Below are 48138 nucleotides of genomic sequence, written 5' to 3'. Positions count from 1 at the left end.
CCGCGCGCTGCGCGGGGCCGGCCGTCCGGGGTGCGGGTCGGGCGCTCAGCCGCCGCTCTTGCGGCGGAAGGTGCGCTTGCCGCCGGCCGCGCCGTGGGTGCCGTGGATCTTCGAGTCGCCGCCGGGGCCGCCGGCCGAACCGCGGCCCCCGTTGCCCTTGCGCTGCAGCGCGGCGAGGAACTTGGCCTTCTGGTCGTCCGGGCCGGCGGCGGCGGCCTCGGTGGCGGAGTCGGCGTCGGCGGTGGCGTCCGGCGCGGGCTCGGCGGCCGGGGCGGTGTCGCTGCTCATGGGGACCTCCTGGACGGGAAGCGGGTGTGCTGAGCACACCCTGTCATGCCGACGGGGGTTGCTGTCAGCCGATATCGCGCTCCGCCCGTCCCGGCGCGCCGTGCGGCGCGGCTCCGGTCAGCCCTGCCGGGCCGTGCCGTGCGGGTGCTGCCGGTCCTCGCGGTACTGCAGGCCGCCCATCATGAACAGCAGGGTGAGGACCGGGAAGCCGATCGAGGCGATCACCAGGACGAAGAACTGCCAGACCATGGGGAGGCTCCTGTCGCGGAGGGGGTGCGGTCGATTATCGGACTTTGCCCCATTATGTCCGATTGCCGTCCGGTCACTCCCGGGAGGGACCGCGGTCGGCCCCCTGTTCGGGACCGGGCCGCGGCCGCAGACTGGTGGGCATGCGGGTAGAGCTGGCAGTCGACGCGCGCCGCCCCGACCGGGCCAACGAGGACTTTGCGGTCGCCACCCCGGAGGCACTCGTCCTCCTGGACGGCTCCAGCGCCCCGGACACCCTGCCGTCCGGCTGCACCCACGGCATCGCCTGGTACGTCCGCCGCCTCGGCGTCCACCTGCTGGCCAGGCTCACCGACCGGACCGACCGGCCGGCCGCCGACTGCCTGGCCGACGCCATCGCCGAGACCGCCGCCCTGCACGGCGACAGCTGCGACCTGGCCAACCCGGCCACCCCCGCCGCGATGGTGGTCGCCGCCCGGCTGCGCGAGGACACCCTGGAGTACCTGGCGCTCGGCGACTCCCTGCTGGTGCTGCACCTCAAGGACGGCCCGCCCCGGGTGATCGGCGACAACCAGCGCTTCCCCGGCGGCGAGGCGCTGCGCCGACAGGTCTGGTCGACCGTCCCGGGCACCGCCGAACGCGCCGCGCTCTACCTGCGCTACGCCGTCGCGGTCCGGGCCGCCCGCAACACCGGCCACGGCCCGTGGATCGCCGCCGCCACCCCGCACGCCGCCGGGCACGCCGAGACCGGCACCGTCGCCCTGGCCGACCTGCACGGCGTGGCCGCCCTCTCCGACGGCGCCGCCCGCTACACCGACCGCCTGGGCCTGGGCAGTTGGGCCGACGCCGTCCGGCTGCTCGCGGAAGCCGGCCCGGCCGAACTGATCGCCCAGGTCCGGGCCGCCGAACGCTCCGACGCCGCCTGCCTGCGCTGGCCCCGCGGCAAGGCCCACGACGACGCGGCCGCGCTCTACGCCCGCCTCTGAGACCGTCCCGACCCGCCGTCAGATCCGCTGGTCAGAACCGCTGGTCGGCCCCGGTGGTCAGCCCCGGCCGTCCGCCACGAACACCGCCCGCCGCACCGAGCCGTCCGGCGCGGTGTACGGGGCGACCGCCTCGCCCGGGGCGGGGTCCCCGGCCGGGGTCAGCAGGCGGCGCAGCACCGGCTCGACCGGGCCCGTCACCGGCGCCACCACCACGTCCTCGTCCACCGCGTCGCTCTCGCTCTGCCGCTGCGGCACCGCCTCCCCGCGCAGCAGCCGCGCCAACTCGGCCCGCACCACCGGGTCCTGGGCCCCGTCGTAGAACCAGCGGGTGCCCAGCACCCCGTGCTCGGACGTCCCGATCAGCGCCCCCTCCGGCGCCCCCGCCAGCGGCGCGCCCCGGTACGCCATCGCCACCAGGTAGGCGTCCCGGCCGTCGGCCACCGTCATCAGCTCGATGCCCACCTCGCCCGCCGGGTCGTCCAGCCGGAAGCCCCCGGCCCGCACCAGCTCCCCGCCACCCGGCCGGAACCACTCCTGTCCGGGCAGCCAGGCCGCCAGCAACTCCAACTTGCCCGGCTCCAACGTGGTGTGGTGAATCGTCGCCATGCCGTCCTCCCGGTACCGCGGTGCTTTCCGTACCTGCCCAGCCTACGGACGGTCCCCGCCGGTAGCGTGGAGGCCGGAGCCGAGCAGGGGGAGGCGGACGTGGGGATCAGGCAGGTCGGCGAAGGGGCCGGACGGCGGGCCGGGGCGGCGCTCGGGTCGGTGACCGGGGCGGTCTCGGGCGCGGTGGCCTCGGCCCGGGCCAGGGCCGGGTCGGACTGGGCGCGGCGGGCCCTGGAGACGCACCCGAAGCCGGGCGTGCCGCCGACCGAGGACTGGGAGGTCTCGCTCGCCGGACTGGTCGGGCGGCTCCCGCACGTCCCGGGCCCGGCGGTGCGGCTGCTGCACCTGCTGGACGGGCTCGGCCAGGTCGCGGTCGGGCCCGACGAGGTCGGCTTCGACGGGGAGTCCGTCGCCTGGGGCAAGGTGCTGGAGATCCGCTGCCACAGCACCGTCGACCTGCTGCCGGACGTGGTGGTCGAGCGCGAGGTGGACCGGATCCGCGAGTTCCTGCCGCCCGTCCCCGGCCGCAAGTGGCTGGTCACCAGGGCCGCCGAGGCGCTGCTCACCCTCGCGCTGGCGGCCACCGCCGCCGCCGAGCGGCAGGAGCGCGCGCTGCCCTGCGAGATCGTCGCCAAGAACCTGATCGGCCGTCCGAAGACCCTGGCCGGCGGCCTGTTCGCGGCCTCCGCGCTCACCCTGATCCCGGAGGCCGGCGAGGCCCTGCTCGCCACCGCCCGCGAACGCGGCATCCCGGTCACCGTCGTCGACGACCCGATGACCGGCCTGCACGCCGAACGCGCCGCCCGACTCCGCGGCACGGCCGACCGCCTCACCGAGGCACTCCGCCGCCTGCGCGCCGCCGACCCCGACCCCGGCCCCGAAGCCGAGCCCGACCCCGAAGCCGAGCCCGGCCCCGACCCGGACAAGGCCGCGGCGGGCGCCGCCGCACTCGCCGGACTCGACCTGCCGCCCGCCCCGCGGCCACCGCAGGACTGACCTGCCGCCTGGCCAACTTCCCTCCGCCGCACGGGAGATCACCCCGGCCGGCTCGGCCGTGTCGGCCCCCGGACTGCCCGCGCGTCGACCCTCCGGACGCGCGGTCGCGTCCGGAGGGTCGACGGTGGGGCCGGTCGGTCAGCGGGTGACGGAGAAGGGGCGCTCCACGCGCGTGTCGTCCGGGCCGGCGTAGTCGGTGCCGGTGACGGTCAGCCGGCCCGCGACGTTCACGATGCCGCTGGGGCGGCGTCCGCCGGTGGTGGTGCTCTGCGGGAGGTCCAGCGACTCCCAGCCGTGGCGGGTGAGTCGGGCGCCGGTCGGCTGGTAGACGCCGCCGGCGAGGGACGCGCCGACGACGGCCACCCCGTCCTGGGTGCGGACGAGGCCGTAGAGCCGGCCCGCGGCGATGCCGGTCTCCTGGTACGTCCAGCGGTGGCCGTCGTAGTGGGCGACGGCCGGCTTGTCCCGGCGGGACGAGTTGATCTCGGCGCCCGCCGCCCAGATGTCGTTCGGGCCGAGCGCGAGGAGTTCGGTGAGTTCGCCGGGGCGGGTGTCCAGTTCCGGGGTGGCGGCCTTGGTCCAGGAGCGGCCGTCGTAGTGCAGCAGCAGCGGGCGCGGCCAGCCGTCCTCGTTGCCGACGCTGCCGGAGGCCCAGATGTCGGTGGGGCTGTTGGCGACCACGGCGGAGAGCGTCCAGTAGTCGGTGCCGAGGTCGGGGGTCGGCACCGACTGCCAGGCCCGGCCGTCCCAGTGGTCGATGACGCCGTAGAAGGTCAGGTAGTCGTCGGGCTGGTAGTAGCCGACCGCCCACACGTCGTTCGGGTCGCCGGCCGTCGCGAACCCGGTGAGCCCGCCGCCCATGGCGTGCTCGTGCAGCGGTGCCTCCTGGGTCTGCCACTGCCCGGCGCGGTACCGGCTGACGGAGGCGGTGGTGCCCTGTCCGCTGCTGGTCACCCAGGTGCCGCCGGAGCCGTCGGAGCTGGCGGTGCGCCCCTGCACGCTGTCCGGGAGGGCGAGTTCGCGCCAGGAGCCGTCGGCGCCGTCCCGGGTGTAGGCCAACCGGACGGAGCTCTGTTCCCGGCCCTGCCCGACCGCCCGGCTGCCGAGTGCCCAGGTGCTGTGGCCGCCGACCCGGACCGGCTGGTTGAGGATGCCCTCACTGTCCGGGAGGGCGTCCGTCCGCCAGGTGCGGGCGTTCGCGTCCTGCGCCTGGGCGTTCTGCGCCAGGGTGCCCGGCGGTGGCACGGACTGCGCGTTCGCGGGGGCGGCCGCGACCAGCAGGGCGGCGGTCAGCAGCAGGGTGGTCGCGGCGGTGCGGTGTCGCATCGGTCTCTCCTCTTCGTCGGGTGGCGGCGGACGCGGGTCCGCCGTTCAAGACATGTGCATGACACAGATGTGCCGTGAGTCGCCGACCGGGCGGTCTCCGGCGGACGGGTCTCCGGCGGACGGGTCTCCGGCAGACGGGTGTGCGGTGGCGGGTGGTCGGTGGCGGGTGCCGAGATCGGGGGCCGGCACCCGCTCCGGTTCGACCGGGCGGCGGGGTGCTACTCCTCGTACGCGGGGCCGGAGAGCTGGGCCTCCTCCACCGGGTGCTGGTCGCCCTCGTCCAGCAGCGCCATCACGCGCGGCTGCTGGGCGAAGGCGACGACCTGGTCGACCGGCACCGGCGACGAGGACCGGTGCTGCCCGTACGGCATGATCCCCACGTACGCGTCGCTGTTGCCGAGCCGGAAGCTCACGCTGATGCTGGTCAGGCCGTCGCTGTCCACCGACCGCCAGGTGGTGCCGGTGATGGTGCCGGTCACCTGGACCCGCTTGCAGGTCGAGGTCTTCACCTGCACCTCCTGCCCGATCGGGGTGTTCTCGCAGGGCCCGTCCGACGGGGCCCCGTCGCTGTGCGGACGCACCGAGAGCCGCAGCAGCAGGTCACCCTGCGGGGACTGCGCCAGGTAGTCGGAGACCTGGTCGCTGAGCAGGCTGATCGAGCCGATCTCCGTCGGCAGCAGGTCGTGCAGCACGTTGGCGCTGCGCTGCCGGAAGTCCTCGATCCGCTGCCGCTCGGCCTCCGGGACCACCGGGACGGACTGCGAGGCGTCGGGCGACGCGGTCGGGACGACCGTCGTGGTCGGGAAGACCTGCGGGCTCGCGGTCGGCGCGGCGGCCATCTGCAGCGGCGCGGGCCCCGCGCCCCCGCCCGTCGGGCCGGGCAGGAAGGCCAGCCCCGTCACGGCCAGCGCCGCCGTGCACACCACGGCCCCGCCGACCGCCAGCCGCGCCCGCAGCCGCCGCCGGCGCCCCTCCCGCACCGCCCCGGCCGTCAGCCCGACCGGTTCGGCCAGCTCGTCGGTGACCCGGGCCATCGCCCCTCTGACGAACAGCGCCCCGGGGGCCTGCTCCTTCTCCTGCATGTCGAAGCTCCTTCACGGTGTCTGGTTCCTCGGATCCCCGGCCCACCGCGCGCACCCGGCTTCGGGCGTGCGGGTTCGGCGGCGCAAGGGAGTTGTGTGCGGTTGCGGGTGCGCACTCGGACGGCCGCGCGGACGGCCGGGTTCAGGCGGCCGCGTACGGGCTGGACTCGCCGAGCTGCTCGCGGAGCCTGGCCAGTGCGCGCGAGCACTGGCTCTTGACGGTGCCGGTGCTGCAGCCGAGCAGGTCGGCGACGGTCTCCACGCTGAGGTCCTCCCAGTACCGCAGGACCACCATCGCCCTTGCCCGGACCGGCAGTTCGGCCAGCGCGTTCATCAGCGTCACCCGCAGGTCGCTGTCCTCGCCGGGCGTGCTCTCGGGCCGCGACGCCAGCAGGCCGAGCCGCCGGGCCACCGCGCGTCTGCGCTGCTCGCCCAGGAACGTCCGGGTCAGCACCGTCTTGGCGTAGGCGTCGAGGTGTTCCATCCGCGACGCCCGCCGCCAGTGCGCGAACAGCTTGGCCAGCGTCGTCTGGGTCAGGTCCTCGGCCCGGTGGGTGTCCCCGCACAGCAGGTACGCCGTCCGGTACAACCGGCGCCCGCACGCTGCCGCGTACTCCTCGAATGTCAACTCGTCCTGCCCGCGCATCCGTTCCCCCGCCCCTCCGGCGACCCGCCCCTGTCGACCGTTCTCAATGCGCGGGGGCCCGGGAAGGTTGAGCCGGAACGCGAAGAACCCGCACCCGCCGCCTCACGGAGGTCGGATGCGGGCACCTCGCGGGGTCAGGGCCCCACTTTCTCGCAGGCCACCCCGTCGTGATCAGGAGGGCCGGGTGCCGTTGGTCGGAACCACGATCAGCCGCAGGGCGTCAGCGGTTCCCCTCCTGGTCGTGGACGCGGACGCCGGGGGGAGCGGGTGTGGAATCATCGCCCGGGTCGTGTGCGGGGATCCTGGGCGGAACCGTCCCGCCTGGAACGGAGGGAGCGGTCGGCTTGAGCAGTGCCGTTGCGGCGCTTCCGCGCAGGGGAGCGCCGGAGGGCGCCGCGGCCCCGGTGCGGGTCGTCGGTGCGCGGACGACGGCTTGGGGGGCGGCCGGCTTCTTCTTCGCCCTGTACGGCCTGTTGTCCGTCCTGCACCACCGCCAGATGCTCACGGGCGGGTTCGACCTGGGCATCTTCGAGCAGGCCGTGAAGGCGTACGCCCACGGCGATGCCCCGGTCGTTCCGCTCAAGGGGCCGGGGGTCAACGTCCTCGGGGACCACTTCAGCCCGATCGTCGCGGTGCTCGCCCCCTTGTACGCCCTGTTCCCCGGCTCGGTGACGCTCCTGCTGGCCCAGGCGGCGCTGGCGAGCGTGTCGCTGGTCCCCATGGTCGGCTGGGCCTTCGCCGCCTGCGGGCGCCGTGCCGCGTACTGGGTGGCGTTCACCATGGGCTGCTCCTGGGGCCTGGTGCAGATGGTCTACTTCGATTTCCACGAAGTCGCCTTCGGGGTGCCGCTGCTGTCCTTCTCGCTGGCCGCGGCCGGGCAGCGGCGCTGGAGCCGGGCCGCCCTGTGGGCCCTGCCGCTGGTCCTGGTCAAGGAGGACCTCGGCCTGACCGTCGCCTGCCTGGGCGGCTACCTGGTGTTCCGGGGACGCCGCCGGCTGGGGGTCCTCCTCGCCCTGTTCGGCCTCGCGGCCACCGGCCTGGAAATGGGCGTGCTGATTCCGGCCATGAGCAGGAGCGGTGCGTTTTCCTACGGCAGTCAGGTGTCCTCCGCTTCCGCCGGTCTCCTCGCCTCGCTGTTCTCGGTCTTCGTGCCGCTGCGAAAATGGGTGACCGCCGTCATGCTGGTGGCCACCACCGGGTTCTCCGCCCTGCGGTCTCCGATCGTCTTCCTGGTCCTGCCGACGCTCGGATGGCGATTTGCGGCAGATAATCCCCAGTACTGGACCGACCTTTTTCATTACAACGCGATTCTCATGCCCGTTGTTTTCGCCGCCGCGATCGATGCCCGGGCGAACGGGAAATCGCTCCTCGGTCTCCGTGCGACGCTGGTGGTGAGCCTGCTGTTCACCACGGCGATGATCCCCAGGACGCACCTCGTCGACATCGCCGCACCCCGCATGTGGGCGACCTCCGCCCACAATGCCGCGGCGCAGCGACTCATCGCACGGATTCCGGACGGCGTGACCGTGAACGCCTCGAACAGGATCGCCGTGCGACTCATCAGCAGGACGACGGTCAGCCTGCCCTGCCCCTTCACCTACTCGACTCCGCTGGAGAATCCCGAGTGGGTGATCGTGGACGCCGCTGACCCCACCGGCTCGAACTGTTCGTTCAGTCGGCTCGCCCAGACCATCGGCCAGGAGCCGCAGGACGGTTACCGGCTGGTGAGCCGCCAGGAAGGCATCAGCCTCCTGGCGCGCACCGCCGGATGACCTGGCGCCCCGGCTACGCGCCCGGCTACGCGCCCGGCTACGCGCCCGGCTACGCGCCCGGTTCCGCGTCCCGTTCCGGGGTGAGGCGCCGGAGCAGGCCGAGCAGGGTCGCGCGGTCGGCGTCGGGCAGGGCGGAGAAGCAGTCGGCGAGCACCTCGTCGGCCACCTTGTGACCGGCCGTCAGGACCTCCGCGCCGCGCGGCGTGAGGTGGTGCTCGATGCGCCGGCCGCGGCCCGGCCGGCGTTCCACCAGGCCCTGCGCCGCGAGACGGCCGACGAGCGCTCCGAAGGACTGCTCGGTCTGGAACGTCGCCGCGGCCAGTTCGCGGGCCGATGACCCGGGCGCGCGGTCGATCGCCCGCAGCGCGTCCCACTGGGCCAGCGTCGTGCCGACGGCCGAGAGTGCGCTGTCGAGGGCCCGGTGCTGCCGGTACTGGGCCTGTTTGACCGCCCTGCCGAGTTCTTGCAGCTCACCATGCATGGTGTGAGTCTACGACATGACTAAGCTAGCTTATATAAAGATATTTAGTTACCCTGCTCGGCATGCCCGAAGACGCAACAGCCCGGTACACCGACCTGTCCCTCACCGTGTCCGAGGCCGGAACCGGCCGACCGGTCCTGGTCCTGCACGGCGGCGGCGGCCCCGCCACGGTCGCCGGCCTCGCCCGGCACCTCTCCCGCACCGCCCGCACCCTCACGCCCGTGCACCCCGGCTGGGACGGCACCCCCCGCCCCGGGTGGCTCACCGGCATCGACGACCTCGCCCACGCCTACCTGCACGTCCTGCGCGAACGCGGCCTGCGCGACGTCCTCGTCGTCGGCTCCTCGCTCGGGGGCTGGATCGCCGCCGAGATGGCCGCGCGCGACAGCACGGGGAGCATCACCGGACTGATCCTGATCGGCGCCGTCGGCGTGGCGGTCGAGGCCGAACCGATCGCCGACTTCTTCGCCCTCGACGCCCGCGGCCTCGCGGAGCACTCCTGGCACGACCCGGACCGCCACTACCTCGACCCGGCCGACGTCCCCTCCGGAGAACTCGCACGCCGACAGGCCAACGCGGCCACCATGCGCGCCCTCGCCGGCGACCCCTACATGCACGCCCCCGACCTGCTGCCCCGGCTCGGACGGGTCCGGGTGCCCGCCCTCCTGCTCTGGGGCGAGAGCGACCGCATCGTCACCCCCGCCTACGGAGCGGCGTACGCCGAAGCCTTCGCCGACGCCCGCCTCGAAGTCATCCCCGAAGCGGGCCACCTCCCGCAGCTCGAACGCCCGGAACCCACCTTCGCCCTGATCGACGCCCACCTGCGCCGCGACCAGGAACAGGCGCGCTGAGCGCCAAAAAGGTCTCCTGACCTGCCATTTGACGCCTGAACAGGACCGAAGCGGCACGATAACGTCCGCTTGCCGACCGTGTCGGTTTTCGGGTGGTACGTGTGCTACGTTCCGCGTCGGAAACGGAAATAGTGGACCCCGGCGGTGGTGGAACACCCCGGGGCCTGGCATCAGGAGCAGCAACTCCCATGCATGTTCATCGTAGCGCGCACGCGCGCAATTTCACGGTGCTGCCCAACGAGGTCTTGCAGGACCGCCGGCTCACCTACACCTCCCGGGGACTGCTGATCGATCTGCTGTCGCGGCCGGACGGCTGGCGGGAGGACGGTCGGCACATGGCGGACACCAGCCCGCAGGGGCGCCGGGCGGTCTACAACGCGCTGAAGGAACTCGTGCTGGCCGGGTACTACCGGGTCGTGAAGGTCCAGCAGGACGACGGCACGATCGTCAGCGAGAACCACGTCTACGACACCCCGCAGTCCCTGCTCCTACCGGGTGCCGCCCTACCGGGACCCGGCTCACCGGAGCCCGACGCGGCTGTCGTCCTTCCAAAGGACCCGGACAAAGAACCCGCCCTCCCCGCCGCGAGGGCCGGGCGGCGGGAGGTGGTGGTGGTGAACGGGCGCCTGCGCGAGGCGGCGGCCCTGCTGCTGCGGGTGGTCCGGCCCGAGAAGCGCCTGCGGATCGGCCAGGCCGAGGCCGAGGACCTCGCGCCGCTGGTGGTCCAGTGGCAGGAGCGCGGGGCGAGCGCGGCCGACCTGGCCGCCGCGCTGCTGTACGGCCTGCCCCACCCGATGCACTCGGCGTTCGCCGTGCTCCGCAACCGCCTGGAGCGCAAGATGCCCCCCGTGCCCGCACCCCCGGCAACGCCCCGCTACGCCGAGTGCGCCCGCTGCCACGACCCCGTCCCCCGCCCCGGCATCTGCGCGCCCTGCGCGGGCCTGGCCCCCCGCACCCCCGCCGTCGGCGGCGGCGCGGCCGCCACCCGCACCGGCGCCGCCCGCGTCCGCGACGCCCTGCGCGCCGCCAAGAGCGCGCTCCCGCTGGGCGTGCCCGCCACCTTCACCGGGTAGCCTCCGACCCCAACCACCTTCCCGGCAGCCGGAGTTCACGAGGAACTCGCCGAAGCCGTCGCCCATGGCCAGGGCCGCCAGCACTTCGCGGTGATCGTCCCCGTCTCCGTACAGGCGCACGGAGATCCGGTACCCGTCCGCGATCTCCGCCACCTTCGCCTCCTGCCCGGTGGCCCCCGCCAGCCGCTCGGCAACCGCCCACGCCCGTTGCCGCAACACCCCCGCCGCCCCACCCGTTCAACGGACCTCCGGCCTCCACGAAGGACAGTGCCCGCGGACACCCGCCCCGGAAGCTCCGGATGCGGCTGGCACGACCGGCCGTGCGCGGAATGTCCGCAGTAGCATCCGTGAACCACTGACCAGTTGACCGAAGGGGAACGGGCATGACCGCCGGCACGGCGGACACTGTGGCCGGTGCGCGCGAGGCGGGGTTGCCCGTGACGGTCGTGTGGCCGGACGGCGCGGCTCGCTGCGGCGGCTAGCCGGAACGGCCGGAGCCCGCACCGGGCGCCGGGGCGGGGTGCGGGCTTCCGGCCGTTGTCAGCGGGTCAGTTGGCGTCGGCCGGGACGGTGCCGAGGCGGCCGGCCTGGAAGTCCTCCATAGCCTGCTGGAGTTCGCGGTGGCTGTTCATCACGAACGGGCCGTAGTGGGCGACGGGCTCGCGGATCGGGAGGCCGCCGAGGAGGACCACCTCGAAGTTGGCGGAGCGCGAGTCCTGCTTCTCGTCGGCGCGGATGGTGAGGCTGTTGCCGTCGCCGAAGACCACGGCCTGGCCCATGTGGAACGGACGCCGTTCCTCGCCCGCCGAGCCGCTGCCGGCCAGGCCGTAGGCGAGGGCGTTGAAGTCCGGGCGCCAGGGCAGGGTGACCTGTGCGCCGGGGTTCACCGAGACGTGGATCATCGTGATCGGGGTGTGGGTGGCGCCGGGGCCCTGGTGGCCGTCGAGCTCGCCCGCGATGACCCGGAGGAGGCCGCCGCCGTCGGCCGAGGCGAGGAGCTTGACGCTGCCGCCGCGGATGTCCTGGTACTTGGGGGCGATCATCTTGTCCGCGGCGGGCAGGTTCACCCAGAGCTGGAGGCCGTGGAAGATGCCGCCGGACATGACCAGCGACTCGGGCGGGGTCTCGATGTGCAGCAGGCCCGAGCCCGCCGTCATCCACTGGGTGTCGCCGTCGGTGATGGTGCCGCCGCCGCCGTGCGAGTCACGGTGGATGAAGGTGCCGTCGATGATGTAGGTGACGGTCTCGAAGCCGCGGTGCGGGTGCCAGGGGGTGCCCTTGGGCTCGCCGGCCGCGTAGTCCACCTCGCCCATCTGGTCCATCATGATGAACGGGTCGAGGAACTTCTGGTTGATCTTGGCGAAGGCGCGGCGGACCGGGAAGCCCTCGCCCTCGTAGCCCTCCGGGGCGGTGGCGACGGCCAGCACCGGGCGGGCAGTGGCGCCCTCGGCGGGAGCTGCGACGCGCGGCAGGATCAGCGGGTTCTCGACGGTCACGGCGGGCATGTCGGCCTCCTTCGGGGTCTGTGGCCTACGTCCACCACAGTAGTTCAATTCTCAACCACTCGCAAGGTTGAACGTTGAACTATCGGGGCGCATTCCCACCGGGGAGGCGGAGGCGGAGGGGAAGCCGGCGGGGGGTCAGCCGTACATGCGGCGCATGGTGAAGTCCACCATCTGCTCGACCGCGCGGGCGTCGAAGACCATCCGGTGCTCGCCCTCCATGTCCAGGGCGAAGCCGTAGCCGGTGGGCAGCAGGTCGAGGATCTCGGCGCCGGTCACCGAGAAGTGCTTGGACTCCTTGCCCGCGTACCGCTTCAGCTCCTTGAGCGAGCTGAACATCGGGATCACCGGGGTCGGGGTGTTGTGCAGGGCCAGGAAGCCGGGGCGGTCGCCGCGCGGGCAGTACACCTTGGAGGTGATGAAGATGGCCTGGAAGTCCTCCACGGGCATCGCGCCGGTGGTGAAGGCGCGCACCGCGTCCGCGAGCGAGGGCGGGGAGGGCTCGGGGTAGAGGGACTGCTGGGCGGCCTGCGGGTCGCCGTACCCGGGGCCGGGCATGCCGGACATTCCCTGCTGCATCTGCTGCTGGTAGGGGTCCTGGTAGGCGCTCTGCTCGTAGCCGTACACGGGGACAAGGCTATCGGGCCGGGCCCCGCTTGGGGGCGGGTGATCCGCACAATCCCGGGCGGGGCGCCATTGTGGGACGTGACCACGTTCATACCCCGGTCACGTCAGGGGGCTTGAACAAGTTACCAACGGGTAGCATCATGGGGCGTACTGGTGGGTAAGCGGTGCGCCGGCAGCGGCCGCCCGTGGAAGCAGACGAACCGGAGAAACGGTCATGGGTCACTACAAGTCCAACCTGCGGGACGTGGAGTTCAACCTCTTCGAGGTGTTCGGCCGCGACCAGGTGTACGGCACCGGTCCGTTCGCCGAGATGGACGTCGACACCGCGAAGAACATCCTCAGCGAGATCTCCCGGCTGGCCGAGAACGACCTCGCCGCCTCGTTCGTCGACGCCGACCGCAACCCGCCGGTGTTCGACCCGGAGACCAACACCGCTCCGATCCCGGCGACCTTCAAGAAGAGCTACCAGACCTTCATGGACGCCGAGTGGTGGCGCCTGGGCATCCCGGAGGGCATCGGCGGCCAGGTCACCCCGAACTCCCTGGTCTGGGCGTACGCGGAGCAGGTGCTCGGCTCCAACCCGGCGATCTGGATGTACTCCTCCGGCCCGGCCTTCGCCGGCGTCGTCTACGACGAGGGCACCGAGGAGCAGCAGAAGGTCGCCCAGCGGATGGTCGAGCGGCTCTGGGGCGCCACCATGGTGCTGACCGAGCCCGACGCGGGCTCCGACGTGGGCGCCGGCCGCACCAAGGCGGTCAAGCAGGAGGACGGCTCCTGGCACATCGAGGGCGTCAAGCGCTTCATCACCTCGGGCGAGCACGACATGTCCGAGAACATCGTCCACCTGGTGCTGGCCCGCCCCGAGGGCGGCAAGCCGGGCACCAAGGGCCTGGGCCTGTACATCGTGCCGAAGTACGACTTCGACTGGGAGACCGGCGAGATCGGCGAGCGCAACGGCGTCTACGCCACCAACGTCGAGCACAAGATGGGCCTCAAGGCGTCCAACACCTGCGAGATGACCTTCGGCGCCAAGCACCCGGCCAAGGGCTGGCTGCTCGGCGAGACCGTCGACGGCATCCGCCAGATGTTCAAGATCATCGAGTTCGCCCGGATGATGGTCGGCACGAAGGCCATCGCCACCCTGTCCACCGGCTACCTGAACGCGTTGGAGTACGCCAAGGAGCGCGTGCAGGGCGCCGACCTCGCGCAGTTCATGGACAAGACCGCGCCGCGCGTCACCATCACCCACCACCCGGACGTGCGCCGCTCGCTGCTGACCCAGAAGGCGTACGCCGAGGGCATGCGCGCCCTGGTCCTCTACACCGCCTCGGTGCAGGACGACATGCTGGCCGCCCGCCTGCGCGGCGAGCACGACGCCGCCGCCGAGCGGCTGAACGACCTGCTGCTGCCGATCGTGAAGGGCTACGGCTCGGAGAAGTCCTACGAGCAGCTCGCCCAGTCGCTGCAGACCTTCGGCGGCTCCGGCTACCTGCAGGAGTACCCGATCGAGCAGTACATCCGGGACGCCAAGATCGACACCCTGTACGAGGGCACCACCGCGATCCAGGGCCAGGACTTCTTCTTCCGGAAGATCGTCAAGGACGGCGGCCAGGCGCTGACCGCCGTCAACGAGCAGATCAGCAAGTTCCTCGCCACCGGCGAGGGCGGCGCCGAACTGGCCCCCGAGCGCGACCTGCTGGCCAAGGCCGCCGGCGACCTGGAGGCCATCGTCGGCACCCTGATCGCCGACCTGACCGCGGTCGAGCAGGACCCGAAGAACATGTACAAGGTGGGCCAGAACACCACCCGCCTGCTGATGGTCTCCGGCGACGTGGTGGTCGGCTGGCTGCTGCTGCGCCAGGCCGCCGTCGCGCTCGCCAAGCTGGAGGCCGGCGCTTCGGAGAAGGACGTCCCGTTCTACCGGGGCAAGGTCGCCGCCGCGAAGCACTTCGCCCGCAACGTGCTGCAGACCACCGCCGCGCAGCGCCAGATCGCCGAGAGCGTCGACAACGAGCTGATGGAGCTGGCCGAGGAGGCGTTCTGATCCGGCGCGCCCGCCACAGGACCGCCTGACCCACCCTCACCCCGCGGGGCCCGGTACTGCACCGGGCCCCGCGGCGTCGTTCCGGGCGGCCCGCCGCGCCGCTCCCCGCACGGCACCGGGCCCATGTCGCGCTGCGTTCACTGTTGTGTCACCGTTGCGGACTTCCCGAGGTCCTGTCCGTGTACGGGCATATGCTCGTGGTGCGGACCCGCAAACCCCACCAGGTCCGCCCCGCCTTCTACCCAGGAGCAAAATGTCGACCGCCGCCCGAACGGCCCACTTCGACCGGAAGCACACGGACGACCTGATCGCCTTCCTCGCCGCCTCCCCCTCCCCGTACCACGCGGTGGAGAGCGCGGCCGAGCGGCTGGAGCGGGTCGGCTTCCGCCGGGTCAGCGAGACGGCGGCCTGGGACGGCGACGGCGGCGGCCGCTACCTGGTGCGCGGCGGCGCGCTGATGGCCTGGTACGTGCCGCAGAACGCGACGGCCGCGACCCCGTACCGGGTGGTCGGCACCCACACCGACTCGCCGAACCTGCGGGTCAAGCCCGTCCCCGACACCAGCTCGGCGGGCTGGCGGCAGGTCGCCGTGGAGATCTACGGCGGCGTCCCGCTGAACACCTGGCTCGACCGGGACCTCGGGCTCTCCGGCCGGCTCGCGCTGCGCGACGGCAGCACCCGGCTGGTGCACCTCGACGAGCCGCTGCTGCGGGTCCCGCAGCTGGCCATCCACCTCGACCGCGGCGTCAACGACGGCCTCAAGCTCGACCGCCAGCGCCACCTGACGCCGATCTGGGGCATCGGCGGCACCACCGAGGGCGCCCTGCTGGAGTACGTCGCGGACAGGGCCGGGCTGGCCGCCGCCGACATCGCGGGCTGGGACCTGATGGCGCACGACGTGCAGCCGCCCGCCTACCTGGGCCGCGACCGCGAACTGCTGGCCGGGCCCCGGCTCGACAACCAGCTGTCCGTGCACGCCGCCACCGCCGCGCTGGCCGCGGTCGCCGAGGCCGGCGGCGACCTGCCCTACATCCCGGTGCTGGCCGCCTTCGACCACGAGGAGACCGGCAGCGAGTCCGACACCGGCGCGCAGAGCCCGCTGCTCGGCAACGTGCTGGAGCGCTCCTGCCACGCCCGCGGCGGCACCCTGGAGGACCGCGCCCGCGCACTGGCCGGCACCGTCTGCCTCTCCTCGGACATGGGCCACGCCGTCCACCCCAACTACAGCGAGCGGCACGAGCCCGGCCACCACCCGATGCCCAACGGCGGCCCGATCCTCAAGGTCAACGTCAACAACCGGTACGCCACCGACGGGGTCGGCCGGGCGGTGTTCGCCGCCGCCTGCGAGAAGGCCGGCGTGCCGTGGCAGTCCTTCGTCTCCAACAACGCGATGCCCTGCGGCACCACGATCGGCCCGATCACCGCGGCCCGGCTCGGCATCACCACGGTGGACTGCGGCATCGCCGCGCTGTCCATGCACTCCGCCCGCGAGCTGTGCGGCGCCGAGGACCCGCACTACCTGGCGAGCGCGATCAAGGCGTTCCTGGAGGGCTGATCCGGGCTCCCGGATCCCTCCGGACGACGGGGGCGGGCCCGCGGGCCCGCCCCCGTCCGCGTCTCACTCCATCCCGGCCAGCACCAGCGGCAGCCGGCTCGCGCCGCCCGCCACCAGCCGCACCGGCACGCCCCAGTCCTGCTGGTGCACGTGGCAGGCCGGGTACTCGATCTCCGGGTCGTCGTCGCAGGACGCCGCCATCGCCGAGACGTGCAGCACGCCCTCGGCCACCTCGGCGGAGAGCACCAGCTCGCGGCTCAGCGCGCTGTCCGCGCCCGCGCCGGACACCAGCAGCTCCGGCGGCGTCGCACTGACCAGCAGCCGGGTCGACGGGCCGTAGCGCTCGTCCAGCTTCTGGCCGGTCGGCGCGGCGAACACCACGTCCAGCCGCAGCGCGCCCGGGGCGACCTCGGTCGCGGCCCGCCGCGTGCGGTGCGCGACGGCCTCCACCCGGACGGCCTCCTCGGGCAGCCGCAGCCTGGTCAGCCGGTGCCGGGCCGACTCCACCACCACGATGTCGCCGTCCACCACCACCGCGCCGGACGGCTCGCGCAGGTCGGTGGCCAGCGTGCTGACCTCGTCGGACGCCGGGTCGTAGCGACGCAGCGCGTGGTTGTAGGTGTCGCTGACCGCGACCGAGCCGTCCGGCAGCACGGTCACGCCCAGCGGGTGCTGCAGCAGCGCCTGCCCGGCCGCGCCGTCCCGGTGCCCGAAGTCGAACAGGCCGGTGCCGACGGCGGTGCGCACCTCGTGGGTTCCACGTGAAACCCGGCGCAGCGCGGAGGTCTCCGAGTCGGCCACCCACAGCCGCCCGCCGTCCGCCGACACCGCCAGGCCGGACGGCTGGGCGAACCACGCCTCGTCGGCCGGGCCGTCCACCAGGCCCTCGTTGGTGGTGCCCGCCGCGACCCGCACCGTCCCGGCGGCCGGGTCGAAGGCCCACAGCTGGTGCACGCCCGCCATCGCGATCCACACCTCGCCGTCGAAGAACGCCACGTCCCACGGCGAGGACAGGTCCACCCCGCGGGCCGGGCCCGAGGTCGGCGAACCCTGCCACCACTGCTTCCCGGTGCCGGCCAGCGTGGTCACGCTGCCGTCCGCCAGCCGCACCCCGCGCAGCGCGTGGTTCACGGTGTCGGCCACCACCACGTCGTAGCCCAGGTCGAGGCCCTCCGGCACCAGCGCCAGGCCCTGCGGCTCGCTGAACCGCGGCTCGGCGCCGTCCACCAGCCCGCGCACCCCGTCGCCGATCCGGCGCACCACCCGCTCGCCATCCCCGTCCAGCTCCACCAGCGAGTGGTGCCCCGAGTCCGCGACCAGGTAGTGCCCGTCCGGCAGCCGCACCGCCTTCCCCGGGAACCGCAGGTCACCCGCCTGCGGCTCCGGCGCCACGTACGGCCCGTCACCGCGCCGCAGCGTCCCCTTCGCCGCGTGCTCCGCCTCCAGCTCCTCCACCAGCTTCGCGATCGCGTGCGCGTGCCCCTCGCCCGCGTGCTGGGCGACCACGTACCCCTCCGGGTCGATCACCACCAGCGTCGGCCAGGCCCGCACCGCGTACTGCTTCCACGTCACCAGCTCCGGATCGTCCAGCACCGGATGGTGCACCTCGTACCGGGCCACCGCGTCCACCACCGCCCGGTGGTCGGCCTCGTGGACGAACTTCGGCGAGTGCACGCCGACGATCACCACCGTGTCCCGGTGCTTCTCCTCCAACTCCCGGAGTTCGTCCAGGACGTGGAGGCAGTTGATGCAGCAGAAGGTCCAGAAGTCCGCGATCACGATCTTGCCGCGGAAGTCGGCCAGGGACAGGTCCTTGCCCCCGGTGTTCAGCCATCCGCCCCTGCCCACCAGTTCGGGGGCGCGGACGCGTGCACGATAAGTCATGCCCCCAAGTCAACCTCATCGCGCCGCGGGAGCAGGCCCTGCACTCAGACTCCGTCGGACTTGGGCCTGCGCTGGTGCTTGGCGGCCTTGTAGGCGTCCACGGACTTCCGGGACGACCGCCACACTCCGTCCGGGCCCTGTACGGCGTTGAGCCGACCCCGCTGGGCCGCCTGCCGCAGTGCGGCGAGGGAGTGCTCGGCGTCCACGAGCGCCGCGAGCGGAACCAGTCGCGCGGGGCCGGCCACGTTCGGCACGATGAAGCGGTTGAGGTTGTCCTCCATGGCCCGGGCGATCAGCTCGCCGAGGGCGCCGCAGTCACCCGCGTCCGCGCGGTGCAAGGCGGCCAGGTAAGCCTCCCGCTGCCTCTTGAGGATGATGATCGGCGGATAGCCCAGGCGGACGAGAACGAGGTTCATCACCAGACGTCCTGTTCGGCCGTTGCCGTCGAGGAACGGGTGAATGCGTTCGAACCGGTTGTGGATTCCGGCCAGGACCTCCGGGAGCGGCCGGCCCAGTTCCTCGCCGCTCTCGATCTGCTTGCCGAAAGCACAGACCTCGCCGACCCACTGCTCGACGTGGGCAGGAACGAGTGGCCACTTCGGAGGCGTCATGCCCTCCGCGAACGGGTGGATGTCGTGCTCCCGGAAGCTGCCGGGGCCTTCCCGGTCGGTGGCTTCCGGATGGGGTGCGACGTTCCAGACCGGCGACATGGTGACGTGGTGGACGTGGCGGACCTCGCCAAGCGTGATCAGCCGTCCGTCATGCCACGCGTCCGGCTCAAGGGCTTGCCCGTAGACCCAACGGGCAGCATCCGCGTAGCCCTGGACCTCGTTGTACTCCTTCAGCGGCTTGGCGCCGACGGCTCGACCCCGGTCGAGCAGCGCCTCGACTTCGCGAAGGACCAGGGTGTTGCCTTCGAGCGCAGTCGAGTGGTGCGCTTCCTGGTGCCAGATGTCGTCCCAGATCTCCCGGGCCTCCCGGGGGCTGGGCAGTCCGCCGAAGCGCTCGTTCAGCTCCGCCAGGGCCCCGCTCAGCCGCTGGTACACCGTGCTGCGACTGGGCCTGCCCCTGCCTGCCATGCACTTCCTCCCCGAGAGTTGATACATGCTCGCGATTGCTAATTGAACTTATCAACTTCGAGTGGGGATTTTGCCCGGTCGTCTCGGCGTCACTCCGAAGGGTGACCCTCCTGCCAGCGCGCTCCGGTCAGCAACGGCGGCTGTCACGGACCGACCGCCTCCAGCCTCCTGCGGACGGTGCGGCACCGAGTCAGGGGTCCAGGGGTGAGGGCGGTGCGGGCCCGCCGCCGGGGCTCTGGCACGATCGCCCGCCGTGAGGAACGAACTGCTCCGGCGCTGGGCGCTGGTGGACAAGGTGTACCGGGTGGCCCTGGCGGTGGGCTGCGCGGCAGTGTGCCTGCCGTACGTGAGCGGTGGCGTGACGGCGCTGCCGCCCGCCCTCGGGGCGATCACCGGGACGTACGCGCTGCGGTGGCTGTGGGCGGGCCACCTGGTCGGGCCGGGGCGGTGGCTCGGGCTGCGAGCGGGCGGCTGGTCGTTCGGCGTCGGGGCAGTGGTGCGCACCACGATGGGGCGGGGCGGGCCGCGCTACCTGCGGCGGATCCCGCTGCCGGTGCTGGCTCCCGCCGCCCTCGGCACCCGGACCGGGACGCCGCTGCGGCCGGGACGGCTGCTGCTCGTACTGCTGCCGTTCCTCGCGGCGGCCGCGCTGCTCTCGCAACTGCTGGCCCTGGCGGGCGGCGGCTTCGGCCGGGCCGCCGCGGCGCTGTGCCTGCTCGGGGCGGTGCGGCCGGTGCTGCTGACGGCCGCGGTCAGCTCGGTCCCCACTGCCGGGAGCCTGCCCGCGGGTCTGCCGGAGGTGCTGGTGACGCTCCAGCGTGACGTCGCCGGGGCCCGCCGCCTGCTGGACGCACTCCCGGACGGCCCCGACACCCGAAGGGCCGCCCTGAGCGTACTGCTCGCCGAGGGCCGCTACCGCGAACTCGCCGACTTGGCCGCGGAGTTCACCGCAGACGGGGACGAACACACCGCCCTGGTGCACGCCCGGGCGCTGGCCTACCTCGACGAGACCGGTGCCGCCACCGACACCGACCGCGCCGCCTTCCGCACCCGGTACGCCGAGGCGTGCGGCCTGCCGCGCGAGCTCCGCGCCGGCACCGACCTGGCCGCCCTGCGGGAACTCGCCCTGGGCCGCGCCGACCAGGCCGTCGTCGCCGCCCGCTCGGCCGCCGCCGTCGCCAGCCCCCCGCTGCGCCGCGGCATGGCGTACGCGACTCTGGCGCTGGCCCTGCACCGGGTCGGCCGCGCCGAGGAGGCCCGTGCCGCGCTGGAGTCGGCCCGCGCGGCCGGTCCGGCGACCGCCCGGCTGGCGTTCCTGACCGAACTGATCGGCGCCCCCGCGAAGGCGTGAGCTCAGGTCCGGTCCGCGCAGGCGCGGACCAGGGCGACGGCCGCGTCCAGCCGTCCGTGGTCCGCGGCGTCGAGTCCCGGGTCGGCGGCGCGGCGGGCGCGGGCGGCGGCGAGGTGGTGGGCGGTGAGCGGGGGCAGGCCGTGCAGCAGGGGGACGAGCATGGCGGGGGCGGCCTCGGCGTAGGCGGGCGGCATGCCGAGCAGGGCTTGGGCGAGGATGACGGCGCTCATCGCGACGTCCAGGCCGGGGTCGCCCTCGGCGGCGGTCGCCCAGTCGATGACGACCGGTCCACGCGCGGTGAGCAGGACGTTCTCGGGGTGCAGGTCGAGGTGGAGCAGCCGGTCGCCGGGCCGGGCGGCGGTGCGCGGCGGGACGGCGTGCAGGCGGCGCAGCAGGTCGGCGAGCAGCCGTCCGGCGTCGCCGGGGGCCAGCGTCCCGGTGGTGACCGCCCGCGCCACGGTGGGGCCGTCGAGCCGTTCCATCAGCAGGTCGGTGGGCCGTTCGCCGGGCCACGCGGCCGGTACCGGGTAGCCGTGCGCGGCGAGGTGCGCCATCAGTTCGGCCTCGCCGCGGGCGTCGGCCCCGGTGCGGTAGCGGCGCAGCACCCGGCCGTCGGGCAGCGCGAAGACGTCGGCGGTGCGGCCGGTGCCGAGCAGTTCGCCGGGTTCGGAGGCGCTCACGACCGGGCCGCCCGGGCGAGGTCGAGCGCCTGGTGGAGGCTGCTCGGACCGGACCCGGCCGGTCCCCGGGTGACGGCGATCGGACCGCTCCGGCCGGTGCCCCGTTCCGCCGGCAGTTCCTTCTCCGCCGGCCTGCCGTGGACGTTCTCGAACACGCTTCCCCCGTGCGTCCGTGCTCCGCGCCGCGGTGCCCGCGCCGCCCGGAAAACCGGGTGCCGCCCGCCCCGCCCCTGACCGACAATGGCGGAATGATCGCATACGTCCCCGAGGGTGGCACCGAAATTCCGTCCGCGGTAGCCGAGTTGGCCGCCGGCGAGCCGGTCGTCGCGGTGTGGCGCAACGCGCTGGACGGCCTGACGTTCCGGCTCGGTGACGGCCCGGGGCGGCGGTTCGTGAAGTGGGCGCCGCCCGGCAGCGGGGTCGACTTCGCGGTCGAGGCCGAACGGCTGGGCTGGGCAGCGCGGTTCACCGCCGTCCCGGAGGTGCTGGGGCTGGGCGGCGACGAGCGCGGCAGCTGGCTGCTGACGGCCGGCCTGCCGGGGCGCTCGGCCGTCGACGAGGAGCTCAAGCGGGATCCGGCGACGGCGGTGCGGGCGATCGGCGAGGGCCTGCGGGCCTTCCACGAGGCGCTGCCGGTGGCCGGCTGCCCGTACGAGTGGACCGCGGCGCGGCGGGTCGCCCGGGCCGTCGAGCTGCGCCGCGACCCGGCCGACTGGCACGAGGACGTGCGCCACCACGGCACGGTGGACCGGGCGCTGGCGGTGCTGGCCGACCCGCCGCCGGTCGACGTCGAGGTGGTCTGCCACGGGGACGCCTGCGCCCCCAACACCCTGGTCGGCGCGGACGGCCGGTTCTCCGGCCACGTCGACCTGGGCGCGCTGGGCACCGCCGACCGCTGGGCGGACCTGGCGGTGGCCTCCTGGAGCACGGTGTGGAACTACGGCCCGGGCTGGGAGCGCCCCCTGCTGGCGGCGTACGGCGTCGAGCCGGACGCCGAACGCCTCGCCTACTACCGCCTGTTGTGGGACCTGACCTAGTGCCGCGTCAGGCAACCTTCGCCCGTCGCGACGCCCGGCACGCACTCTCGCCGCACCGGCCGAAAACCCAAGTACATCCAGTACGAGGGCTTCCGGCCGGCACGCCGATAGCACGCACCGGACGCCGCTCCTTCCCGGCGAAGGCTGCCTGACGCGGCACTAGCCACCGGTGGCACCATGTCGGGTGCCGCCCGACGGCGGGCCGGCGAGCACCAGACGAGGAGTCGGGGACATGGGTCGGAAGTTCGTGGTCAAGGAGCGCCTCTTCGCGGTCGGCGACGACTACTGGGTCGAGGACGAGCACGGCGAGAAAGCGTTCCTGGTGGACGGCAAGGTGCTGCGGGTCCGGGACACCTTCGAACTGCAGGACACCGAGGGCAACACGGTCGCCACCATCCGGGAGAAGGTGCTGACCGTCCGCGACGCGATGAAGATCGAGAACGCGGACGGGGACGTGGTGGCGACCGTCCGTAAGAAGCTGTTCACCCCGTTCCACGACAAGTACCACGTGGAGCTGGCGGACGGCGGCGAGTACGAGGTCCACGGAGACCTGATCGACAAGGAGTACACGGTCAAGGGCGACGGCCACCGCCTGGCCGAGGTCTCCCGCAAGTGGTTCCGGATCCGCGACACCTACGGCGTGGAGATCGAGGACGGCGTCGACGTCCCGCTGATGATCGCGATCGCGGTCTGCCTGGACCGCCTGGTCGAGCACAACGACTAGCACGGCGACCGGCACGGCGACCGGCACGATGACTGAGGCACGGCCCCCGTCCGCGCCGGCCCCGTGCGCTATGTTGTGCCGGTCCTCGGCACGGGGCCGGCGAGCGGACGGGCAGGAGGGGCGGGGCCGATGAACGACATCCTTCACCAGTTGGGGTACGCGGCGGCGTACGGCGCGGTCGGCCTGGTGCTGCTGCTGCTCGGCGTGCTGCTGGTCGACGCCCTGACGCCGGGCGAGCTGCGCCGGCAGATCTGGATCGAGCGCAACCGCAACGCCGCCGTGGTGCTCAGCTCGGCGCTGCTGGCGATCGGCGCGATCGTGTTCACCGCGGTGATCTCGACCTACCAGGAGTTCGGCAAGGGCCTGGCCGCGGCCGCCGTGTTCGGCCTGTTCGGCCTGCTGCTGATGGCCGTCTCGTTCTGGGTGCTGGACCTGGTCACCCCGGGCAGGCTGGGCGAGCTGCTGGTGGACGAGGAGCCGCACCCGGCGGTCTGGGTGACCGCCTCCACCAACCTGGCCGTGGCCGCGATCGTCTCCGCCGCCATCTACTGACCCGCTCCGCGCGGGGGTTCAGCCCGCCGCCAGCCGCTCGGACAGCCGGGCCCGGGCGGCGGGCCACTCGTCGGCCAGCATCGAGAAGTACACGCTGTCCCGCCAGCTGCCGTCCGGCCGCCGCTTGGCCCGCCGGAAGGTGCCCTCGTAGGAGGCGCCTAGCCGCCGGATCGCTTGCTGCGAGCGCTCGTTGAGGTGGTCGGTCTTCCAGCAGACCCGGCCCATGCCGAGGTCCTCGAAGGCGTGCCGGAGCAGCAGCAGCTTCGCCTCGGTGTTGACCGCCGTCCGCCACACCGCGCGGCCGTACCAGGTGCCGCCGATCTCCAGTTGCTCCTCCGCGGCGCTGGCGTCGAAGTAGCAGCTCACCCCGACCGCCCGCCCGTCCGCCGGGGCGACCACCGCGAACGGCGTGCAGGCCCGGTCGGCCAGCCGGGCGTCGATCACGGCCGCCATCTCGGCCTCGGTGCGCGGCACGGGCACCGGGATCCACCGCCACACCTCTTCGTCCCCGCCGCCGGCCGCGAACAGGTCGGGCACGTGGGCGCGGGTCAGCGGCTCCAGCCGGACGTGCCGGCCGGTGAGGACGACGGGTGCGGGCAGCTTCGCGGTCATGCGCCCCACCGTAGGCCCCGATTGCACCAGTAGCAAGTGCGTTCTGCCTTAGTGCAATGCTGCCTGGGCGTGCGAGAGGCCCGGCACCCCCGCGTGCGAGCGGGAGCGCCGGGCCTCGTGCGCCGCGTCCTACAGGAAGGAGTTGATCTGGATGGTCTCGGTCCGGCCGGGGCCGACGCCGATCGCCGAGATCGGGGCGCCCGACATCTCCTCCAGCGCCTTCACGTACGCCTGGGCGTTCTTCGGCAGGTCGCCGAAGGTCTGCGCCTTCGAGATGTCCTCGCTCCAGCCGGGGAGGTTCTCGTAGATCGGCTTGGCGTGGTGGAAGTCCGACTGGTTGTACGGGAGTTCCTCGACCCGCTTGCCGTCGATCTCGTACGCCACGCAGACCGGGATCTGCTCCCAGCCGGTCAGCACGTCCAGCTTGGTGAGGAAGAAGTCGGTCAGGCCGTTGACCCGGGTCGCGTAGCGGGCGATCACCGCGTCGAACCAGCCGCAGCGCCGGTCGCGGCCGGTGGTGACGCCGCGCTCGCCGCCGATCCGGCGCAGCGCGTCGCCGTCGGCGTCCAGCAGTTCGGTCGGGAACGGGCCCGAGCCGACGCGGGTGGTGTACGCCTTCAGGATTCCGATGACCCGGTCGATCTTGGTCGGGCCGATGCCGGAGCCGGTGCAGGCGCCGCCGGAGGTCGGGTTCGACGAGGTGACGAACGGGTACGTGCCGTGGTCGACGTCCAGCAGGGTGCCCTGGCCGCCCTCCAGCAGGACGACCTTGTTCGCCTTCAGCGCCTCGTCCAGGACGAGGGTGGTGTCGGCCAGGTACGGCTTGATCTTGTCGGCGTAGCCCAGGTACTCCTCCAGCACCAGCTCGGCCGGGATCGCGCGCCGGTTGTAGAGCTTGACCAGCAGCTGGTTCTTGTCGTGCAGCGCGGCTTCGATCTTCTGGCGCAGGATCGACTCGTCGAACAGGTCCTGGACCCGGATGCCGACGCGGTTGATCTTGTCGGCGTAGGCCGGGCCGATGCCGCGGCCGGTGGTGCCGATCCGGCGCTTGCCGAGGAAGCGCTCGGTGACCTTGTCCAGCGTCCGGTGGTACGGGGTGATCAGGTGCGCGTTGCCGGAGATCAGCAGCTTCGAGGTGTCGATGCCGCGCTCGTCCAGGCCCTTGAGCTCGGAGAGCAGCACGCCCGGGTCGATCACGACGCCGTTGCCGATCACCGGCACGACGTTCGGGCTGAGGATGCCGGAGGGCAGCAGGTGCAGGGCGTACTTCTGGTCGCCGATGACCACCGTGTGACCGGCGTTGTTGCCGCCCTGGTAGCGGACGACGTAGTCGACGGAGCCGCCGAGGAGGTCGGTCGCCTTCCCCTTGCCCTCGTCTCCCCACTGGGCACCAACGAGCACGAGTGCCGGCACAGGCGTACACCCCTTCCGGTTGGGGCATCCTGCGTAGACCGCAGTCTGGCCCGAGATGGACGAAGCCCCTGGCGCAATGGCGCAAGGGGCTCTTGCACCGAGAGATTACCTGAGGAAGGACCGGTCGTGTCGTCGCTGTCCACGCCCGTATCCCGCCCCCCGGACGACACCGGGGGCCCCGGGCCGCTGCTGGTGCTGCTCGACCCGTCGGCCCGGGAGGCCGACGGGGAGTCGGTGCGGATCGCCAAGGACGTGCTGTGCGGCGGTGCCGACGTGAAGGTCGCGCTGCCGCAGAGCCCGTCCGAGCTCGACCGGGTGCTCGCGCACCGGGGGCGGCGGCGGGCCGTGGTGGTCGGCTCCGACCAGGCGCTCCAGCGGGTGCTGCAGGCCCTGCACCGGCAGCGGGAGTTGGACAGCGACCCGGTGGGCCTGGTGCCGGTCGGCGGCCCGGTCAGCACCGCCACCGCCCGGCTGCTCGGGGTGCCCGCCGAGCCGGTCGCGGCCGCCCGCACGGTGCTGGCCGGCGCCGCCCGCCGACTGGACCTGCTGCTGGACGACGGCGGCGGCGTGGTGCTGGCCGAGGTGCGCTTCACCGGCCCGCGCCAGGGCCGGACGAGTGGTTGGCGTTCGCTATGGGCGAAACTGGCTGCGGCCGAGCAGGCGAGCCCCTCCGACCCGGAGGAACTGCGGATCGAGGTCGACGGCCACCTGCTGGCCGACGTCCACCAGCGGGTCCGCCACCTGCGGGTGGCGGTGGTCGACGGCGGGATGGAGCTCGCCCTGGACCTCGACGGCAGCCCGCAGCGGCACCGGGCCGGCCGGCTCACCGTCGCCGGGCGGGACTTCGGCTACGAGGCGGACGGCTGCCCGGTCGGCCCGGTCCGCCACCGCACCTGGACGGTCCGCCCGCACTCCTGGCGGCTGCTGCTGCCCACCGCCTGAGCCCCGCCGGGCCCCTCCGGTCACCCAGCGTGAGCAGGCTCACGTTTCGTCGTCCGTCCGCCGTGCGAAAGCCTGATGACAAGGGCGTGAAGGCGGCCACCCGCCGGGCGGAAAACTGGTAAGCGGCGGTATCTACGCGCGTACCAGGAGGCTGCCATCAGGCCGTTCGCCCGGGCTGCCCTAGACTCGGAGACGTGCCACGTGGTGACGGACGACTCAACCACGACCTCCTCCCCGGCGAGAAGGGCCCCCAGGACGCTTGCGGCGTCTTCGGGGTCTGGGCTCCCGGCGAAGAGGTCGCGAAGCTCACGTACTTCGGCCTCTATGCCCTGCAGCACCGCGGACAGGAATCCGCGGGCATCGCAGTGAGCAACGGCTCCCAGATTCTCGTCTTCAAGGACATGGGACTCGTCTCCCAGGTCTTCGACGAGACCTCGCTGGGGTCGCTGCACGGGCATATCGCCGTCGGACATGCCCGCTACTCGACCACCGGGTCCTCGGTCTGGGAGAACGCCCAGCCGACCTTCCGCGCGACCGTTCACGGTTCGCTGGCCCTCGGCCACAACGGAAACCTGGTCAACACCGCCGAACTGGCGGCGAAGGTCGCCGAACTGCCGGGCGAGGAGCACGTCTCCCGCTCCGGCCGGACCGCGGCGACCAACGACACCGACCTGCTCACCGCCCTGCTGGCGGGCCACCCGGACCTCACCATCGAGGAGACGGCCCGCAAGGTCCTGCCGGACGTCAAGGGCGCCTTCTCGCTGGTCTTCATGGACGAGCACACGCTCTACGCCGCCCGCGACCCGCAGGGCATCCGCCCGCTGGTGCTCGGCCGGATCGAGCGCGGCTGGGTGGTGGCCTCCGAGACCTCCGCCCTCGACATCGTCGGTGCCAGCTTCATCCGCGAGGTGGAGCCCGGCGAGCTGATCGCCATCGACGAGAACGGCATGCGCACCTCGCGCTTCGCCGAGGCCAAGCCCAAGGGCTGCGTCTTCGAGTACGTCTACCTGGCCCGCCCGGACACCACCATCGCCGGCCGCAACGTGCACCTCTCCCGGGTGGAGATGGGCCGCAAGCTGGCCGCCGAGGCCCCGGTCGAGGCCGACCTGGTGATAGCGACGCCCGAGTCCGGCACCCCCGCCGCGATCGGCTACGCCGAGGCCAGCGGCATCCCGTTCGGCTCCGGCCTGGTGAAGAACGCCTACGTGGGCCGCACCTTCATCCAGCCGAACCAGACCATCCGCCAGCTCGGCATCCGGCTCAAGCTGAACCCGCTCAAGGAGGTCATCCGGGGCAAGCGCCTGGTGGTCGTGGACGACTCGATCGTCCGCGGCAACACCCAGCGCGCGCTGGTCCGGATGCTGCGCGAGGCCGGCGCCGCCGAGGTCCACATCCGGATCTCCTCGCCGCCGGTGAAGTGGCCGTGCTTCTTCGGCATCGACTTCGCCACCCGCGCCGAGCTGATCGCCAACGGCCTCTCGGTCGACGAGATCGGCCGCTCGCTGGGCGCCGACTCGCTGGCCTACATCTCGATCGACGGGATGATCGAGGCCACCAAGCAGCCCAAGGACCAGCTCTGCCGGGCCTGCTTCGACGGCGAGTACCCGATGGAGCTGCCCGACCCGGCACTGCTCGGCAAGCTCCTGCTCGAAGCCGAGATCGCAGGCGGCCAGGCCAAGCAGCCGGTCCGCGGCGGCAAGCAGACCAGCGACCTCGACGGCGTGCAGTCGCTGCTGGGCGGCGCCGGCGCGGCGGACGCGCTGCGACGCCCGTAACCGTGCGCACCGCCCCCGGCCCGGGTGCCGGGGGCGGCGGTACCACCACTTCGAAAGGGCCACATCAAGTGACCAGCAACGAGACCGGGGCGACCTACGCCGCCGCGGGTGTCGACATCGAGGCCGGCGACCGTGCCGTCGAGCTGATGAAGCAGTGGGTGAAGAAGAGCAACCGGCCCGAGGTGGTCGGCGGGCTCGGCGGCTTCGCCGGACTGTTCGACGCCTCCGCCTTCAAGCGCTACGAGCGCCCGCTGCTGGCCACCGCCACCGACGGCGTGGGCACCAAGGTCGCCATCGCCCAGGCCATGGACAAGCACGACACCATCGGCCACGACCTGGTCGCCATGGTCGTCGACGACCTGGTGGTGTGCGGCGCCGAGCCGCTGTTCATGACCGACTACATCTGCGTCGGCAAGGTCGTCCCGGAGCGGGTCGCCGCGATCGTCAAGGGCATCGCCGAGGGCTGCACGCTGGCCGGCTGCGCGCTGGTCGGCGGCGAGACCGCCGAGCACCCGGGCCTGCTCGGTCCGGACGACTACGACGTCGCGGGCGCCGGCACCGGCGTGGTCGAGGCGGACGCGCTGCTCGGCCCGGACCGGGTCCGGGCGGGCGACGTGGTGATCGCGATGGCCGCCTCCGGCCTGCACTCCAACGGCTACTCGCTGGTCCGGCACGTGCTGCTGAACCAGGCCGGCTGGTCGCTGGACCGCCGGGTCGAGGAGTTCGGCCGCACCCTCGGCGAGGAGCTGCTGGAGCCCACCAGGATCTACTCGCTGGACTGCCTGGCGCTGGCCCGGGCCACCGAGGTCCACGCCTTCTCGCACGTCACCGGCGGCGGCCTGGCCGCCAACCTGGCCCGGGTCATCCCGGACGGCCTGCACGCCCGCCTGGACCGCGGCACCTGGTCGCCGCTGCCGGTGTTCCGCACCGTCGCCAAGGTCGGCGCGATGCAGACCCTGGAGATCGAGAAGACCCTGAACATGGGCGTCGGCATGGTCGCCGTCGTCCCGCCGGAGTCGGTCGACACCGTCCTCGCCGTCCTGGAGGACCGCGACGTGGAGGCCTGGCTGCTGGGCGACGTGGTCGAGCGCACCGACGAGCACGACGGCGGCGCCGCGCTGTACAACGCCTACGAGGCGTTCTGATCCGAGGCACGGCGAGGGGCCCCGTCGCGCTGCGGCGGGGCCCACTCGTTCACCGGGGGCGACGACCGACGGTCGGGGACGCCGAAAACCGGCCCGGCGCTCACGGGGAGCGCTCGGACCGGCCGGAGAACGTCAGGCGCGGCGACGAGCCGGAGGGGTGTCCTCGTCGTCATCGTCGTCGTCGTTGTACCTGTCCGCGTACGCCGCGTAAGGGTCGTCCTCTTCGTCGTCGTCCTCGATCGGCTCAGGCTCGATCGCGGTGGACGGAGATACACCCAGCTCGTGAGACAGACGGTTAGCGTCGAACCCGCCGCTGTTGTACTTCAGCTCGCGGGCGACCTTCGTCTGCTTGGCCTTGGCCCGGCCGCGCCCCATGGGTCGACCCCCTCAACGGTGGGGCTCACGGCCCCGAGTCTGACACGTGTTGATGATCAGGTCCGGCCTGCCCGAAGTGGGAAACCGTCCCTTGGAGCATTAACGGTACCTGTTTCCGCCGCCGGACGGTACGTCGCCGGTGTGACGTGGCGCGCACCCGAACCCCCCCGAACCAGGTCCGCCCAGGTCAGAGGGGAATTACGGGGCTTTCGCAGGCTGTCCGGCACGTGGCCGGACCCGTCGTTCCTACGGAGATTATCCCCCGAAGGGGGCGCGGTATCGCCCGATCGGGGGACGGACTGAGAATCCGGTTCCACATCGTGATGCGCGGGGCCGGGCGGTGCCGGCCCCGCGCGCCGCGGGCGGTCGCGGTCAGCTCCGGCGGGCCGCCGGGAGCAGCACCGAGCGGAGCGCGCCGATCTCGCGCATCCGCTTCTCGGCGAGCCGGTCGGCGGCCACCGCCGGGGGGACGCCGTCGGAGGCGGCCCGGGTGAAGATCTCCAGCGTGGTGTCGAAGATCCCGGCGGCCTTGTTCTTGGCCCGGTCGAAGTTGAAGCCCTCGATCTCGTCGGCGACCTGGATCACGCCGCCGGAGTTCACCAGGTAGTCGGGCGCGTAGAGGACGCCGCGGTCGGCGAGGTCCTTCTCCACGCCCGGGTGGGCGAGCTGGTTGTTGGCCGCGCCGCAGACGACCGCGGTGCCGGCCGCGCCGAGCGCCCCGACGGTGTCGTCGGTGAGCGCGCCGCCGAGCGCGCACGGGGCGTAGACGTCCAGTGCGGAGGCCAGCAGGGCGGCGGTGTCGGCCACCACCGCGACCTCCGGGTGGGCGGCCCGGACCCGGTTCACGGCCGTCTCGGAGACGTCCGTGACGACCACCTCGGCGCCGTCCGCGACCAGGTGGCCGACCAGGTGGTGGCCGACCTTGCCGACGCCCGCCACGCCGACCCGCTTCCCGCGCAGGGTGGGCTGGCCCCAGCGGGCCTGCGCGGAGGCGCGCATGCCCTGGAAGACGCCGAAGGCGGTCAGGACGGAGGAGTCGCCGGCGCCGCCGTGCTCGGGCGAGCGGCCGGTCACGAAGGAGGTCTCGCGGGCCACCACGTCCATGTCCCGGACGTAGGTGCCGACGTCGCAGGCGGTCACGTAGCGGCCGCGCAGCGACTCCACGAAGCGCCCGTAGGCGCGCAGCATCGCCTCGTTCTTGTCCCGGTTCGGGTCGCCGATGATGACGGCCTTGCCGCCGCCGAGGTCGAGCCCGGCGAGGGCGTTCTTGTAGCTCATCCCGCGGGAGAGGTTCAGCGCGTCCTGCAGCGCCTCCTCCTCCGTCCCGTACGGGAAGAAGCGGGTGCCGCCCAGGGCCGGGCCGAGGGCGGTGGAGTGGATGGCGATGATCGCCTTGAGGCCGGAGGAGCGGTCGTGGCAGAGCACGACCTGCTCGTGCCCCTCCCCCTCCCGGCCGGTGCCGAAGACTCGGCCCAGCACGCCTGGTGCGGGGTGCGTGGTGTGTACGTCGGTCACTGTGGTGACTCCAGTAGGGATGGCCCGCGGCGGTGGTGCGGGCGTCTGGTCGAAGCCTAGTGCCGGGGCCGCCTTCGAATCTGCCCCTCGGAGGCCCCCCGAGCACAACGACCGAAGCCGTCCGCCCGACACCCTGACGGCTGTGGGGGGCGCGTGCGACGATGCGGAGCGTGACCGCCTGGCGCACGACCGTGCTTCCTCCGTACACCGCGCAGCTGCGGGTCTACGAGCCGCTGGCCGCCTTCCCCGAGCCCGAGCGCGCCCGCTGGCAGGCGTACGCGGCCGCGCACGGCCCGGACGCCCTGGGGCCGGGGCAGCCGGTCACCGCGGCGGCGCTGGCCGAGCAGCGGGCCGCGCTGGCCGCGCTGGCGGCCCTGACGCCCCGTCCGCTGCCCGAGCAGGAGGACGAGCGGGCCTACGTGCGGGTGCTGGACGGGGTGACCTACGTGTGCCCCTGGACGACCCGGCTGCGGGGCTGGCTGGCCCTGCAGGAGCTGCAGCGGACGCTGCCCGCGCACCTGCTGGACACGGTGCTGCCGCCGGCCCTGCGGGCGGCCGGGGAGGCGGACCGGGAGCGCTGGCAGCAGGAGCACCCCGACGCCCGGCCGTGGATCGCCGCCAGCCGCTGGGAGGTGCCGCTGCGCTGGTTCCTGCCGTTCGGCGAGGAGGACCGGCAGCACGTGCCGGAGGGCGAGTACGGGTCGTCCGGGGAGGGCGAGCGGCCGGAACCGGCCGCGCTGTTCTACCTGACGCCGATGGTGCAGGCCCGCCGCCGGGTGGCCCGGGCCTACCGGGTGCTGCGGGAGCGGGCGCCGGGCGGGCCGCTGGGGGCCGGCGCGGAGGAGGTCGGGCGGTGGCTGGAGGAGTTCCACCCGCGCTCGCTGGTGGAGCTGGACTACGGCGGCCTGGTCAGGCTGCTGGGGCCGCGCGGGCTGGCCGGGGAGCGCTCGGTGGGCGAACTGGCGGACGGGCTGGGCGCCTTGCGGGCCGGGGACACCGACGGGGCGCTGCGGGCCTACGAGGGGCTGACGGCGCGCTGGCGGCGGGTGCTGGCGCTACGGCAGGCGTCCTGAACCGGCCGGGGTGAAACGCGGAGGGGATGATGGGGCGTCAGAAAATTGGCACTGGTCGAAGGGGCGGGTCAGGGGGAGGATGGTCCGTACCATTGGCACGGTTTCCGGGACCATGGTCCCGGATCGGGTCAATCCCCATGGAACGTGATACTGCTCACCGTTGACGCGAACTCAGACCTATATGCCAAAATGGGACAACCAGCCCAAGCGCGCACAGGCGTGTCGCAACGTGACCGGACGTCACCACTGCGTGACTGTCCGCTATGGGGTGGTCCGGGGCCTTCCGTCGCTCTTGAACCCGTGAGGGGTCAATTTTGGCGGTATGGCCGATGGGGCTGGACGGATGGTGTAGTTGTAGACACCAGGACAAGCCGTTCGTCCTATAACCGACTCGGCCCGTCCGTGCCATTTCGGGCATCACGGGTCAAGGTGCAGAATTTGAAGGATAGAACCGCCCTGGTTCGGTTCTCCCGAGGAGGCCGCTCATGACCGCTCGTACCCCTGACGCCGAGCCCCTGCTGACACCGGCAGAGGTCGCCACCATGTTCCGCGTGGATCCGAAGACGGTGACCCGCTGGGCCAAGGCCGGCAAGCTCACGTCGATCCGGACCCTCGGCGGCCACCGCCGCTACCGCGAGGCGGAGGTGCGTGCCCTGCTGGCCGGTATTCCGGCCCAGCGCACCGAGGTCTGATTCCCCGTACTTCCCGGGCAGCCCCCCGACTCCGCCGGGTCGGGGCGCCGCCGACGGCTTGAGGGCCGCTTCCTCCGACTCCGCCGGGTCGGAGGGGGCGGCCCTCCGGCATGTCCGGGGAAGGCCGCCCGCGGCGCCCGGGAGGGCGGCCCGGGGCGGAGCACGCGATTCCCATTGGGGTGGCTGGGGGAGGGGGGCATTACTGGGAATGGCAGTACAATTTTACATATTAAATCGGGGCACTTTGTGGAGATGCTCCCGAAGTCGCGTCTCAAGACGTGTTCAGTGACGGTGATCACAGCCGCGTTATCTTGTGCGGCGCTCCGGAAATGCGATAAGGCCCGGAACCTTGGGGGTTCCGGGCCTTACGCTACTGCGATCCCGACGGGACTTGAACCCGCGACCTCCACCTTGACAGGGTGGCGAGCTAACCAACTGCTCCACGGGACCAGTGTTCTGATCCTTGCCCGCCTGCTCTCGCCTGCGAACAAGACAGACTGTACTGCATCGCGACCCCCCAGGTCGAACCGGCTCCGGAGCACCCCGGAACCGGCCCGACCAGGCGCTCAGAGGGTGGCCGCCGCGGCCTCCATCGCCTTGAGGATCCGCTTCTCCGACACCGGACTCGGCGTCCCCAGGCCCTGGGCGAAGAAACTCACCCGCAGCTCCTCGATCATCCAGCGGATCGACCTCACCTCCGCCGACGGCTCCCGGCCCGCCGGCACCCTCGCCAGCAGCTCCCCGTACGCCTGCTGCACCGCCTGCACCTTCACCAGGTTCTGCAGGTCGCGCTGCGGGTGGTTGGGCAGCGCCTCCAACCGGCGGTCCACCGCCAGCAGGTAGCGCTTCAGGTCGCCCAGCCGCTGCCAGCCGGTGTCGGCCACGAAGCCCGGGTGCACCAGCGAGGCCAGGTGCAGCCGGACGTCGTTCACCGCGGACAGCAGCACCGGGCTGGAGACCGACTTCAACCGGGTGGACGCCTTGTGGAAGGCGATCAGCACCGACGCCGTCTTCAGCGTGGTGTCCGCCGACAGCTCGTACAGGTCCGCCCGGACCTTGTCGTACAGCGCGTCGAACGCCTCCGCGTCCCAGACCACCCCGCCGTTCAGCGTCATCAGCCGGTCCGTCGCCGCCGCCACCACGTCCTCGAACAGGGCCGGGACCGAGCCGTGCGGGTTGTACGACAGGGCCAGCTTCGCCTGGTTGCCCAGCCGGCCCTGGATCGACTTGGCCGGGGAGTTGACCCGCAGCATCAGCAGCCGGCGGGTGCCCGCCCACATCGCCCGCTGCTGGGCCTCCGGGGTGTCGAACAGCTTGATGCCGACCGAGGCGCCCTCGTCCACCAGCGCCGGGTAGGCGCGCAGCGAGTGGCCCTTGGAGCGCTGCTCGAAGGTGCGCTGCAGGACCGGCAGGTCGGCCGGCCAGGCGGACAGGCCGGTGCGCTCGATGCCGCGGCCGGACGCGGCGCTGGAGAGCGTCGCCGACAGCTTCGGCTGCAGCTTCAGGCGCAGCTCCTCCAGGTCCTTGGACTCGGCGAGCTTCCGCTTGCCGTCCACCACCCGGAAGGTCACCTTCAGGTGGTCCGGGATCCGCTCCTCGTCCCACGCCTCCGGCGGGATCGGCAGGCCCGACATCCGGTGCAGCACCCGCTCCAGGGTCGGCAGCAACGGCTCCTGCCGGTCGGTCAGTTCGCGCATCGCCGCCCGGGCGTAGTCCGGCGCCGGGACGAAGTTGCGGCGCACCGCCTTCGGCAGCGAGCGGATCCAGGCCGTCACCAGCTCGGCGCGCAGGCCCGGGATCTGCCAGTCGAAGCCCTCCGACACCACCTGGTTGAGCACCGCCAGCGGGATGTGCACCGTCACGCCGTCCGCGTCGCTGCCCGGCTCGAACTGGTACGTCAGCGGGAAGCGCAGCTTGCCCTGCTGCCAGAAGTCCGGGTAGTCGGCCTCGGTGACGCCGTCCGCCGAGTCGTTGATCAGCATCGACTTCTCGAAGTTGAGCAGGTCGGGCTGCTCGCGGCGGGTCTTCTTCCACCAGGCGTCGAAGTGCCGCCCGGAGACCACGTCCTCGGGCAGCCGGGCGTCGTAGAAGTCGAACAGGGTCTGGTCGTCCACCAGGATGTCCCGGCGGCGGGCCCGGTTCTCCAGCTCCTCGACCTCGTCGAGCAGCTTGCGGTTCTCCGCGAAGAACCGGTGGTGGGTCTCCCAGTCGCCCTCCACCAGCGCGGTCCGGATGAACAGCTCCCGGCACAGCTCCGGGTCGATCCGGCCGTAGTTGACCTTGCGCTGGGCGACGATCGGCAGCCCGTACAGGGTGACCCGCTCGTACGCCAGCACCGCGCCGGCCTTCTTCTCCCAGTGCGGCTCGCTGTACGTGCGCTTGATCAGGTGCGCCGCCAGCGGCTCCACCCACTCCGGCTCGATCTTCGCGTTGATCCGCGCCCACAGCCGGGAGGTCTCCACCAGCTCGGCCGACATCACCCAGCGCGGCGGCTTCTTGAACAGGCCCGAACCCGGGAAGACCGCGAACCGGGCGCCGCGGGCGCCCGCGTACTCGCGCTTCTCCGCGTCGAACAGGCCCAGGTGGGAGAGCAGGCCCGACAGCAGCGCCTGGTGGATCCGGTCGGCGTCCGGCTCCGCGTCGTCGTGGGGCTCGTCGATGGTGACGCCGAGCTGCTTGGCGATGGTGCGCAGCTGGACGTAGACGTCCTGCCACTCCCGTATCCGCAGGTAGTTGAGGAACTCGGACTTGCACATCCGGCGGAACGCCGAGGAGGACAGCTCCTTCTGCTGCTCCCGCGCGTAGCGCCAGATCGACAGGTAGGACAGGAAGTCGGAGGTCTCCGACTGGAAGCGGCGGTGCCGGTCGTCGGCGGCCTGGCGCTTCTCGGCCGGGCGCTCGCGCGGGTCCTGGATGGAGAGCGCGGCCGCGATCACCATCACGTCCCGGACGCAGCCGAGCCGGTCGGCCTCCAGCACCATCCGGGCCATCCGCGGGTCCACCGGGAGCTGGGCGAGCTTGCGGCCCAGCTCGGTCAGCCGCTTGCGGTGGTCCTTCTCGTCCGGGTCGAGGGCGCCCAGCTCGTGCAGCAGGTTGACGCCGTCCTTGATGTTCCGGGAGTCCGGCGGGTCGAGGAACGGGAAGGCCGCGATGTCGCCCAGGCCCGCCGCCGTCATCTGCAGGATCACCGAGGCCAGGTTGGTGCGCAGGATCTCGGCGTCGGTGAACTCCGGCCGGGAGAGGAAGTCCTCCTCCGAGTACAGCCGGATGCAGATGCCGTCCGAGGTGCGGCCGCAGCGGCCCTTGCGCTGGTTGGCGCTGGCCTGCGAGACGGCCTCGATCGGGAGGCGCTGCACCTTGGTGCGGTGGCTGTAGCGGGAGATCCGGGCGGTGCCCGGGTCGATCACGTACTTGATGCCGGGGACGGTCAGCGAGGTCTCGGCGACGTTGGTGGCCAGCACCACCCGGCGGGAGTTGGACCGCTGGAACACCCGGTGCTGCTCGGCGGAGGAGAGCCGGGCGTAGAGCGGGAGGACCTCGGTGGACCTCAGTTTCAGCTTGGTCAGCGCGTCGGCGGTGTCGCGGATCTCGCGCTCGCCGGAGAGGAACACCAGGATGTCGCCCGGCCCCTCCGCCTGCAGCTCCTCGACGGCCTCGCAGATGCCCTGGATCTGGTCCCGGTCGCGGTCCCGGTCGTTGCCGTCCTCGTCGTCGAGGTCCTCGTCCTCGACCAGGGGCCGGTAGCGGACCTCCACCGGGTAGGTGCGGCCGGAGACCTCGATGATCGGCGCGCCGTCGAAGTGCGCGGCGAACCGCTCCGGGTCGATGGTCGCGGAGGTGATGACCACCTTGAGGTCGGGGCGGCGGGGCAGCAGCTGCTTGAGGTAGCCGAGCAGGAAGTCGATGTTCAGGCTGCGCTCGTGCGCCTCGTCGATGATCAGGGTGTCGTACTGGCGCAGGTCCCGGTCGGTCTGGATCTCGGCCAGCAGGATGCCGTCCGTCATCAGCTTCACCAGGGTGTCCTGGCCGGCCTGGTCGGTGAACCGGACCTTCCAGCCGACCGCCTCGCCCAGCGGGGTGTCCAGCTCCTCGGCGACCCGCTCGGCCACCGTGCGGGCGGCGATCCGGCGCGGCTGGGTGTGGCCGATCAGGCCCTGGACGCCGCGGCCCAGCTCCAGGCAGATCTTCGGGATCTGGGTGGTCTTGCCGGAGCCGGTCTCGCCCGCCACGATCACCACCTGGTGGTCGCGGACGGCGGCCAGGATCTCGTCCTTCTTCTGCGCGACCGGCAGCTCCTGCGGGTACCGGATCACCGGCACCGCCGCCCGCCGGGACGCCACCCGGGCCTCGGAACGGTCGAAGTCGGACGCCAGCTCGGCCAGGACCTTCTGCCGGCCCTCGGCCGACCTGACCTTGCGGGTGCCCTCCAGGCGGCGGCCGAGCCGCTGCGCGTCGCGCAGCATCACGCCGGGAAGCCGGGCGGCCAGCTCCGCGAAGGTGGGGGCGGGCTGCGGGGCGACGGGAGAACTCACTGCGGGCATCCCTCTAGATTGCATAAGGCCGGGGCCGGGGCGCACCTCGGTTTTTGTCGGTTTCGAGCCCCCCCAGTGTCACAGGCGGGGCGGGCGGACCGCGAACAGCCCGGACGGGGCTCCCCGGGCCGGACCCGCCCATTTCATCCGGGCGCCGTACTGACTAGCCTGGGGGGAACGGATTTTCGGGGAGTACGCGGGGGACAGGGGGACGGTCATGGGTCTGTGGGGCGACATCAAGCACCTCGCCGGCGACGTGGTCCAGGTCGGCGAGGACATCGTCATGGCGCCGGCCGAGATCGCGCACTGGGCGCTCGGCAAGATGTTCGGCGACGCCGACGCGGAACTGAACAAGATCGCCGAGGAGCTGGCCGAACTCGGCAAGCAGGTCGACGGCCTCGGCCGCGACGTCAACGCCGTGCTCGGCTCGATGACCTGGCACGGCGCCGCGGCGGACGCCTTCATCGCGCACGCCCAGGGCCGGGTCCGCGAACTGAACACCGTGGCGGACGAACTGGGACAGCTGAGCGGCTCGGTCAAGCAGCTCGCCAACGTCCTGTAGCACTTCCCGGTCGGGGTGACGAGAAAGTAGGGGGGAACACCGCGATGGCGGGGGACCAGTTCGGTTTCCAGGTGGGCGAACTGCTGAAGATCCAACGGGACTTCGAGCAGGTCAACCAGCGCATGGAAGAGATGACCGGCAAGATCGGCCACATCAAGGCGACCATCGCCAAGGCGGCCGTCACCGACGTCTTCTCGGGCGGCATCCTGGGGATCTTCGGAGCGGCGAAGGTCCTGGAGGAGGTGACCGGGAGGGTCCGGGAGATCCACGCCCGGGCCGAGGAGCTGACGAAGGCGAAGGAGAAGCTCACCAAGGAGTTGGGCGAGGACGCGGCGAAGATCAAGCAGATGCTCGCCGCGTACGAGGACGTCGAGCGGAAGATCGCCGAGGACCTCAAGCGCAAGCACTCCGAGCAGCCCAAGCCCCCCGCGCCGAAGTCGCCCGGCACCGGGATCGACAGCGCGGGCGGGGGCGGTGGCGGTGGTGGCGGGGGCACCGGCGGTGGCGGTGGCGGTGGCGGCGGTCACGCCGCGCAGCCCTCCTCGCCGCACACCGGCGGCAGCGACACCAGCGGCAACGACGGGACGGGCATCGTCAGCGGGCCGGGCGGCAAGCACGACGGCCCCAAGATCAAGGACCGCTCGACCGGCGACTGGAAGACCAAGATCGTCAACGGCAACAGCTGGGACGCCTGGTCCGACCACCGGCACCCGCGCAACGGCGAGGGCGGCGGCGTCCAGGCCCAGCCCAAGCTGGACGGGGTGTCGGACGAGCGCAAGGCGATGGTCGAACGGGCGATGGAGCGGGTCCAGCGCAAGCTCGGCTACAGCCAGGGCGCCGTCACCAACGGCTACCGGGTCGACTGCTCCGGCTTCGTCTCCGCCGCCTGGGGCCTGCCCGGCCCCGGCACCACCACCGGGCCGCTGATCAGCGAGAGGGCGGGCATCGCCCACCACATCGCCCGCAGCGACCTCCAGCCGGGCGACGCGCTGGTGGTCGACAACAGCAAGGAGCAGCACGTGGTGCTGTTCGGCGGCTGGGCGGACGCGGCGCACACCCAGGCGATCATCCTGGAGGACTGCGGCAGCAGGGGCTGCATCTCGCACCAGGAACCGATCTCCAAGCTGGCCGCGTACACCCCGATCCGGAAGAACGGCATGTGACGCCCCCGGCGGGGCCGGCGGCGCGGCAGGAGACTGCGGCACCGCCGGCCCCCGGTGTCGGGCCTCCGGGAACCGCGGGCCGTCCGGTTAGGGTGGACGGATGAACGAGCAGCAGCGACCGGGATTCGAGGCGGACCCGACCGCGGTCCACCCCGTGGCCCGGGTGGCCTTCGGCGTGGCCGGGACGGCGCTCATCGTGGTGGGCGTGGTGCTGCTGGTCCTGCCCGGCCCCGGCATGCTCCTGCTGCTGGCCGGCATGGTGCTCGTCGCCCGCGCGGTACCGGCCTTCGCCCGCTTCGTGGAACCGGTACGGGCCAAGGCCATGCAGGGCGTCGAAGCCAGCGTCGCCTCCGGCTGGCGGATCGCGGGCTCGGTCCTCGCCGGACTCGGCCTGATCGCCGCGGGCGTCGTCGCCGCGGCCGTCCCCTCCCTGCCGCTCGCGGGCTGGGCCACCGGCACCAGCCTGGTCCTGTCCGGCCTGATCCTGCTCGGCCTGCTCGCCTGGAGCCACCGCCGGGTGCACGGCCGGCGGTAAGCGCATTCAGGGGCCCGGGGAACGGCGGGTCCGTGCTGCTGACGGCCGGAGCCCATCGGAGGTCCGTGCTGCTGCGTCGTAGTGACAGAACCGGAAGCCGATGCGCGCTCCGGCAGTGCGCCTCGCGCAGACCCGGGCTCGCCGTTCCCCGAGCCCCTGGTTGCGGCTCTCCGTCAGCGGGTGAGGTGGAAGGCGAGGCGGGCCACCGCGCGGAGGGGGAGGGGCGGGCGGGGGAGGGTGAAGGCGTCGCGGAGGGGGGCGTCGAGCAGGGCGGCGGCGAAGGCGGGGGCGTGCCGGGCGAGGGGGCCGGGGAGGCGGGCGGCGAAGAGCGGGGCGACGGCGTGCCAGAGGGCGCGGCCGGCCTCGCTGGGGGCGAACCTGGCGGTCTCGAACTCCCGCATCCAGGCGGCGGTCTCGGCCAGGGTGGGCCCGGGCGGCGGCGGGAGGCGGAGGGCGGCGGCGAGGTCGGTGGCGAAGGCGGCGGCCGCTTCGCGCTCGGCGGGGGTGCCCGCCGCGAACTCGACCGGGCAGACGGTGAAGCAGGCCAGGACGTAGCGCATCAGCTCCTCGTCCACGCCGGGGATCCGGTGCATCGCGGCGAGTTCGGCGACGATCTCCCGTCCGGCGGGGCTCTCGACGCCGTGGCCGATCAGGGCGAACATCATCGCGCCGGTGGCCTTCGCGCGGGCTTTCGGGGCGGCGGCCAACTTGCCGGTGCCGGACAGGACTTCGGCGATCTCGGGGACGGCGAAGGTGCGGACGAAGCCGAGCGAGAGGCCGACCCGGGCGCGTTGCGGGCGGCGGTGCAGGACGAGTGCGGCGAAGGCGTCCCGGGGTGGCGGGGGGTTCACCCGAGGGGTTCCAGGGCGCGTTCCAGCAGCGGGGAGCGCAGGTAGGCGGCGACCAGGACGAGGTGGGCGCGCTCCTCGGCGGGGGCGGTGTCCAGGCCGGGCAGGGCGGCCTGTTCCTCGCGCGGGCGGGGCACCGCGCCGGTGCCGAGGGCGGTGACGGCGGAGCGCAGCGCGGCGGCGACGACCAGGGCGTCCCGGTGGCCGGGGGCGAGCGAGGCGCGGCCGGCCAGGCGTTCGGCGGCGTGCACGGCGGCGGGGTCGACGAACGGCCGGAGGGTCAGCTGGCCGTCCCGGATCTCCAGCCCGCGCCGGGTGGTGCGCCATTCGAGGTCGCGCAGGGCGATGCGTTCGCGCCAGGCGGGGGAGGGCGGGCCCTCCAGGGCGAGGCGGCGGTCGGCCCGGTAGACCAGGTCCCAGAGCGGGCGCAGCGCGCGGAAGTCGCGGCGGCGGACGGCCCAGGCGGCGCCGGCCGGTCCGGCGAAGCCGCAGGTGATGCCGATCGCGCCGAGGGCGGCGAAGGCCGGGCCGAGGGCGGTGCTGAGCCATTCGGCGCCGTCGACGCCGGCGTGGGCGAGGGCGATGGCGGCGATCTTGCACAGCACGTAGCCGCAGGCGGTGAGCGCGCCGAGGGCGATCAGCCGGATGCCGCGGCGCAGCCAGCCGTCGGGGAGCCGGGCGGCGTGGCCGAGGCAGACCCGGCCGATGTCGACCAGCGCGTAGGCGAACAGGCCCTGGTAGAGCATCAGGAACAGGGCGGTGGCGGTGCGCGGGGCGAAGGTGGTGTCGAAGGTGAGCGGGGTCTCCGGCCGGTACGGGCCGCCGGCCAGGAACAGGGCGGCGAGGACGGGGACGAGGGCGGCGAAGACGGCGGTGCGGCGGCGCACCCGCTGCCGCAGCCGGTCGTCCAGCGGGGCCCAGATCCGGGTGCCGGCGCGCTCCTCGGGCGGGGTCCAGACCAGGGCGAGGACCACGGCGGCGGCCGAGAAGCCGACGATGCCGAGGTAGACGAACAGGGTGGCGAGGTTCCCGACGCCGGTGAGGCGGCCGACCGTCCGGTACAGCAGCGGGGAGGCGAGCAGGAAGGCGGTGGCCGGGGAGGCGATGGCCAGGGCGACCACCAGCAGGCCGAAGGACGGGTCGCGCCGCCAGGCCCTGAGCTTCAGCGCGGCGACCAGCCAGGCGGCGCTGCCGATGCCCAGGTAGACCAGGTCGTACGGCAGTTCAGACATGCTGTCCCTTGCGGTGCTCCAGCGCGGGGGCGAGCTGGGAGGTGGTGCCGGCGCCGGGGGCGAGGACCAGCAGGCGCATCAACTCGGCACCGAGGACCTCGGCCTCCTCCTCGGCGGCGTCGTCGTAGTGCGAGCGGCCGAGCACCAGCCGGACCATGTCCGGGTCGATGGTGGGCAGTTCGACGAGTTCGGCGTCCTGGCCGGGGGGTGGGGGCGCGCTCAGGTGGCCGCAGAGCAGGTGGGCGAGCTCGTGGCAGACGATGTGCGCCCGGTGCAGTCCGGAGGTCTCCTGCTCGACGTGGACGACGTCCTCGGCGGGGAGGCGTTCGACGAAGCCGGAGGGCTCGCCGACCCGCATCCGGCGCGGGGCGATCCGGATCGGCCGGTCCAGGTGCGCGGAGACCGCGTCGCACAGTTCCTCGACGGTGCTCAACGGTGGCAGGCGCAGGTCGCGCGCGACCGCCCGCATCCTCCGGCGGGTCCGCCCCAGTCCGCTCCCCACACCCCGCACGTCGACCCCTTCCGGTAGCCGCCAGTGTCCCAGCGGCACCTGCTGGCGCTCCGTCACGTCACCGGGCCGGCCTCGTCCGGCTGCCCGTCGGTCAGGCCCACGGCCCGCCGCAACTGCTCCACAATAGTGAGTGCGGCGTCCTGCATCTCGGGGGGCAGCCCGGCCGCGCGCATCGCGATCCGCTCGACCCGGGCGTCCCGCAGGGCCTCGATCTTGCGCAGGTCCTGCTCCACGGCGTGGGCGGTCCCGGAATCGGAGAAGTAGTCCAGCGGGACGCCGAAGAACTTCGCGATCCGGACGGCGTTCTCCAGGCTCGGTTTCTGGGTTCCCTTGCGGAGGTTGCCGATGTACGTGCCGCTCAGGCCGGTGCCTTCGGCGATTTCGGTGTCCCGCCAGGGGCGGCCGAGGTCCTTGGGGTAGATCACCGCTATCAGGCGCCGGAAGCGGCTGGCGAAGTCCGGGGCTTCGGCGCGGGATGAGTCCTGGGGCATGTGCCGGATCATAGAGGGTCCTTACCCCCGGGCGTATCCTCCGTCCAGCCCGTTCTGCACGATCGTTGGCGGAATCGTGGCGGAAACGTGGTGGATGATCACCAGGGGGCCCGGATCGTGGCGGAGGAATCCACGATAGTTGACACACCGTGGAGCCGGTCGGCAGGATCGGGGTCCGGAAGCTCGGGCGCCGTTGCCCCACGGGGGTGGGCAGCGGCGCTCGGTCGTTCCCGGAGCCCGCCGCGGCGCCCCTTTTCCCGCGGCCGGCGCCCACCGGAATTCGGAGGACGGAATTCCGCTACTTTCTTTCCATCTTCCGTTCCCTGCAAGGTCGTTCGGGCCGGATATGCTGCGCGCGTCCGCGCCCGGCGGCATTTCCGCCCGCCTATTCGGGCGCCCAGCCCGAAAGGCCCGCGCAGCCGATGGCACCCCGTCTCTCCGTCGTCGTCCCGGTGTACAACGTCGAGCGCTACCTCGCCGCCTGCCTGGAGTCGATCGCCGCCCAGGCGTTCACCGACCTGGAGTGCGTCATGGTCGACGACGGCTCCACCGACGGCAGCGCGGCCATCGCCGAGCGGTACGCCGCGAGCGACCCCCGCTTCCGGCTGGTCCGGCAGGAGAACCAGGGCCTCGGCGCGGCCCGCAACACCGGCGTGCGCCACCTCGCCCCCGGCACCGAGTACCTGGCCTTCGTCGACAGCGACGACGTGGTGCCGCCGCACGCCTACCGGCTGATGGTCGACACCCTGGACGGCACCGGCTCGGACTTCGCCACCGGCAACGTGCTGCGGCTGCGCACCGCCGGACTGGAGCCCTCGCACGTGCACGTCCGCCCGTTCGCCGAGACCCGGCTGCGCACCCACGTCAGCGAACTGCCCGCGCTGGTCACCGACCGCACCGCCTGGAACAAGGTCTACCGGCGCTCCTTCTACGCCGCGGCCGGCCTGGACTACCCCGAGGGCATGCTCTACGAGGACGCCCCGGTCAGCGTCCCGCACCACTTCCTGGCGGAGCGCGTCGACGTGCTGTCCGAGCCGGTCTACCACTGGCGGATCCGCGAGGACGGCGACAGCTCGATCACCCAGCGCCGCACCGACCCGCGCGGCCTGGCCGACCGGGTCCGCTCCATCGAACTCGTCCGCGGCTGGCTGCTCGACCGGCCCGAGCCCGTCTTCCGCGAGCACCTGCGGGCCTACGACCACAACACCCTGGTCGAGGAGATCCCGATGTTCTTCTGGACGATCCCCGACGGCGACCACGACTACCGGTACGCCTACCACCGGCACGTCACCCGGCTGGTCAGTGCCATCGGGGACGACCGGATCGACGCCCTGCCGCGCTTCCTGCGCCTCAAGTACCGCCTCACCGTGGCCGGCCGGGTGCACACCCTGGCGAACGTCCAGCGCCTGCACCGCCGGGTGCGCAACACCCGCAAGGCGCTGCGCCGGAAGTAGCGCCAGCCGCCAGCCGCCAGCCGCCCGCCGCCCGCTGCCCGCCGCCCGGCGCCGGAAGCCCGGCAGCCACCGCCCGCCGCCCGCCGCTGAGCAGCTGCGTTCAGCGCCCGCCGCTCAGCGCCGCCCGCGGGACTCGACCTCGGCGCGGGCCAGCCACTCCAGGTACCAGGTGCGGAAGTCCGGGGCCTGCTGCGCCATCAGCCCGTCCGCGGCGAAGGCGTCGTCCCAGACGCTGCCCCGGTGCGGGCCGGAGACCACCAGCCAGGACGAGTAGCCGCAGCCCTGCTCGCCGATCTGCACCGAGCCCGCCGTCATCCGGCGGCGCAGCGCCTCCCACTCGTCGTCCCAGACCCGGAACGCGGCCAGGTGGGCGTCCGGGTCGGGGAAGTCCGCCTCCCGGGGTTCGCGGGCGGAGTGCTCCGCGTCCAGCCGTTCGCGCTCCGCAGCCGAGAGGAACTCCGCCGCCAGGTCGCCCGGTTCGTCGTACTGCCCCGGCCAGCCCCAGCCGTCCGGGGAGTCGGCCAGCGGGAACAGGCCGTAGTAGGGACCGGCCCCGCCCGCGCCGACCTCGGACAGGAAGGAGCGGTACTCGGGCGGCAGTGTGATTCCCAAATAGCGCTCGGAATCGGCGAGTTGGGATTCGGTCAGCGGGTCGGCCAGGGTGAAGCGGTGCCGTCCGGAGCCGAACACCCGCCCGCTGTACGGCCGGAGGGCGGCCACCCGGGCCCGGACCCCGGCCCAGTTCGTCGTCATGCGGCGGACCCTACGCGGTCGCCCGGCCGGGCGGCGGCTCAGTTTCCGGGGCAGGCCGGGGCCGCCGAACCGCCCTGCACGTCGGTCGACTTGAGGTAGGCCAGCCGGTGGCCGTAGCGGATCGGGTAGTAGGTGTCGCAGCCGACCACCAGGGTGCGGTCCTCCGGGGCGTCGCCGTCGATGTTCCGCGCGTAGTAGAAGTCGCTCCGCACCGGATCGGCGTCCGCGGCCGGGTACGCCTGCCCGGCCGGGACGGTCGCCGACAGCGGCACCACCTGCTGGACCGGGATCGACGGGTGGCCCCGGTAGGCCGCGGCCTCCGGGTAGGCGCGGCCGTACACCGGGATCGAGGCCGCGCCGGGGCGCGGGGTGAGCACCGTCCGGCCGGAGCGGGTGTCGGGGGCGCTGACCGATCCGGCGGGGTCGGCGAACCACGCCTTCTGCCCGTCGTACCAGATCGCCGTCCAGCCGTCGGCGGTGTCCGCGACCACGTAGTGGGTGCCGGTGACGGCCTTGTCGCGCCAGTCGGCGGCGTCCCGGGTGCCGCCGTTCAGCAGCGGGGCGTCCGCGGACGGGCCGGTGTGCAGCGGGACGAAGTTCTCCGGCCGGTCCGGAGTGCCGTTCACCGCGGGGCGGTTGGTGTCGAACGCGGGGGCGACGGTGATCACCGCGCCGACCGCGGGCGGCCCGGTGTGCGCGGGCAGTGGGGCGCCCAGCAGGTCGAGGTAGTGCGCCCAGTCCCAGAAGGTGCCCGGGTCCCAGTGCATCCCGGCGACGTTCGCCTGCACCGGGCCCGGCACGTCGTCGTGCCCGAGGACGTGCTCCCGGTCCAGCGGGATGCCGTAGCGCGCGGCCAGGTGGCGCACCAGCGCGGCGGAGGACCGGTACAGCTGCTCCGAGTACCAGGTCGGCCGGTCCTTGGGGAAGGCGTAGCCCTCGTGCTCGATGCCGATGCCGTGCATGTTGAAGGTCTTGTTGCCCGCGTGCCAGGCCACGTCCCGGTTGCTCACCAGCTGGGCGACGTGCCCGTCCGAGGAGCGCACCAGGTAGTGCGCGCTGGCCTGGCTCTTCGGGTTGCGGAAGGTGGCGAGCGAGCCGTCGTAGCCGCCCTCGGTGTCGTGCAGCACGACGTACTGGATCCGCTGGCCGTCGTCCGGGCGGTTCGCCTTGGTGTAATTGCCGTACGAGGAAGGGTCCTTGGGGTCGGTCAGCGCGTACGCGGCCGGGCGCAGCTCGCAGTCCAGCCCGGCCGGGCAGTCGGCGGCGGCGTCGCCGGAGCGGGGTGCCGGGCGGGCCGGGCGGTCGACCCGCAGGGCGGGGGCGGCGGCCAGCCGGACGTGCCGGCCGTCGGCGGTGGTGCGTTCGGCGCCGGTGCGCAGGGTGTCGAACACCCGGTCCGCGAACGGGCTCTCGTCGCTGCCGCCGTACCGGGCCACCGCCCGGTACCAGTCGCCCGGGTCGGTGCTCGCGGCCCGGCCGGACTCCCGCTGGTACTGCGCCAGCAGCGCGGCGGCGGCCCGCAGGTTCTGCGCCGGGTCGGCCGCGACCTGCTCGGCGGGGCGGTCGATCAGCCGGGCGGCGGCGTCCAGGGTGTGCAGTCGCGGGCCGTCCGCGCCGGGCGGGACGGCGGCCGGGTCGACCCGGGTCAGCCCCGCCACCCCGTAGTTGCCGGTGGTGCTGGGCGCCCCGTCGTGCGACTCCCACCGGGTCTGCTGGTAGGCCACCGCCAGCAGCAGCCCCTCCGGAACGCCGAACTCGGCCGCGGCGGAGGCGAACCGGCGCTGCAGCGACTCCGCGGCGGGCTGCCGGTCGGTGGCGGGCCGCTGTCCGGTGGCGGCGGCCGGGGCCGCACCCAGGACGGCGGCGGCCAGGGCCGTCGCGGCGGCCGCGGCGGCGGCCCGGGGCATCCGGATCACCGGGGACCTCCCTGCTGGTGGGCACGCCCGTGGACGTCCCCGGGCGGTCGCGACGCTACCGGCCGGGCCCGGCCGGACGGCGCTGCGACCCGCGGCCGGAAGGGTGGCCGGCCGCGGGCCTCAGCCCCGGCGGCGCAGCAGGGCGGCCCGGGCCCGCAGCAGCGCGGGCACCAGCAGGTAGACCACGGTGGGAACGACCAGGCCGGTGATGACCAGTACCCGCAGCGGCACGGACAGGCCGGTCAGCTCCGGGCCGAGCAGGAGTTGGGCCAGCGTGATCGCCGGATAGACGGCCAGCCAGGTGAGCAGGGCGCGGACGTGCACGGACGGTGCGGCGGCGGTTTCCGGGGTGGTGACGGCGGTGGTCGGGGCGGTGGCGGTGACGGCGGTGGTCGACACGGGTTCCTCCTGGTCGGGCGGCTGGGCGGTCGGTCGGTCGGCGGGGCGGGGCGGCGGCGGGGCGCGGTAGTGGGGCGCGGCAGGCCGTGCGGCAGGCCGTGTGCGGCGGTTCGAAGTTAACCAACCAACCAGTTGGACGTCAACTATCCAGTTGGTTGGCAGGCCCGCCCCTCCCGCCCTACGCTGACCGCATGACCCAGGACCCGACCTCCACCAAGCAACGGCTGCTCTCCGCCGCCAGGGAAGAGTTCGCCGCGCACGGGATCGCGGGCGCCCGCGTGGACCGCATCGCCGAACTGGCCGGCGTCAACAAGGAGCGCATCTACGGCTACTTCGGCAGCAAGCAGAAGCTCTTCGACCAGGTGGTCGCGCTGGCCCTGGACGAACTCGCCGAAGCCGTCCCGCTGCACCCCGGCGACGACCCCGCCGAGTACGTGGGCCGGGTGTACGACTTCCACCGGGCCAACCCCGTCCTGCTGCGGCTCTCGCTCTGGGAGGGCCTGCACCACCGGGACGGCGCGCTGTCCAACGAGGAGCACCGGGCCACCCACTACGAACGGAAGGTCGCCGCGCTCGCCGAGACCTTCGGCACCGAGGTCTCCCCGCAGGTCACCTCCTGCCTGCTGAGCCTGATCGCGCTGGCCGCCTGGCCGCACGCGGTGCCCCAGATGTCCCGGCTGATCCTGGACGCCGGGCCGCAGGCCGACCTGCGCGCCCAACTGGTGGCGTTCGCCCGGCAGGCGGTCGCGGACGCGCTCCCGGCCGGGAGGGTCGGCGCGCCGGCGTAGCGGCGGCGCCCGTACGGGCGGACGTGCCGGTGCCCCCGGAGCGGG

45 protein-coding genes and 1 tRNA gene are annotated in these 48138 nt (G+C 73.1%); 21 read left to right on the top strand and 25 right to left on the bottom strand.

The genetic code is table 11. The annotated features are described in order from the left end of the window. Window positions 1-45: 45 nt before the first annotated feature. Both ACWEO5_RS18210 and ACWEO5_RS18205 read right to left on the bottom strand, forming a co-directional pair. On the bottom strand, window positions 46-288 hold the full coding sequence (locus ACWEO5_RS18210) for a DUF5302 domain-containing protein (protein WP_452163318.1): 243 nt from the start codon (window positions 286-288) through the stop codon (window positions 46-48). A gap of 117 nt (window positions 289-405) precedes the next feature. After that, a complete protein-coding gene (locus ACWEO5_RS18205) occupies window positions 406-537 on the bottom strand; it encodes a hypothetical protein (RefSeq protein ID WP_452163317.1) in 132 nt (43 codons plus the stop codon). A gap of 140 nt (window positions 538-677) precedes the next feature. Between ACWEO5_RS18205 and ACWEO5_RS18200 the strand changes: the two genes are divergently transcribed. Next, entirely contained in the window at window positions 678-1499 is an 822-nt protein-coding gene (locus ACWEO5_RS18200; RefSeq protein ID WP_452163316.1) for an integrase, read from the top strand. A 57-nt stretch (window positions 1500-1556) separates the two neighbouring features. On the opposite strand, the gene ACWEO5_RS18195 is transcribed toward ACWEO5_RS18200, so the two are convergent. Beyond that, window positions 1557-2105, bottom strand: a complete 549-nt coding sequence (locus tag ACWEO5_RS18195) for a maltokinase N-terminal cap-like domain-containing protein (RefSeq protein ID WP_452163315.1) — start codon at window positions 2103-2105, stop codon at window positions 1557-1559. Between the two features lie 99 nt (window positions 2106-2204). Here ACWEO5_RS18195 and ACWEO5_RS18190 point away from each other — a divergent pair, with 99 nt between their 5' ends. Beyond that, the gene (locus ACWEO5_RS18190; protein WP_452163314.1) at window positions 2205-3101 is read left to right on the top strand and encodes a hypothetical protein; all 897 of its coding nucleotides are present in this window, start codon (window positions 2205-2207) and stop codon (window positions 3099-3101) included. Window positions 3102-3239: 138 nt separating this feature from the next. On the opposite strand, the gene ACWEO5_RS18185 is transcribed toward ACWEO5_RS18190, so the two are convergent. The 3 genes from ACWEO5_RS18185 to ACWEO5_RS18175 form a co-directional block, all read right to left on the bottom strand. Continuing rightward, window positions 3240-4427 (bottom strand): hypothetical protein, encoded by a 1188-nt coding sequence (locus tag ACWEO5_RS18185; protein ID WP_452163313.1) that lies wholly within the window; start codon window positions 4425-4427, stop codon window positions 3240-3242. 218 nt (window positions 4428-4645) lie between these two features. After that, window positions 4646-5509, bottom strand: a complete 864-nt coding sequence (locus ACWEO5_RS18180; protein WP_452163312.1) for a hypothetical protein — start codon at window positions 5507-5509, stop codon at window positions 4646-4648. Window positions 5510-5651: 142 nt separating this feature from the next. Continuing rightward, window positions 5652-6155 (bottom strand): SigE family RNA polymerase sigma factor, encoded by a 504-nt coding sequence (locus tag ACWEO5_RS18175; RefSeq protein ID WP_344559385.1) that lies wholly within the window; start codon window positions 6153-6155, stop codon window positions 5652-5654. Between the two features lie 344 nt (window positions 6156-6499). Between ACWEO5_RS18175 and ACWEO5_RS18170 the strand changes: the two genes are divergently transcribed. Next, on the top strand, window positions 6500-7927 hold the full coding sequence (locus ACWEO5_RS18170) for a DUF2079 domain-containing protein (RefSeq protein WP_452163311.1): 1428 nt from the start codon (window positions 6500-6502) through the stop codon (window positions 7925-7927). A 49-nt stretch (window positions 7928-7976) separates the two neighbouring features. Here ACWEO5_RS18170 and ACWEO5_RS18165 read toward each other — a convergent pair whose 3' ends face one another. Then, window positions 7977-8408 (bottom strand): MarR family winged helix-turn-helix transcriptional regulator, encoded by a 432-nt coding sequence (locus ACWEO5_RS18165; protein WP_452163310.1) that lies wholly within the window; start codon window positions 8406-8408, stop codon window positions 7977-7979. Between the two features lie 62 nt (window positions 8409-8470). Between ACWEO5_RS18165 and ACWEO5_RS18160 the strand changes: the two genes are divergently transcribed. Beyond that, entirely contained in the window at window positions 8471-9259 is a 789-nt protein-coding gene (locus ACWEO5_RS18160) for an alpha/beta fold hydrolase (protein ID WP_452163309.1), read from the top strand. 188 nt (window positions 9260-9447) lie between these two features. Beyond that, window positions 9448-10332: a hypothetical protein gene (locus ACWEO5_RS18155; RefSeq protein WP_452163308.1), complete on the top strand. Its 885-nt coding sequence runs from the start codon at window positions 9448-9450 to the stop codon at window positions 10330-10332. A gap of 548 nt (window positions 10333-10880) precedes the next feature. Here the strand turns inward: ACWEO5_RS18155 and ACWEO5_RS18150 are convergent. Then, window positions 10881-11837: a pirin family protein gene (locus tag ACWEO5_RS18150; RefSeq protein WP_452163307.1), complete on the bottom strand. Its 957-nt coding sequence runs from the start codon at window positions 11835-11837 to the stop codon at window positions 10881-10883. Window positions 11838-11972: 135 nt separating this feature from the next. Continuing rightward, window positions 11973-12461, bottom strand: a complete 489-nt coding sequence (locus tag ACWEO5_RS18145; protein WP_033251964.1) for an SseB family protein — start codon at window positions 12459-12461, stop codon at window positions 11973-11975. 214 nt (window positions 12462-12675) lie between these two features. Between ACWEO5_RS18145 and ACWEO5_RS18140 the strand changes: the two genes are divergently transcribed. Together ACWEO5_RS18140 and ACWEO5_RS18135 are read left to right on the top strand one after the other, a co-directional pair. Then, the gene (locus ACWEO5_RS18140) at window positions 12676-14505 is read left to right on the top strand and encodes an acyl-CoA dehydrogenase (RefSeq protein WP_452163306.1); all 1830 of its coding nucleotides are present in this window, start codon (window positions 12676-12678) and stop codon (window positions 14503-14505) included. Between the two features lie 253 nt (window positions 14506-14758). After that, window positions 14759-16060: a M18 family aminopeptidase gene (locus tag ACWEO5_RS18135; RefSeq protein WP_452163305.1), complete on the top strand. Its 1302-nt coding sequence runs from the start codon at window positions 14759-14761 to the stop codon at window positions 16058-16060. A gap of 63 nt (window positions 16061-16123) precedes the next feature. Here ACWEO5_RS18135 and ACWEO5_RS18130 read toward each other — a convergent pair whose 3' ends face one another. Together ACWEO5_RS18130 and ACWEO5_RS18125 are read right to left on the bottom strand one after the other, a co-directional pair. Next, complete coding sequence (locus ACWEO5_RS18130) at window positions 16124-17944, bottom strand: NHL domain-containing thioredoxin family protein (RefSeq protein ID WP_452163304.1); 1821 nt, start codon at window positions 17942-17944, stop codon at window positions 16124-16126. A 44-nt stretch (window positions 17945-17988) separates the two neighbouring features. Further along, window positions 17989-18990 (bottom strand): Fic family protein, encoded by a 1002-nt coding sequence (locus tag ACWEO5_RS18125; protein WP_452163302.1) that lies wholly within the window; start codon window positions 18988-18990, stop codon window positions 17989-17991. A 286-nt stretch (window positions 18991-19276) separates the two neighbouring features. Here ACWEO5_RS18125 and ACWEO5_RS18120 point away from each other — a divergent pair, with 286 nt between their 5' ends. Next, the gene (locus ACWEO5_RS18120) at window positions 19277-20374 is read left to right on the top strand and encodes a hypothetical protein (RefSeq protein WP_452163301.1); all 1098 of its coding nucleotides are present in this window, start codon (window positions 19277-19279) and stop codon (window positions 20372-20374) included. Between the two features lie 2 nt (window positions 20375-20376). Here ACWEO5_RS18120 and ACWEO5_RS18115 read toward each other — a convergent pair whose 3' ends face one another. Next, on the bottom strand, window positions 20377-21054 hold the full coding sequence (locus tag ACWEO5_RS18115) for a phosphotransferase (RefSeq protein WP_452163299.1): 678 nt from the start codon (window positions 21052-21054) through the stop codon (window positions 20377-20379). A gap of 248 nt (window positions 21055-21302) precedes the next feature. Here ACWEO5_RS18115 and ACWEO5_RS18110 point away from each other — a divergent pair, with 248 nt between their 5' ends. From ACWEO5_RS18110 to ACWEO5_RS18100, 3 genes are all read left to right on the top strand, one after another. Continuing rightward, on the top strand, window positions 21303-22091 hold the full coding sequence (locus ACWEO5_RS18110; protein ID WP_452163298.1) for a phosphotransferase: 789 nt from the start codon (window positions 21303-21305) through the stop codon (window positions 22089-22091). Between the two features lie 232 nt (window positions 22092-22323). Next, a complete protein-coding gene (locus tag ACWEO5_RS18105; RefSeq protein WP_344555173.1) occupies window positions 22324-22815 on the top strand; it encodes an LURP-one-related/scramblase family protein in 492 nt (163 codons plus the stop codon). Between the two features lie 129 nt (window positions 22816-22944). Continuing rightward, window positions 22945-23367, top strand: a complete 423-nt coding sequence (locus ACWEO5_RS18100; protein WP_344555171.1) for a DUF350 domain-containing protein — start codon at window positions 22945-22947, stop codon at window positions 23365-23367. An 18-nt stretch (window positions 23368-23385) separates the two neighbouring features. Here the strand turns inward: ACWEO5_RS18100 and ACWEO5_RS18095 are convergent, their stop codons facing one another. Together ACWEO5_RS18095 and ACWEO5_RS18090 are read right to left on the bottom strand one after the other, a co-directional pair. Next, the gene (locus ACWEO5_RS18095) at window positions 23386-23979 is read right to left on the bottom strand and encodes a GNAT family N-acetyltransferase (protein ID WP_344555169.1); all 594 of its coding nucleotides are present in this window, start codon (window positions 23977-23979) and stop codon (window positions 23386-23388) included. Window positions 23980-24108: 129 nt separating this feature from the next. After that, window positions 24109-25392 (bottom strand): adenylosuccinate synthase, encoded by a 1284-nt coding sequence (locus tag ACWEO5_RS18090; protein ID WP_344555165.1) that lies wholly within the window; start codon window positions 25390-25392, stop codon window positions 24109-24111. A 126-nt stretch (window positions 25393-25518) separates the two neighbouring features. Here ACWEO5_RS18090 and ACWEO5_RS18085 point away from each other — a divergent pair, with 126 nt between their 5' ends. From ACWEO5_RS18085 to purM, 3 genes are all read left to right on the top strand, one after another. Beyond that, window positions 25519-26334, top strand: coding sequence for a diacylglycerol kinase (locus ACWEO5_RS18085; protein WP_452163296.1), 816 nt, complete (start codon window positions 25519-25521; stop codon window positions 26332-26334). Window positions 26335-26528: 194 nt separating this feature from the next. After that, on the top strand, window positions 26529-28109 hold the full coding sequence (gene purF / locus ACWEO5_RS18080) for an amidophosphoribosyltransferase (RefSeq protein WP_344555161.1): 1581 nt from the start codon (window positions 26529-26531) through the stop codon (window positions 28107-28109). A gap of 68 nt (window positions 28110-28177) precedes the next feature. Continuing rightward, window positions 28178-29254 carry a phosphoribosylformylglycinamidine cyclo-ligase gene (gene purM, locus ACWEO5_RS18075; RefSeq protein WP_030459252.1) on the top strand — a complete coding sequence of 359 codons (1077 nt, stop codon included), beginning with the start codon at window positions 28178-28180 and terminating at the stop codon, window positions 29252-29254. 132 nt (window positions 29255-29386) lie between these two features. Here purM and ACWEO5_RS18070 read toward each other — a convergent pair whose 3' ends face one another. Together ACWEO5_RS18070 and ACWEO5_RS18065 are read right to left on the bottom strand one after the other, a co-directional pair. Continuing rightward, complete coding sequence (locus ACWEO5_RS18070; protein ID WP_344555157.1) at window positions 29387-29629, bottom strand: DUF3073 domain-containing protein; 243 nt, start codon at window positions 29627-29629, stop codon at window positions 29387-29389. 372 nt (window positions 29630-30001) lie between these two features. Beyond that, entirely contained in the window at window positions 30002-31144 is a 1143-nt protein-coding gene (locus ACWEO5_RS18065) for a Glu/Leu/Phe/Val dehydrogenase dimerization domain-containing protein (RefSeq protein ID WP_452163295.1), read from the bottom strand. Window positions 31145-31305: 161 nt separating this feature from the next. Between ACWEO5_RS18065 and ACWEO5_RS18060 the strand changes: the two genes are divergently transcribed. Continuing rightward, complete coding sequence (locus ACWEO5_RS18060) at window positions 31306-32217, top strand: hypothetical protein (RefSeq protein WP_452163294.1); 912 nt, start codon at window positions 31306-31308, stop codon at window positions 32215-32217. 485 nt (window positions 32218-32702) lie between these two features. Continuing rightward, entirely contained in the window at window positions 32703-32909 is a 207-nt protein-coding gene (gene bldC, locus ACWEO5_RS18055) for a developmental transcriptional regulator BldC (RefSeq protein WP_030459248.1), read from the top strand. Between the two features lie 376 nt (window positions 32910-33285). On the opposite strand, the gene ACWEO5_RS18050 is transcribed toward bldC, so the two are convergent. Beyond that, window positions 33286-33359: transfer RNA gene (locus tag ACWEO5_RS18050), tRNA-Asp, on the bottom strand. 116 nt (window positions 33360-33475) lie between these two features. Beyond that, the gene (hrpA, locus tag ACWEO5_RS18045) at window positions 33476-37450 is read right to left on the bottom strand and encodes an ATP-dependent RNA helicase HrpA (RefSeq protein WP_452163293.1); all 3975 of its coding nucleotides are present in this window, start codon (window positions 37448-37450) and stop codon (window positions 33476-33478) included. A 208-nt stretch (window positions 37451-37658) separates the two neighbouring features. Here hrpA and ACWEO5_RS18040 point away from each other — a divergent pair, with 208 nt between their 5' ends. The 3 genes from ACWEO5_RS18040 to ACWEO5_RS18030 all read left to right on the top strand — a co-directional run bounded on the left by ACWEO5_RS18040 (window position 37659) and on the right by ACWEO5_RS18030 (window position 39701). Then, complete coding sequence (locus ACWEO5_RS18040) at window positions 37659-38003, top strand: hypothetical protein (protein WP_344555147.1); 345 nt, start codon at window positions 37659-37661, stop codon at window positions 38001-38003. Window positions 38004-38047: 44 nt separating this feature from the next. Next, window positions 38048-39166, top strand: coding sequence for a hypothetical protein (locus ACWEO5_RS18035; protein ID WP_452163292.1), 1119 nt, complete (start codon window positions 38048-38050; stop codon window positions 39164-39166). 100 nt (window positions 39167-39266) lie between these two features. Further along, entirely contained in the window at window positions 39267-39701 is a 435-nt protein-coding gene (locus ACWEO5_RS18030) for a PGPGW domain-containing protein (protein ID WP_344555145.1), read from the top strand. A 173-nt stretch (window positions 39702-39874) separates the two neighbouring features. On the opposite strand, the gene ACWEO5_RS18025 is transcribed toward ACWEO5_RS18030, so the two are convergent. The 4 genes from ACWEO5_RS18025 to ACWEO5_RS18010 all read right to left on the bottom strand — a co-directional run bounded on the left by ACWEO5_RS18025 (window position 39875) and on the right by ACWEO5_RS18010 (window position 42783). Further along, complete coding sequence (locus ACWEO5_RS18025; RefSeq protein ID WP_452163290.1) at window positions 39875-40552, bottom strand: oxygenase MpaB family protein; 678 nt, start codon at window positions 40550-40552, stop codon at window positions 39875-39877. Further along, window positions 40549-41781 carry an MAB_1171c family putative transporter gene (locus tag ACWEO5_RS18020; RefSeq protein ID WP_452163289.1) on the bottom strand — a complete coding sequence of 411 codons (1233 nt, stop codon included), beginning with the start codon at window positions 41779-41781 and terminating at the stop codon, window positions 40549-40551. The genes ACWEO5_RS18025 and ACWEO5_RS18020 overlap by 4 nt, the downstream gene beginning before the upstream one ends. After that, window positions 41774-42214 carry a hypothetical protein gene (locus ACWEO5_RS18015; protein WP_452163288.1) on the bottom strand — a complete coding sequence of 147 codons (441 nt, stop codon included), beginning with the start codon at window positions 42212-42214 and terminating at the stop codon, window positions 41774-41776. The genes ACWEO5_RS18020 and ACWEO5_RS18015 overlap by 8 nt, the downstream gene beginning before the upstream one ends. A 131-nt stretch (window positions 42215-42345) precedes the next feature. After that, window positions 42346-42783 (bottom strand): helix-turn-helix domain-containing protein, encoded by a 438-nt coding sequence (locus ACWEO5_RS18010; RefSeq protein ID WP_344555137.1) that lies wholly within the window; start codon window positions 42781-42783, stop codon window positions 42346-42348. 422 nt (window positions 42784-43205) lie between these two features. Between ACWEO5_RS18010 and ACWEO5_RS18005 the strand changes: the two genes are divergently transcribed. Next, window positions 43206-44237 carry a glycosyltransferase family 2 protein gene (locus ACWEO5_RS18005; protein WP_452163287.1) on the top strand — a complete coding sequence of 344 codons (1032 nt, stop codon included), beginning with the start codon at window positions 43206-43208 and terminating at the stop codon, window positions 44235-44237. 114 nt (window positions 44238-44351) lie between these two features. Here ACWEO5_RS18005 and ACWEO5_RS18000 read toward each other — a convergent pair whose 3' ends face one another. The 3 genes from ACWEO5_RS18000 to ACWEO5_RS17990 all read right to left on the bottom strand — a co-directional run bounded on the left by ACWEO5_RS18000 (window position 44352) and on the right by ACWEO5_RS17990 (window position 47305). Then, the gene (locus ACWEO5_RS18000) at window positions 44352-44990 is read right to left on the bottom strand and encodes an SMI1/KNR4 family protein (protein ID WP_452163286.1); all 639 of its coding nucleotides are present in this window, start codon (window positions 44988-44990) and stop codon (window positions 44352-44354) included. Window positions 44991-45028: 38 nt separating this feature from the next. Continuing rightward, the gene (locus ACWEO5_RS17995) at window positions 45029-46897 is read right to left on the bottom strand and encodes an N-acetylmuramoyl-L-alanine amidase (protein WP_452163319.1); all 1869 of its coding nucleotides are present in this window, start codon (window positions 46895-46897) and stop codon (window positions 45029-45031) included. Between the two features lie 129 nt (window positions 46898-47026). Further along, a complete protein-coding gene (locus ACWEO5_RS17990; protein WP_452163285.1) occupies window positions 47027-47305 on the bottom strand; it encodes a hypothetical protein in 279 nt (92 codons plus the stop codon). Between the two features lie 191 nt (window positions 47306-47496). Here ACWEO5_RS17990 and ACWEO5_RS17985 point away from each other — a divergent pair, with 191 nt between their 5' ends. After that, window positions 47497-48093 (top strand): TetR family transcriptional regulator, encoded by a 597-nt coding sequence (locus ACWEO5_RS17985; protein WP_452163284.1) that lies wholly within the window; start codon window positions 47497-47499, stop codon window positions 48091-48093. The last annotated feature ends 45 nt before the right edge of the window (window positions 48094-48138 follow it).

It is taken from the genome of Kitasatospora sp. NPDC004272, from assembly GCF_053603035.1.
Note: the sequence above shows the minus strand (reverse complement) of the source record. Positions and strands in the feature narration are given on the sequence as shown.

What these genes read in the sequence shown, in the direction of transcription:
- bldC (WP_030459248.1), top strand. Translation starts at nt 32,703, where the DNA reads ATGACCGCTCGTACCCCTGACGCCGAGCCCCTGCTGACACCGGCAGAG.
- ACWEO5_RS18160 (WP_452163309.1), top strand. Translation starts at nt 8,471, where the DNA reads ATGCCCGAAGACGCAACAGCCCGGTACACCGACCTGTCCCTCACCGTG.
- ACWEO5_RS18130 (WP_452163304.1), bottom strand. Translation starts at nt 17,944, where the DNA reads ATGACTTATCGTGCACGCGTCCGCGCCCCCGAACTGGTGGGCAGGGGC.
- ACWEO5_RS18035 (WP_452163292.1), top strand. Translation starts at nt 38,048, where the DNA reads ATGGCGGGGGACCAGTTCGGTTTCCAGGTGGGCGAACTGCTGAAGATC.
- hrpA (WP_452163293.1), bottom strand. Translation starts at nt 37,450, where the DNA reads ATGCCCGCAGTGAGTTCTCCCGTCGCCCCGCAGCCCGCCCCCACCTTC.
- ACWEO5_RS18205 (WP_452163317.1), bottom strand. Translation starts at nt 537, where the DNA reads ATGGTCTGGCAGTTCTTCGTCCTGGTGATCGCCTCGATCGGCTTCCCG.
- ACWEO5_RS18095 (WP_344555169.1), bottom strand. Translation starts at nt 23,979, where the DNA reads ATGACCGCGAAGCTGCCCGCACCCGTCGTCCTCACCGGCCGGCACGTC.
- ACWEO5_RS18165 (WP_452163310.1), bottom strand. Translation starts at nt 8,408, where the DNA reads ATGCATGGTGAGCTGCAAGAACTCGGCAGGGCGGTCAAACAGGCCCAG.
- ACWEO5_RS18060 (WP_452163294.1), top strand. Translation starts at nt 31,306, where the DNA reads ATGCGGAGCGTGACCGCCTGGCGCACGACCGTGCTTCCTCCGTACACC.
- ACWEO5_RS17995 (WP_452163319.1), bottom strand. Translation starts at nt 46,897, where the DNA reads ATGCCCCGGGCCGCCGCCGCGGCCGCCGCGACGGCCCTGGCCGCCGCC.
- ACWEO5_RS18030 (WP_344555145.1), top strand. Translation starts at nt 39,267, where the DNA reads ATGAACGAGCAGCAGCGACCGGGATTCGAGGCGGACCCGACCGCGGTC.
- ACWEO5_RS18195 (WP_452163315.1), bottom strand. Translation starts at nt 2,105, where the DNA reads ATGGCGACGATTCACCACACCACGTTGGAGCCGGGCAAGTTGGAGTTG.
- ACWEO5_RS18110 (WP_452163298.1), top strand. Translation starts at nt 21,303, where the DNA reads ATGATCGCATACGTCCCCGAGGGTGGCACCGAAATTCCGTCCGCGGTA.
- ACWEO5_RS18175 (WP_344559385.1), bottom strand. Translation starts at nt 6,155, where the DNA reads ATGCGCGGGCAGGACGAGTTGACATTCGAGGAGTACGCGGCAGCGTGC.
- ACWEO5_RS18070 (WP_344555157.1), bottom strand. Translation starts at nt 29,629, where the DNA reads ATGGGGCGCGGCCGGGCCAAGGCCAAGCAGACGAAGGTCGCCCGCGAG.
- ACWEO5_RS18100 (WP_344555171.1), top strand. Translation starts at nt 22,945, where the DNA reads ATGAACGACATCCTTCACCAGTTGGGGTACGCGGCGGCGTACGGCGCG.
- ACWEO5_RS18000 (WP_452163286.1), bottom strand. Translation starts at nt 44,990, where the DNA reads ATGACGACGAACTGGGCCGGGGTCCGGGCCCGGGTGGCCGCCCTCCGG.
- ACWEO5_RS18155 (WP_452163308.1), top strand. Translation starts at nt 9,448, where the DNA reads ATGCATGTTCATCGTAGCGCGCACGCGCGCAATTTCACGGTGCTGCCC.
- ACWEO5_RS18200 (WP_452163316.1), top strand. Translation starts at nt 678, where the DNA reads ATGCGGGTAGAGCTGGCAGTCGACGCGCGCCGCCCCGACCGGGCCAAC.
- ACWEO5_RS18135 (WP_452163305.1), top strand. Translation starts at nt 14,759, where the DNA reads ATGTCGACCGCCGCCCGAACGGCCCACTTCGACCGGAAGCACACGGAC.
- ACWEO5_RS18180 (WP_452163312.1), bottom strand. Translation starts at nt 5,509, where the DNA reads ATGCAGGAGAAGGAGCAGGCCCCCGGGGCGCTGTTCGTCAGAGGGGCG.
- ACWEO5_RS18040 (WP_344555147.1), top strand. Translation starts at nt 37,659, where the DNA reads ATGGGTCTGTGGGGCGACATCAAGCACCTCGCCGGCGACGTGGTCCAG.
- ACWEO5_RS18020 (WP_452163289.1), bottom strand. Translation starts at nt 41,781, where the DNA reads ATGTCTGAACTGCCGTACGACCTGGTCTACCTGGGCATCGGCAGCGCC.
- ACWEO5_RS17985 (WP_452163284.1), top strand. Translation starts at nt 47,497, where the DNA reads ATGACCCAGGACCCGACCTCCACCAAGCAACGGCTGCTCTCCGCCGCC.
- ACWEO5_RS18140 (WP_452163306.1), top strand. Translation starts at nt 12,676, where the DNA reads ATGGGTCACTACAAGTCCAACCTGCGGGACGTGGAGTTCAACCTCTTC.
- ACWEO5_RS18105 (WP_344555173.1), top strand. Translation starts at nt 22,324, where the DNA reads ATGGGTCGGAAGTTCGTGGTCAAGGAGCGCCTCTTCGCGGTCGGCGAC.
- ACWEO5_RS18210 (WP_452163318.1), bottom strand. Translation starts at nt 288, where the DNA reads ATGAGCAGCGACACCGCCCCGGCCGCCGAGCCCGCGCCGGACGCCACC.
- ACWEO5_RS18010 (WP_344555137.1), bottom strand. Translation starts at nt 42,783, where the DNA reads ATGCCCCAGGACTCATCCCGCGCCGAAGCCCCGGACTTCGCCAGCCGC.
- ACWEO5_RS18005 (WP_452163287.1), top strand. Translation starts at nt 43,206, where the DNA reads ATGGCACCCCGTCTCTCCGTCGTCGTCCCGGTGTACAACGTCGAGCGC.
- ACWEO5_RS18185 (WP_452163313.1), bottom strand. Translation starts at nt 4,427, where the DNA reads ATGCGACACCGCACCGCCGCGACCACCCTGCTGCTGACCGCCGCCCTG.
- ACWEO5_RS18150 (WP_452163307.1), bottom strand. Translation starts at nt 11,837, where the DNA reads ATGCCCGCCGTGACCGTCGAGAACCCGCTGATCCTGCCGCGCGTCGCA.